At 43.8% G+C, this 57,671-nt stretch carries 52 protein-coding genes and 4 tRNA genes (2 of these 56 running past the window's edge); 25 read left to right on the forward strand and 31 right to left on the reverse strand.

What is annotated here, in order from left to right:
- Together FCL46_RS20280 and nikR are read left to right on the forward strand one after the other, a co-directional pair.
- Positions 1-1,223: the 3' portion of an MFS transporter gene (locus tag FCL46_RS20280; RefSeq protein WP_136805940.1), read on the forward strand. 151 nt of this gene lie to the left of the window's left edge; only the last 1,223 of its 1,374 coding nucleotides appear in the window; its start codon lies off the left edge, out of view; its stop codon occupies positions 1,221-1,223.
- Positions 1,224-1,556: 333 nt separating this feature from the next.
- A complete protein-coding gene (gene nikR, locus FCL46_RS20285; protein WP_136805941.1) occupies positions 1,557-1,967 on the forward strand; it encodes a nickel-responsive transcriptional regulator NikR in 411 nt (136 codons plus the stop codon).
- A 110-nt stretch (positions 1,968-2,077) separates the two neighbouring features.
- Here nikR and FCL46_RS20290 read toward each other — a convergent pair whose 3' ends face one another.
- The 4 genes from FCL46_RS20290 to FCL46_RS20305 all read right to left on the reverse strand — a co-directional run bounded on the left by FCL46_RS20290 (position 2,078) and on the right by FCL46_RS20305 (position 7,957).
- Positions 2,078-2,584, reverse strand: a complete 507-nt coding sequence (locus FCL46_RS20290) for a PilZ domain-containing protein (RefSeq protein ID WP_136805942.1) — start codon at positions 2,582-2,584, stop codon at positions 2,078-2,080.
- An 828-nt stretch (positions 2,585-3,412) separates the two neighbouring features.
- Positions 3,413-3,961 carry a C-GCAxxG-C-C family protein gene (locus FCL46_RS20295; RefSeq protein WP_136805943.1) on the reverse strand — a complete coding sequence of 183 codons (549 nt, stop codon included), beginning with the start codon at positions 3,959-3,961 and terminating at the stop codon, positions 3,413-3,415.
- Positions 3,962-4,112: 151 nt separating this feature from the next.
- A complete protein-coding gene (locus FCL46_RS20300) occupies positions 4,113-6,851 on the reverse strand; it encodes a PAS domain S-box protein (protein ID WP_136805944.1) in 2,739 nt (912 codons plus the stop codon).
- 47 nt (positions 6,852-6,898) lie between these two features.
- Positions 6,899-7,957, reverse strand: coding sequence for an ABC transporter substrate-binding protein (locus tag FCL46_RS20305; protein ID WP_167505768.1), 1,059 nt, complete (start codon positions 7,955-7,957; stop codon positions 6,899-6,901).
- Positions 7,958-8,253: 296 nt separating this feature from the next.
- Here FCL46_RS20305 and FCL46_RS20310 point away from each other — a divergent pair, with 296 nt between their 5' ends.
- Complete coding sequence (locus FCL46_RS20310; protein ID WP_136805946.1) at positions 8,254-9,540, forward strand: PAS domain-containing sensor histidine kinase; 1,287 nt, start codon at positions 8,254-8,256, stop codon at positions 9,538-9,540.
- A 75-nt stretch (positions 9,541-9,615) separates the two neighbouring features.
- Here the strand turns inward: FCL46_RS20310 and FCL46_RS20315 are convergent, their stop codons facing one another.
- Positions 9,616-9,954, reverse strand: coding sequence for a hypothetical protein (locus FCL46_RS20315; protein WP_136805947.1), 339 nt, complete (start codon positions 9,952-9,954; stop codon positions 9,616-9,618).
- 298 nt (positions 9,955-10,252) lie between these two features.
- Here FCL46_RS20315 and FCL46_RS20320 point away from each other — a divergent pair, with 298 nt between their 5' ends.
- Positions 10,253-11,623: a D-serine ammonia-lyase gene (locus FCL46_RS20320; RefSeq protein ID WP_136805948.1), complete on the forward strand. Its 1,371-nt coding sequence runs from the start codon at positions 10,253-10,255 to the stop codon at positions 11,621-11,623.
- Between the two features lie 95 nt (positions 11,624-11,718).
- Here FCL46_RS20320 and FCL46_RS20325 read toward each other — a convergent pair whose 3' ends face one another.
- Positions 11,719-11,913 carry a ferredoxin gene (locus tag FCL46_RS20325; RefSeq protein WP_136805949.1) on the reverse strand — a complete coding sequence of 65 codons (195 nt, stop codon included), beginning with the start codon at positions 11,911-11,913 and terminating at the stop codon, positions 11,719-11,721.
- Between the two features lie 80 nt (positions 11,914-11,993).
- A complete protein-coding gene (locus tag FCL46_RS20330; protein ID WP_136805950.1) occupies positions 11,994-12,314 on the reverse strand; it encodes a cupin domain-containing protein in 321 nt (106 codons plus the stop codon).
- Positions 12,315-13,064: 750 nt separating this feature from the next.
- Between FCL46_RS20330 and FCL46_RS28925 the strand changes: the two genes are divergently transcribed.
- On the forward strand, positions 13,065-13,217 hold the full coding sequence (locus FCL46_RS28925) for an aldehyde dehydrogenase family protein (RefSeq protein WP_136805951.1): 153 nt from the start codon (positions 13,065-13,067) through the stop codon (positions 13,215-13,217).
- Between the two features lie 576 nt (positions 13,218-13,793).
- On the opposite strand, the gene FCL46_RS20340 is transcribed toward FCL46_RS28925, so the two are convergent.
- The 6 genes from FCL46_RS20340 to FCL46_RS20365 form a co-directional block, all read right to left on the reverse strand.
- Positions 13,794-13,879: transfer RNA gene (locus tag FCL46_RS20340), tRNA-Leu, on the reverse strand.
- 156 nt (positions 13,880-14,035) lie between these two features.
- A tRNA-Leu gene (locus FCL46_RS20345) sits at positions 14,036-14,121 on the reverse strand.
- Positions 14,122-14,142: 21 nt separating this feature from the next.
- On the reverse strand, positions 14,143-14,526 hold the full coding sequence (gene secG / locus FCL46_RS20350; protein ID WP_136805952.1) for a preprotein translocase subunit SecG: 384 nt from the start codon (positions 14,524-14,526) through the stop codon (positions 14,143-14,145).
- Between the two features lie 12 nt (positions 14,527-14,538).
- Positions 14,539-14,748 (reverse strand): triose-phosphate isomerase, encoded by a 210-nt coding sequence (locus tag FCL46_RS20355; RefSeq protein WP_136805953.1) that lies wholly within the window; start codon positions 14,746-14,748, stop codon positions 14,539-14,541.
- A 313-nt stretch (positions 14,749-15,061) separates the two neighbouring features.
- Positions 15,062-15,511 carry a ribosomal protein S18-alanine N-acetyltransferase gene (gene rimI / locus FCL46_RS20360; RefSeq protein ID WP_136805954.1) on the reverse strand — a complete coding sequence of 150 codons (450 nt, stop codon included), beginning with the start codon at positions 15,509-15,511 and terminating at the stop codon, positions 15,062-15,064.
- Positions 15,511-16,728: a type I glyceraldehyde-3-phosphate dehydrogenase gene (locus tag FCL46_RS20365; RefSeq protein WP_136805955.1), complete on the reverse strand. Its 1,218-nt coding sequence runs from the start codon at positions 16,726-16,728 to the stop codon at positions 15,511-15,513. Before FCL46_RS20365 ends, rimI begins: the two co-directional genes overlap by 1 nt.
- Before the next feature lie 504 nt (positions 16,729-17,232).
- On the opposite strand from FCL46_RS20365, the gene sfsA reads away from it, so the two are divergent.
- On the forward strand, positions 17,233-17,931 hold the full coding sequence (sfsA, locus tag FCL46_RS20370; protein WP_136805956.1) for a DNA/RNA nuclease SfsA: 699 nt from the start codon (positions 17,233-17,235) through the stop codon (positions 17,929-17,931).
- Between the two features lie 69 nt (positions 17,932-18,000).
- Here sfsA and FCL46_RS20375 read toward each other — a convergent pair whose 3' ends face one another.
- From FCL46_RS20375 to lepB, 3 genes are all read right to left on the reverse strand, one after another.
- Positions 18,001-19,275 (reverse strand): dihydroorotase, encoded by a 1,275-nt coding sequence (locus FCL46_RS20375; RefSeq protein ID WP_136805957.1) that lies wholly within the window; start codon positions 19,273-19,275, stop codon positions 18,001-18,003.
- Entirely contained in the window at positions 19,272-20,183 is a 912-nt protein-coding gene (locus FCL46_RS20380) for an aspartate carbamoyltransferase catalytic subunit (protein WP_420811287.1), read from the reverse strand. Before FCL46_RS20380 ends, FCL46_RS20375 begins: the two co-directional genes overlap by 4 nt.
- An 81-nt stretch (positions 20,184-20,264) precedes the next feature.
- Entirely contained in the window at positions 20,265-20,909 is a 645-nt protein-coding gene (lepB, locus tag FCL46_RS20385; RefSeq protein ID WP_136805959.1) for a signal peptidase I, read from the reverse strand.
- A gap of 400 nt (positions 20,910-21,309) precedes the next feature.
- Here lepB and pilM point away from each other — a divergent pair, with 400 nt between their 5' ends.
- The 7 genes from pilM (at position 21,310) to FCL46_RS20420 (ending at position 28,994) form a co-directional block, all read left to right on the forward strand.
- Positions 21,310-22,368 carry a type IV pilus assembly protein PilM gene (gene pilM / locus FCL46_RS20390; RefSeq protein WP_136805960.1) on the forward strand — a complete coding sequence of 353 codons (1,059 nt, stop codon included), beginning with the start codon at positions 21,310-21,312 and terminating at the stop codon, positions 22,366-22,368.
- Between the two features lie 29 nt (positions 22,369-22,397).
- Positions 22,398-22,970, forward strand: coding sequence for a PilN domain-containing protein (locus FCL46_RS20395; protein ID WP_136805961.1), 573 nt, complete (start codon positions 22,398-22,400; stop codon positions 22,968-22,970).
- Between the two features lie 39 nt (positions 22,971-23,009).
- The gene (locus FCL46_RS20400; protein ID WP_136805962.1) at positions 23,010-23,621 is read left to right on the forward strand and encodes a type IV pilus inner membrane component PilO; all 612 of its coding nucleotides are present in this window, start codon (positions 23,010-23,012) and stop codon (positions 23,619-23,621) included.
- Positions 23,622-23,641: 20 nt separating this feature from the next.
- Entirely contained in the window at positions 23,642-24,178 is a 537-nt protein-coding gene (locus FCL46_RS20405; protein ID WP_167505769.1) for a pilus assembly protein PilP, read from the forward strand.
- A gap of 3 nt (positions 24,179-24,181) precedes the next feature.
- A complete protein-coding gene (locus tag FCL46_RS20410) occupies positions 24,182-26,095 on the forward strand; it encodes a hypothetical protein (RefSeq protein ID WP_136805964.1) in 1,914 nt (637 codons plus the stop codon).
- Between the two features lie 71 nt (positions 26,096-26,166).
- Positions 26,167-27,921, forward strand: a complete 1,755-nt coding sequence (gene mshL, locus FCL46_RS20415; protein ID WP_136805965.1) for a pilus (MSHA type) biogenesis protein MshL — start codon at positions 26,167-26,169, stop codon at positions 27,919-27,921.
- A 50-nt stretch (positions 27,922-27,971) separates the two neighbouring features.
- Complete coding sequence (locus tag FCL46_RS20420; RefSeq protein ID WP_136805966.1) at positions 27,972-28,994, forward strand: hypothetical protein; 1,023 nt, start codon at positions 27,972-27,974, stop codon at positions 28,992-28,994.
- A 106-nt stretch (positions 28,995-29,100) separates the two neighbouring features.
- Here FCL46_RS20420 and secB read toward each other — a convergent pair whose 3' ends face one another.
- From secB to FCL46_RS20435, 3 genes are all read right to left on the reverse strand, one after another.
- Positions 29,101-29,574, reverse strand: coding sequence for a protein-export chaperone SecB (gene secB / locus FCL46_RS20425; protein WP_136805967.1), 474 nt, complete (start codon positions 29,572-29,574; stop codon positions 29,101-29,103).
- Positions 29,575-29,669: 95 nt separating this feature from the next.
- Positions 29,670-32,540 carry an excinuclease ABC subunit UvrA gene (gene uvrA, locus FCL46_RS20430; RefSeq protein ID WP_136805968.1) on the reverse strand — a complete coding sequence of 957 codons (2,871 nt, stop codon included), beginning with the start codon at positions 32,538-32,540 and terminating at the stop codon, positions 29,670-29,672.
- A gap of 40 nt (positions 32,541-32,580) precedes the next feature.
- Positions 32,581-33,003 (reverse strand): CoA-binding protein, encoded by a 423-nt coding sequence (locus FCL46_RS20435; protein ID WP_136805969.1) that lies wholly within the window; start codon positions 33,001-33,003, stop codon positions 32,581-32,583.
- Positions 33,004-33,246: 243 nt separating this feature from the next.
- On the opposite strand from FCL46_RS20435, the gene glyQ reads away from it, so the two are divergent.
- Both glyQ and FCL46_RS20445 read left to right on the forward strand, forming a co-directional pair.
- Positions 33,247-34,113 carry a glycine--tRNA ligase subunit alpha gene (gene glyQ / locus FCL46_RS20440; RefSeq protein ID WP_136805970.1) on the forward strand — a complete coding sequence of 289 codons (867 nt, stop codon included), beginning with the start codon at positions 33,247-33,249 and terminating at the stop codon, positions 34,111-34,113.
- A 526-nt stretch (positions 34,114-34,639) separates the two neighbouring features.
- A complete protein-coding gene (locus FCL46_RS20445; protein ID WP_136805971.1) occupies positions 34,640-35,122 on the forward strand; it encodes a PilZ domain-containing protein in 483 nt (160 codons plus the stop codon).
- Positions 35,123-35,288: 166 nt separating this feature from the next.
- Here FCL46_RS20445 and FCL46_RS20450 read toward each other — a convergent pair.
- A tRNA-Sec gene (locus FCL46_RS20450) sits at positions 35,289-35,386 on the reverse strand.
- 172 nt (positions 35,387-35,558) lie between these two features.
- Between FCL46_RS20450 and FCL46_RS20455 the strand changes: the two genes are divergently transcribed.
- Positions 35,559-35,912, forward strand: coding sequence for a hypothetical protein (locus FCL46_RS20455; protein ID WP_136805972.1), 354 nt, complete (start codon positions 35,559-35,561; stop codon positions 35,910-35,912).
- An 83-nt stretch (positions 35,913-35,995) separates the two neighbouring features.
- Here the strand turns inward: FCL46_RS20455 and FCL46_RS20460 are convergent, their stop codons facing one another.
- From FCL46_RS20460 to FCL46_RS20475, 4 genes are all read right to left on the reverse strand, one after another.
- Positions 35,996-36,787 carry a lysophospholipid acyltransferase family protein gene (locus tag FCL46_RS20460; protein WP_136805973.1) on the reverse strand — a complete coding sequence of 264 codons (792 nt, stop codon included), beginning with the start codon at positions 36,785-36,787 and terminating at the stop codon, positions 35,996-35,998.
- 451 nt (positions 36,788-37,238) lie between these two features.
- On the reverse strand, positions 37,239-38,309 hold the full coding sequence (locus FCL46_RS20465; protein ID WP_136805974.1) for a galactose-1-phosphate uridylyltransferase: 1,071 nt from the start codon (positions 38,307-38,309) through the stop codon (positions 37,239-37,241).
- 340 nt (positions 38,310-38,649) lie between these two features.
- Positions 38,650-39,282: a 2-dehydro-3-deoxy-6-phosphogalactonate aldolase gene (locus tag FCL46_RS20470; protein ID WP_136805975.1), complete on the reverse strand. Its 633-nt coding sequence runs from the start codon at positions 39,280-39,282 to the stop codon at positions 38,650-38,652.
- 6 nt (positions 39,283-39,288) lie between these two features.
- On the reverse strand, positions 39,289-40,191 hold the full coding sequence (locus FCL46_RS20475) for a 2-dehydro-3-deoxygalactonokinase (protein WP_167505770.1): 903 nt from the start codon (positions 40,189-40,191) through the stop codon (positions 39,289-39,291).
- 135 nt (positions 40,192-40,326) lie between these two features.
- Here FCL46_RS20475 and dgoD point away from each other — a divergent pair, with 135 nt between their 5' ends.
- From dgoD to gnd, 7 genes are all read left to right on the forward strand, one after another.
- A complete protein-coding gene (dgoD, locus tag FCL46_RS20480; protein WP_136805977.1) occupies positions 40,327-41,475 on the forward strand; it encodes a galactonate dehydratase in 1,149 nt (382 codons plus the stop codon).
- A gap of 22 nt (positions 41,476-41,497) precedes the next feature.
- On the forward strand, positions 41,498-42,280 hold the full coding sequence (locus FCL46_RS20485; protein ID WP_136805978.1) for a FadR/GntR family transcriptional regulator: 783 nt from the start codon (positions 41,498-41,500) through the stop codon (positions 42,278-42,280).
- A gap of 99 nt (positions 42,281-42,379) precedes the next feature.
- Positions 42,380-43,393 carry a TRAP transporter substrate-binding protein gene (locus FCL46_RS20490; protein ID WP_136805979.1) on the forward strand — a complete coding sequence of 338 codons (1,014 nt, stop codon included), beginning with the start codon at positions 42,380-42,382 and terminating at the stop codon, positions 43,391-43,393.
- A 63-nt stretch (positions 43,394-43,456) separates the two neighbouring features.
- Positions 43,457-44,029 carry a TRAP transporter small permease subunit gene (locus FCL46_RS20495; RefSeq protein WP_136805980.1) on the forward strand — a complete coding sequence of 191 codons (573 nt, stop codon included), beginning with the start codon at positions 43,457-43,459 and terminating at the stop codon, positions 44,027-44,029.
- A 21-nt stretch (positions 44,030-44,050) separates the two neighbouring features.
- Entirely contained in the window at positions 44,051-45,373 is a 1,323-nt protein-coding gene (locus FCL46_RS20500) for a TRAP transporter large permease (RefSeq protein WP_136805981.1), read from the forward strand.
- A 20-nt stretch (positions 45,374-45,393) separates the two neighbouring features.
- Complete coding sequence (locus tag FCL46_RS20505) at positions 45,394-45,870, forward strand: gluconokinase (RefSeq protein WP_217909478.1); 477 nt, start codon at positions 45,394-45,396, stop codon at positions 45,868-45,870.
- A 309-nt stretch (positions 45,871-46,179) separates the two neighbouring features.
- Positions 46,180-47,628, forward strand: coding sequence for a decarboxylating NADP(+)-dependent phosphogluconate dehydrogenase (gene gnd, locus FCL46_RS20510; protein WP_136805982.1), 1,449 nt, complete (start codon positions 46,180-46,182; stop codon positions 47,626-47,628).
- Positions 47,629-48,106: 478 nt separating this feature from the next.
- On the opposite strand, the gene FCL46_RS20515 is transcribed toward gnd, so the two are convergent.
- The 4 genes from FCL46_RS20515 to FCL46_RS20530 all read right to left on the reverse strand — a co-directional run bounded on the left by FCL46_RS20515 (position 48,107) and on the right by FCL46_RS20530 (position 51,674).
- Positions 48,107-48,183, reverse strand: a tRNA-Met gene (locus FCL46_RS20515).
- Between the two features lie 151 nt (positions 48,184-48,334).
- Positions 48,335-49,990: a chaperonin GroEL gene (gene groL / locus FCL46_RS20520; protein WP_136805983.1), complete on the reverse strand. Its 1,656-nt coding sequence runs from the start codon at positions 49,988-49,990 to the stop codon at positions 48,335-48,337.
- Between the two features lie 67 nt (positions 49,991-50,057).
- The gene (gene groES / locus FCL46_RS20525; RefSeq protein ID WP_136805984.1) at positions 50,058-50,345 is read right to left on the reverse strand and encodes a co-chaperone GroES; all 288 of its coding nucleotides are present in this window, start codon (positions 50,343-50,345) and stop codon (positions 50,058-50,060) included.
- Between the two features lie 246 nt (positions 50,346-50,591).
- Positions 50,592-51,674 carry a branched-chain amino acid aminotransferase gene (locus FCL46_RS20530; protein WP_136805985.1) on the reverse strand — a complete coding sequence of 361 codons (1,083 nt, stop codon included), beginning with the start codon at positions 51,672-51,674 and terminating at the stop codon, positions 50,592-50,594.
- Between the two features lie 378 nt (positions 51,675-52,052).
- Between FCL46_RS20530 and FCL46_RS20535 the strand changes: the two genes are divergently transcribed.
- Positions 52,053-53,150, forward strand: coding sequence for an AI-2E family transporter (locus tag FCL46_RS20535; RefSeq protein ID WP_228723260.1), 1,098 nt, complete (start codon positions 52,053-52,055; stop codon positions 53,148-53,150).
- Between the two features lie 66 nt (positions 53,151-53,216).
- Here the strand turns inward: FCL46_RS20535 and FCL46_RS20540 are convergent, their stop codons facing one another.
- Entirely contained in the window at positions 53,217-54,755 is a 1,539-nt protein-coding gene (locus FCL46_RS20540; RefSeq protein ID WP_136805986.1) for a sensor histidine kinase, read from the reverse strand.
- 201 nt (positions 54,756-54,956) lie between these two features.
- Here FCL46_RS20540 and amaB point away from each other — a divergent pair, with 201 nt between their 5' ends.
- Positions 54,957-56,492, forward strand: coding sequence for an L-piperidine-6-carboxylate dehydrogenase (gene amaB, locus FCL46_RS20545; RefSeq protein ID WP_136805987.1), 1,536 nt, complete (start codon positions 54,957-54,959; stop codon positions 56,490-56,492).
- A gap of 24 nt (positions 56,493-56,516) precedes the next feature.
- Here the strand turns inward: amaB and FCL46_RS20550 are convergent, their stop codons facing one another.
- A complete protein-coding gene (locus FCL46_RS20550; protein WP_136805988.1) occupies positions 56,517-56,783 on the reverse strand; it encodes a hypothetical protein in 267 nt (88 codons plus the stop codon).
- A gap of 171 nt (positions 56,784-56,954) precedes the next feature.
- On the reverse strand, positions 56,955-57,671 hold the 3' portion of the coding sequence (locus FCL46_RS20555) for a putative sensor domain DACNV-containing protein (protein WP_136805989.1). The gene runs 603 nt beyond the window's last position; the window shows 717 of its 1,320 coding nt (coding positions 604-1,320); the start codon falls outside the window, past its right edge; the stop codon is at positions 56,955-56,957.

Genomic DNA, 57,671 nt, shown 5'->3' on the forward strand with positions numbered 1-57,671 from the left:
CCGTCTGGGCCATCACCATCGTCTGCGCAGAGGTTCCCTCAGGGGCGCTTGCAGATATCATTGGCAGAAAACAGCTTATTGTTGCGACATCACTACTGATGGTGGTCGAAATGGGCATCATCGCCTTCATACCACTTGACAATATCAGCCTCGTTTTCTGGGCTTTTCTGATCAACCGAGTTTTAAGTGGATTGGCTGAGGCAATGGCAAGTGGAGCCGATGAAGCCATCGCCTACGATTCCCTTGCCGATCTGGGATTAAAAGATCAGTGGCCCAAGGTTCTCAGTCTCCAGATGCGGTTAAAGTCAATAGCCGGGATAATCACAGCATCCACTGGTGCACTGATCTACGATCCAGATATGATCAACAGATTCATGCACTGGTTGAATCTGGAGACAACAGTAAACCAGCAGCAGAGTATGCGGTTCCCAATCTACCTTACGCTTATTCTGGCATTTTTCTCTACAGCCACATCACTGATGTTTGTTGAAAGCGGCAATAATAGTCGCCCCGCAGATAATGGCAGAGGATTGTATATTAACATGGTTACCGCAATGAAAATGACCATGAAGGCGGGAAGATGGATACTGCAAACACCTTTTGCCCTGGCCATAATTGTTTGCGGAATGTTTTATGACCATATTCTTCGGATGCTGATCACCATGACCAGTCAGTACTTTAGGCTTATACAGTTACCTGAAGCAAGTTTTGGTGTTATCAGCGCTGCGCTATCACTTCTCGGCCTTATAATCCCGAAAATCTGCGAGAACATGGTGGAAAAGAACAGTCCACAAAAAAATATGCTGATTCTTTTTGCCATCACCGTGACCGGACTGTTTCTGTTATCCGGTTTTTATCCGTATATAGGGCTTGTACCTGTGGGTACAGTGTATATAGGCATCATGATGGTCAGCTTCTTTACAAGTCATTACCTCAACCGTATCACCAGTTCTGATCAACGTGCAACGGTACTCAGTTTTAAAGGGCTGGTCTTTAATCTTGGATATGGTCTGATAGGTGTATTCTTTGCAGTCCTTATGCAGCAGATGCGTGTCCATCAGGGGAAAATCAACCCGCAGTGGAACGCGGAACTCATCGAACAACAGAGTTTTATAGCATCTGTAGGGTGGTTTCCCTGGTATACATTGCTTATGTTTTGCCTGCTCCTACTCTTTTTCCGAAGATTGCTCTGCAAGGTTTCAGATCATAAAGTGAGAGGATAAAGCCACAAGCTAGTGCTCTGTAAATCTTTAAATGTCGCAAAGATTGTTCCGCAATTTTAGTGAACTGCGAGGCACGAATGAAGGAGCATAGCAGCGATATGTGACTGAGTGAGAAACGAAGTCAGTGTGCTAAAAGGGCGAACAAGATCCGACAGGTAAAGGTTTACAGAGCACTAGTACTGAGGTTTAATAAAAGGATGAAATGCCAATTGAAACTCATTAGTAAGCAATTGTTTCTTGTGCTATAGTGCGTCTTAACGATTACAGTGTTTTTATATGAAGAGTGTTCGTTTTTTCTACGTAATCGACATTATCAGAGGAGAATAGAATCCCATGCTGAAAAGGTTTTCCATATCACTTGAAGAAAACTTACTTGAGATCTTTGATAAGCATATCAAGGCGCGAAGTTACAACAATCGTTCCGAGGCTATCAGGGACCTTATTCGTAAAGCATTTGTGAAAACAGAATGGGAAGCGGACAAGAAGGTTATGGGGGTAATCAGCCTGGTGTATGACCATCATCAACACAAACTCCAGGAAAAGGTGACAGAAGTCCAGCACGATTACCACCATCACATCGTCTCGACCACCCATGTCCATATGGATCATGATAATTGTCTGGAGGTAATCATCGTCAAAGGAAAAGCCAAAGAAGTCCAGGATCTGGCTGACAGACTAATCGCCCTGCGGGGAATTCGGGACGGTAACCTGGCTATGAGCAGTACCGGAAAAAAACTTCATTAGCTGGAATTTCCAATAAGTACAATCTCAGAAAAACGGTATGCGGGTATCAGAAAGTGATACGTGCGTCTCCGAAGAGACTAGAGGGGGGGATATTCAGAAACTGCTACCCATTATAATCCGGTACGCAGATAGAAACCAAGATTTTTATCATACGCTCTATCCTGGATGAAACTGCATCCTATATTGTTCCCGGTAACAGCCTTAACTGAAAAGTTTTTTCTGACACGAGTGCTGTTCTTATCATCCAGCTCAAAATCAATACTTCCTTTCTGGCCTTCCCTAATAGTGTGGTTGGTTGCAACCTCAAAGCAAATTCCACCAAATGAGATATTTTTAACCTTTGCCTGGCCTCTGTTTCTAAGCTCAACTTCAATCGAGTATCGGCCTATGAGGTCAGTTGATTTCCGATACGACTGTCTATAATCCAGATACGTCTTAAAAATCGTTGAACATGAACATCGTACATTGACGACCGACTTTCGTTTCGCCATTGAGAGCACGGAAATCTCTTTTGCTTTTCCGCAATGGGGACAAACGATAATAGCTCTCCCGTCTTCCCTCACAAAAGCCTTTTTCAATGGCATTCCATCAAAGGACAGACTCACTTTTTCGCCCATAAATTGCACCTGATTTATTACTTAACGTATACCAATTTCTCTTCTCACTAACCAATTTCCCTAACGACAGATTCATAAAATTAACATAAGCATCATACAAAATAGTGACAAAAAAAACAGAAGAAATTAAATACTTAAAAAACTTGCACAGAGGAGTAACAATTACAACACAAAACGTTAATTCAGATAGATAAAGCTGTTCTCTCACAGATTCATAACTGAAATTTCTGATCTATCTCCTGGATGGGATTTTCAACGAAAGCCCCATCCCTCAACACATCCAATTATCAGTCATGCTCTATCTCTTAACTCAACGAATCAGTATGGTTATGCCGTACATATCCAGCTGAAGGACCATAAGGATAAAGATGAAATTCGTAAATCGCTCAAGGAACTGCATCGCCCGCATCTCAAAAGTGTCGGCACTAGATTAGATGATAAAGGCAAATTAATAGTGGCCGGGTATTTTATTCTGGATAGAGAAAACAACCATGAATAAGAAAAGTTGCCTCTTCAACCCGCTGCAGAAGTACAAGTATCTGAAAAGAGATGCTTATACTCAAATGGAGAAACCATCAATAGAATGGAAAATTTCTGCGAAACGTATAAGACAATGACTGATTAGCAATCAGGCCATGCACAACGACTAAGCTATAAACGCAATTAATTATAAGAAAATACTTAATCTCAAAAAGCAGCATGCCTAAGTCAGCTGGAGGTCGATCAATAAGGATTTCTCGCCTACTCCCTTGCTGTAAGCATGTAAACTGAACTACAGCTAGCAGGGATAACTGACTCTTCATATTATCTTATCAACAGCAATCGATATCAGGCACCCTCTTTCAAATTCTCGACATTTTTGCCAAAAGGTTCAGAGCTAAGGGTTTTCTGGTCACCTGTAATGAGTTCTGCAGCATACCGAGCCATATCGGTGATAATTTCACGACAGTATAGTGCATGTTCCCTGCAAAGCCAGTCATCACGCCATTCTGCTGCTATTTCCCTGCAAAGCGTGTGGCCATATTTTTCTTCCGCCATATTGGGAATCTTATTAAACAGTCTGTAAAGACCAGGTTTGCCATAAAGCGCCTCTTTGGCTATAGCCATCTTATTCTCCCCTTCCGGGAGTGTGCTACGACCATGAACAGCGCTCACAGATATAATTGCACCGGTTATTGCGCCACAGGTATCTCCAAACAAACCGATCCCACCACCAAATCCAGTTGCGATTTTCAATGTTTCTTTCGGTAATCCCACATCAATTTGCCCCAAAACAGCTTCAACGACACATTCGGCACAGTTAAATCCTTTGGAAAAATTTTTCCTGGCCCTTTGACTTACTTCGGCTGCAACATCACGTTTTTCCGGAGCTTCCATAATACCTCCCAAAGCTGATAAATGAGTAGTTGGAATCTGTAAGGGATATGAAAATTAAGCGTCATGGCATTCTAAAACAATCTAACTCCAACACGTTACCTGATCCAACTAAAGTCGTCAACAGAGTCAGTACGCGCCAACGTCCTGAAAATCACTCTACTCCTATTTTTTGATGGAGAATGTTTGCAATACCCTTCATGGTGAGCGGCTTTAGGGCAAACGCCTGTATTCCCATCTTGTGCGCAGACTCTTTGTTTACGAGGCTGCTATAACCGGTACAAAGAACTATCGGAAGTTCAGGTCGTATCTTCAAAATTTGACGTGCCAACTCGGTACCTGTCATTTCGGGCATCGTCTGATCCGTCACAATCACATCAAACTTTTCAGGATACTTTTTAAAGGTCTGAAGAGCATCCTCCGCCCTATACTCGACAGTGACATTATACCCCAACCGCTCCAGCATTTCCTTGCCCATATCAGCAAGCATCTTTTCATCATCAACAAACAATACCTCTCCATGGCCCCGGGGAATTTCTTCTCGAATGTCTTCAACATGAAACTTTTCATCACCTAAATCTGGAAGATAGATATGGAATTCCGTCCCTTCTCCTACTACACTTCTCACATTGATCATACCGCCAGACTCTGCGACAATACCATGGATAATAGAGAGCCCCATTCCTGTCCCTTTCCCATGTTCCTTTGTGGTAAAAAACGGATCAAATATTCTTTCAAGTACCTCCGGCTCAATACCTGCACCTGTATCTGAAACGACGACTTCAACATATTTACCAGCAATCCCTTTAGGCTGCAGCCGACTATCCCCCTCTTTAATAAATGTGGATCGCAGGTCTATCCGCAAAATGCCACCAGTCTGCTCCATAGCGTGATTGGCATTTGTACACAGATTCATCAATATCTGGTGGATATGTGTAGTATCGGCCAGTACTAAACCACATTTCGGGCTAAGTTCTGATTCTATACTGATTGTGGTGGGAATAGATGACCGAAGCATAGTGAGTACTTCCTCGATAATCGGCTGCAATTTTCGGGGAATGCATTCTATTTTAGAGTTTCTGCTAAAGGACAAAATCTGATAGACAAGAGATTTTGCACGGTAGCTTGCTGACTGAATTTTTTCCAGATTGTTCATCAGAGGCGAATCTTTAGCAGATGTCGCTATTGCAAGTTCGGTATACCCTATAATCACAGCGAGTATATTATTAAAATCATGAGCAATGCCTCCTGCAAGTATGCCTATGGCCTCCATTTTTTGAGCTTGCCGGAGTTGCATTTCCATTGCTGCTTTTTCTTCTTCAGCCTTTCTCCTTGGTCGGATATCCCGCATCATTGTTCGACCCGAAACAACAACGCCATTTTCAAAATGCGGGGTGGAATTCAGTTCCACATCAATTTTTTCTCCATGCCTACTTATTAATGCAGTCTCGAACAGATATACAGGCTTACCTCTAAAAATCTGCTGCAAATTCTTTTCTGCGACGTCCATACTATCCGGGTGAATAATATCCCGCAGTTTTTTGCCTACAAATTCTTCCCTGGCATATCCCATGACCTCGAGTTCTTTAGGATTTGCATCAATTATCACACCGTCTTTATCTATGATATGGATCATATCCAAAGCACCATCGAATAAACCACGGTACTTTTCTTCGCTTTTTTTGAGCAGGTCTACGGACTCCTTTCGTTTTTCGAGCATGGAGTTGAACACTGAAGCGACTTCCCCAAATTCGTCATTGTTCTCCACCTCGACCTTATGATCGAGATCACCCTGACTCAATCGAGATATCCCCTCGCTCAAACTGTTCAGCGGTACTCTCACCATTTGATCTAGTTTGTATATAAGAAAGACACAGGCAAGAGTAAGAATGACAAACACAGTGATCACCTGTGATTGAAGACGTGAGTAGGGTTTTAAAGCTTCACTCAATTGATGAGAAATAATAATTATCCAGTCAAAGCCCTTGAAAAAACCAACTCCTGCAGCTGTGGATGATGAGTAAATCCTCTTCTGATTGCCTTCTCCGACAATAAACGATCCTGTATTTTTTTTGACCTGCTGAAAGTAATATTCGGTGTTGATATCATCAAGAAAACGATGTGGCCGGGTAGAATAGATGAGCTTTCCCGGGCTGGTTGATATCTGGATCTGGGTAGTATCAAATTTTCTAAAATTGACCTCCGCAGATCTAATAATATCTTTCACATCAAGGCCAGCAAGAAGAACTCCGGCGAATTTCCCGTAGCTATCATCAATCCTGACAGCGAGGTCGACTTCATAGTTCAACGCGCTCTGATCGTAACTCATTTGTCCGAGATAAATGCCATCGTCCCGAGCACGTTGCCACCATTCTTCATCGCTCTGATCATAATCAGCACTTTTAGAGGTGATAGCGACAACCCCACCAAAACGATTAGTTACTATGATTCCATTGATCAACGTATACCCGTAATACTTACCGGGACTGGAAATGAAAAGCTCACGAAGCTGTTGTGAGAGTTCACTTGAGAGAAGTCTCTGCATAGCGGGTGTTACAATATTTCTATCAACAGATCGCCACTCTAGGTCTTTCTCCTCAAGATGCCGTTTGACATTTTGAACCTGATAATATCTGATATTAGAGACTGACAAGACCTCTTGAAAGATAGAGCTGTCTGTATAGATCTGCAGCTGAGTCGAAAGATCAAAAATCCGGTGATCCATGCGCTTAATCAACTCTTCAGCAAGAAGAACCGAACTTTTACCTATTTCATCAACATACACCCTCTTTTGCACCTGGAGCGCGTAATATGACATCAAAACAAGAAGCAGCATGAGCACCAGATAGGCACTCGCTAGTTTAAACCTGATAGGTAATTTTATTTTATTCATTACATTGGTTTACAGCTGGGAAATACATTTGTGTTGTATATGCATAACTACTCAAGATAATGAATTTTACCGCCTACAACTCTTGCAGGGTAAAGAGAAAAATTCAAATAATGTTCCCCTTCCTGCTTTTCTATATAACCAAACACACCGGGATAACTAAACTGGCTCAGCAATCTGCTCCGGACAGTATCTCTGCTCAGGTGTTTATTTTCGAGTAAACCTGCAACAATGTGAATAAAGTCATATCCATTTGCAGCGAAATGTGTGAATTTTTTCAGGTATCGCTCCTCATAGCGCTTCTTCGTGGAGTTAGCATAAGCGTTGTTGAAATTGTATAATACCGGTGCAGGAAGGTAGATGTCGTTGTATTTGGTCGATAAAAGATTAAGACTTGCCAAACCTGAATCAGCTAAAATGATACCGGAATAGTGCCTCGCCCGAAGCTCTCTCAAAATCTCTGCCAAATTATCTGTAAACCCAGTTACATATATTGCATCGCACAGGTCAGTCAAAGTGGAATATTTGACACTTCCCGGGCTACTGTATTCAAATGACTCTGAAAGAATCTTTCGTTCCGGCCCGGTGAAGGACGTTCGTAATTTTTTTTCGTATAGCCTGCCCAGCTGGTCATTCTGATAAATAATTCCTAGTTTCTTCACGTTCAATTGCTCAAGTATCTGGTGTATAGGCAACACCTCCTGCTCTACAGTGGAAAAATAGCTAAACGTCCAGTTTTGCCTGTGTACTTCCTGCTGAATGGATGACGCCAGACCACCTATAACCACAGAATATTTCTCAGCAACAGAACCAAGTTCCAGCGAAATGATGTCAGTGACGCTTATGTAAAATAATGGCTCAGCATTCCTTTCCAACTCGACAAATGCCCGCCTGATCGATGCTGCATCAAGGTAAGACTCTGAGACGATAAGATCTATGTGTTTTCCATTAACTCCACCATTCTCATTTATTTCATGTGATGCCAACTCCAACCCTTCAATAACATATCGAGTTTCAGTAACAGGTCCATTCATAGGCAATACAACAGCTACAATAATTTTCTCATTATTGGGCGAACATGATGCCAGAACGATCAAAATCATGATCATAAATATTCTATTAGGTGAAAAATATTGCATATATTAAAGCTGGTTAAGTTGTGTAAAGCATCATGCAACTCATGTCAGGCAAGATCAAACCATATCGGAAGGAATCCTCAACAACCACATACTAAGATGATGGATTGGAATAAGCGAAATTGCAAGGTATTGCATGTGTAAAACCATAAATCTCAGCCCATGGATCTCCTTGACCTTTTACTACGTAAAGCTAATAGTTGTTGTATAGCAAAGAGATTTCTGTACCCTCGTAAGAAGTCCCCCCTGAATAGCGGACGACCTAATAGATGCCAGACAGCGAAGATCTTCTATCATTACAAAAAGAAATAGACGGGCTGCGGGAAACCCTGAAGCAGGTCGGATACCAGAACCAGATGATGCTTAACTGGGTTAATGGCGCTGTTGTAACCGTCGACAGAGAAGGACTGGTTAATTCTGCCAATGAAGCGGCATTGCGTGCTCTTGGCTGGGATTTGGAGGAATTTATAGGGTTACATATGCACGATAAAATTCACCATAGCCAGGATAACGGCAGTGAATATCCATGGGAATTTTGTCCGATCTTTGCTGCAATTGAAGACGGCTCTTCACATCATGTTGATGGTGATGTTTTCTGGAATAAAAAGGGTACAAGCTTCTCGGCAGATTACATTGTATGTCCTACCCGCAATGAAAATAATGAAATCACCGGAGCAGTCCTCACTTTTCGCAATCTTACAGATGTGCGCATAGAAGAAGCAAAGCGTATCCACTCAATGAAACTGGAATCTATCGGTGAACTTTCGGCCGGAATTGCTCACGAGATTAACACACCAATTCAGTTTATCGGCAACAATATTTCATTCTTACAAGATTGCTTCGATGACCTGCTCACATTATTGCAGGCGTATGAAAAGCTCAAAAAAACGGTTGAGACAAATGCTGATTTACACGATATTATTAAGGAGATTGACGAGGCTGCAGATGAAGCAGACATTGAATACCTGAAAGAAGAAGGGCCGCGTGCATTCGAACAGACTCGGCATGGTGTCGACAGAGTTACCAAACTAGTCCTTGGACTCAAAGGGTTTGCACGCTCAGGCGAAGGTGATGCTAAATGCTCGGCAGACGTAAATACAATTATTAGGAACACTCTCACTGTCTGTAAAAATGCCTATAAGTTTGTTGCAGAGTTGGAAACAGATCTTGGTGAGTTACCCAGCGTTTCGCTATATGCCGGCGACATCGGCCAGGTGCTGGTTAACCTCGTGGTCAATGCAGCCCATGCCATTGAAGGTCATCGTGAGCCCAATGGGCCACTGGGTAAAATATACATCCGAAGCTATCATCAGGGTGACTCTGTCTATATTAGTGTAAAGGATACTGGCGGCGGTATTCCGGAAAATCTCAAAGAACGAATCTTCGACCCGTTTTTCACAACCAAGGAGGTTGGCAAGGGCTCTGGCCAGGGTTTAGCCATTTCACGGACAATAATCCATGAACGCCATAATGGTGAATTAAGCTTAAAATCAGTTATAGGAGAGGGGACAACATTTACTATCCGCCTTCACTGCTCTGCCAACTCCAGCACCTAACGCAGATTTCGGCATTATAAACCTTGAACCGCAACAGAGCTGAAAGGTTACAGTTATCCGGATTAGCTTTTCTTACTACTTATCGCCGAGAAATTCCTGTGCCGCCTGTGTGCTCACATTTGCCTGGGCAGATACCGCAGTCCTGCTATCAGCGAGAATAGCCTTCATAGTCTCCGGCAGTATTTTTTCAGCTGCTATTGTATCAATCGTTTGAGAGAGATCTGCAGTCTTTTCTGAGGTTGCTACTTCAGCCACCGGGCTCAGAGTTACAGTATCATCAAATGATTTTTCAGCATTGTTTTTGCCAGAAGAAAGGCCGGACCCGTTGTTTGATTGTTCGGCGGCAGTCTCAGATTTCTGCTGACTTACAGGATTTTTTGTGAAAGGGACATTTGAGATTGCTGATAGTGCCATGATAAACTCCGGGTAGTGTTGAAAAGCGTTCTTTAAGCTACAATAATCAATTTTAGGGCTGTAAATCCTTTATCGACAGGAAGCACAGAAAATTTAATGATTCATTCTATTCGCATTAACCATATCGCTCAATCGCTATGAAACAATTTCAATAATCGATTCATATCTACCTTATTTCACTTTATGTACATTGAGAGATTTTGTATACAGCGAGGCTTGATTTTTTTTCATTCCACTTGTCAGAAAGCTTTGTTAGAAATCACGGCCCGTTCATTCAAATCACCTGCAAAGGACCAATATGGAGACACGGATTTGCGGTAAAACAGTGGCAGAATTGATTAAAAGACAACCGGTTCTCGCGGATGTACTAAACAAAAAGCCGACATTATGGCTAAACCCTAACAGTATTCCATTCCAAAAAGTTGAATCGACACTCGAGTTCACCAGAGAACATGTCGAAGATGCCGCCAGGCGACTCGAACGTTTTCGTCCGTATATTGCTCTAGCTTTTCCAGAAACTACTCAAACGCAAGGCATTATCGAATCGCCTCTGCAAAGAATCCCGGCAATGCACCAGAGTTTGAACACCTACTACAACACGATTATCACCGGAAACCTCTATGTAAAACTTGATAGTCATTTACCGATATCAGGCTCAATCAAGGCAAGAGGTGGAATCTATGAAATTCTTAAGTTTGCCGAAACAACAGCGATTGAAAACGGCCTGCTCAAGCTTACCGATAATTATGTAAGTATTGCCACTGCGCCTTTTTATCAATTATTCAGCAAGTACTCTATTGTTGTAGGTTCAACGGGAAATCTCGGACTTTCAATTGGAATTATAAGTGCGAAACTCGGATTCGGCGTCACCGTACACATGTCCTCAGATGCCAAACAGTGGAAAAAAGATATGCTCCGTGACAAAGGAGTTCGCGTAGTTGAACATGATGCAGACTATAGCGTAGCTGTTGCAGAGGGTCGGGAGCAGGCAAAGCAGAATCCTCATTGTCATTTTGTTGATGATGAGGATTCACAGGATCTATTTTTAGGGTATGCCGTTGCTGCTCAGAGGCTAAAGGTTCAATTACAGGAACAATCTATTCCAGTCGATAAGAATCATCCTTTATACGTCTATCTGCCCTGCGGTGTAGGTGGAGGACCTGGAGGTATAACCCTTGGCCTTAAATTTGTTTTTGGTGATAATGTTCACTGCTTTTTCGCTGAACCCACACAATCGCCAGCGATGCTGGTCGGTCTCTCTACAGACTTACATGATTCAATATCAGCCAAACAATTAGGAATAGAGAACACAACCATTGCCGACGGCCTCGCTGTAAGTCGTCCTTCCGGACGTGTATGCAGAGCAATGAAACATCTGCTCTCTGGAATTTTCACTGTAAATGACGAGGAAATGTCTGCACTGCTGGCTATCCTTGCACAGAGTGAGAATATTCATCTTGAACCGTCAGCAGTTATAGGTTTCTCTGGCTGTGCGAGAATTTTTGACAACAGTGAATACACTGGAATCAGTAATACAGCGAATCAGCACACTACCCATGTGGTCTGGGCAACAGGTGGTAGCATGGTACCTGAATCTGTCTGGCTCGAATATTTACACGAGGGAAAAAGGCAACTTCAGAACAGAAAAACAATTGGGTTCAATTATTAGACAACGATTTCAATCGGCGCACGACAGTTCTTTACCTGATTTTAAGGCACCGCCTATAACCAGCGGTGCCTTAAAGATACTGTACTCATAATGGATTACTCTTCTTTTTCGATGCACTCCGCAGGACACGAAGCAATTGCCTCATCTACACAATCCTCATCCCCATTTGCACCTTCTACCACATATGCTTTTCCCTCATCATCATCGAAATTAAAAACCGAAGGGCAGATCTCAACACACGCTTCGCAACCAATACACTCGTCCTGGTGGATCACTACTTTCTTAGCCATAATATTCTCCTGTTTTGCCTTGTCTGTCAGGCGGTCACTTCCATATGATACGCACTTTAATTTAACCTGCTGATAGAGAGTTAAATTGGAGGTGCAATGGTAACCAGAATTCTCATTCTGGTACTGGCACGCACGCCGTGTGGTTCTCGAATTTGAGAAATGAGTATATCACCTTGAGTTGCAGGTATCTCAGCACCAGCATCTCCAAGAAAATAGCCTTCTCCCTCTATAACCTGAATAGAGAGCTCACCATCCAGATCATGGGAATGGACTGGGAAAGTGACATCTTTATCGAGGTTAAAATTAACAATCTTGAAATTTGGTGAATTTTCCACAAGGAAAAATCGTTTCATCGCCTCAGGGGTGAATTCATTTGTTTCAGTGAGCTTTATGACTTTCATACGATTCTCCGTTCAGTTTGATATTACGGGTCTGCAAAATGGAATGTGACTCATTAACGCTTTCAATAATAATTGGCCTGTCACCATCGCTCTCCGTCATGTACCTTATACATAGCAAACAACGTGCCAATATTTTAACATGCTTTTTCAGTATGATAGCTACATCGTTATCCATACCATAACATGGAAGATGCTGTACTTTTCACAACTATGTTGTTCTTTTCACATCGCTGAGGAACACAAAAACATGACCGAAACAGCAGTTCTTCCTCGTGTGAAAAGATCTATCCACAATGTGCTTTTGTTTTAGACAATTACCTGCGACGCGAGATTAAACACAGTCCAACTCCCTTATACAGATCCTCAGCCATAAAAATAAAGCCTCCCCAAATGTGTAAAACACTGACGTATCGTTATATAGAAATTAAAAACGTCTACACTTCCAAAAGAGATGCATTGAGAAATAGCGTATCGATTAAAGCTGATAGCAATGCAACTATCCGTGTAAAGAACCATGCAGGTGACGAAATATTAGCCGTGGTACCATAATACAGCCCCCAGAAACTCGTCTTACAAACGAAAATGCTGAAGCTGCATAGGTTTATCTTGCGTCCTCTCATCCAATGAGTGTTCCGGCTTTTACGGAAGTGGTGAACATCAGGAAGAATCCGCCAAAATGCTTCCGGCAGAAATGAGAAAACCACTCACCGAAGCACCTTGTGAAATTGCTTATGGAATATATGATAATGAATGGTTTGCCGAAGAAGCAAAATCCCTCCTGCTCTCTTCACCGGATGCACCGTTGTTTACCAACCTGCTAACACAACAATACTATCTGCTCTGGCAATTGTAGAACGAGTGTCAACCTGCCCCAAATTATTAAAAAAAACGTATGTTAAATAATTAGATTATGCCAAATCCATTGTTTTTGCCGATACCGATCTCAATGCTACCCGTGCAGGGCCAAATGGTTTCAAAATGTAGGAATCTCCATATGCAACGACACCGAATAGGGGCTTGTTGACTATTTCATACACGCGACATTGGACGCCCCTAATGTATCGGTTAAGCACTGGAGTTCGGCATTATTGGTATAAATGTAGGAATTATATCAAACGAGGTGGCAGCGTGTTGCAGGCTCAAAGAATCCGGCAATGATCGACAAGAATCCCAAATACGCAAAGGACAATTATCTCGAAATTAGATATCTCTGCCTAGGAGGTTCTCCGAGAATAGGAATTTGGGTCAAAGTCGAGGCGTTCTCAAAAAACGAGCACAGCCATATATATGATATTCAATGTATTGTTTTTTGATAATAACGAAGAGTTTGGAACCAAGGCCATTGTCGGACAGCCTCTTAAGAGAAGGCTAATAGATAATCGACATATACAAGTAGATATTTGATGATTGAGTCTTTCCCAGGATAAAAAACAAAAAGGGCTGCAAGTAATAATACTTGCAGCCCTTTTCTCGTATCAATGGTGCCGAAGACGAGAGTCGAACTCGTACAGGCTCAGCCTACTGCGCCCTCAACACAGCGTGTCTACCAATTCCACCACTTCGGCACTATAGATAACGTTTTTTTACTACAATCCTACTCTCCATTCAGCACGTTTTTCCCTCACCACGTATTTCTACACTGTAAGATGATTGCATCACGGAGTTTGAGGTTAAAACAAAAAGGCTGCAAGCAAACTCTACTTGTAGCCTTTTACAATTCATGGTGCCGAAGACGAGAGTCGAACTCGTACAGGCTCAGCCTACTGCGCCCTCAACACAGCGTGTCTACCAATTCCACCACTTCGGCACTATGAAAAAATACTACTTACTACTTATTTTCTTCCTCAGTAACAACTTCCTCTGCAACAGCTTCCTGCGCGGCTTGAGTAGCCTGTAACGCTGTTTCTTCAAGAGGTTGAGGCTTTAATTCTTCAACTACTGCGGCTTGCTCTTTTACCACACTTTTCATTACTGAGCTAGAACTTTTTTGCGTTGAGAGAAACGCAAGTGTTACTGATGTCAGCATGAAAATGATAGCAGCCGCGGTTGTAATCTTATTGAGCAAAGGCAGCGGTCCTTCGGTGCCGAAAAGTGACTGACTAGACCCACCGAAGGTCGCACCGATGTCTGCTCCCTTGCCATGCTGAAGCAGGACAATACCTACTAGAAAGAGGCAAACGATAACGTGCGCTATTGTGAGTAATGTATCCATTCAGTCCTTCTTTTAAATCTTATCAAAATTAATATTTCGGCCAAAAAACTCTGAGCTTAACACTGCTCCACCAACCAAGGTACCATCAGCATCTACTTGAACGACAAGTTCATCAACGTTGGTTGGTTTGACCGAGCCACCATACAATATTCTAATTTTGTCGGCAATGTTTTTTTCATATATGAAAGCAATAATTCCTCGAATAAACGCATCAGCATTCATTCATGTGCATGTAACCCAAACTAGTTCAAACTTTATAATCATTTTTTTCAACTGAGCAACCTCAACATTTGGTCCCTATTCTAATCTACTATTCAAAGACTAAAACCGAACATCTCACCCCAAGCACTTTTGCGCCCAAAGTTCATTGGGGTCACACCAGACCAGGATACAGGCTGAACTCAACTACATACTAATCAGCCCATTCAAAATCATTACTTGCGATAACCTGCTTCTTTTATAACCAAATGCAAGAAAATCATTCCAGGTGATACCTGCTCTACTCTTTGAATTAAAAAATTAGTAACCACTTAGATTACCTATCAGCAATTAGTAATTCCTTGCTAAAGATCAAGGCATTATCTTTTGGGTCAGCATAATATCCCGGCCGTTCCCCTACCTGAATAAATCCGTGATTTCTATAGAATCGTAATGCGGACCTGTTTTGGGAACGAACTTCTAGAAAAAGGGTCTCAACATTCTTATGAGACAAAGCATCTAACAAATGACCAAGGAGCAGCCCGGCTATCCCTTCGCCCCTGCGATCATGGTGAACTGCAATTTTAAGAAGCTCTGCTTCAGGGGCAGCAAAGCGGGCTGAACACCATCCAATGATTATTCCACTTTCATCTTCTGCAACGAGTGATATGCCATCGGCGTAGGTAAGCTCCGATGACAATTGAGCTAGAGCCCAGGGAGAAGGATAATCCTGCTCAATTTGTGAAATATGGGGCAGGTCTCCCAGCCCCATCTCACGAATTATCACTAGAGCATTTTTTCAGCGACCTGAACTGTCAGGTCCCCGAGCATATTGGTATAGCTTCCTAATTCATTATCATACCAACCATAGACAACGGCCTGAGTTACCGGCACATTCAAAATAGGATCTGAGCCTGGTGTAATATTCGCCGCCTTCACCTTCTCTAGATTAACAGGAATTGAGGCGGTGCGGGTATGCGTTTCAGAGGCCTCAATAACTGTCGCTGCTGCTGGATTCCCAAGAATATCTGAGGAGACATTCTGCTTTTCAGTGTATTGCAGATACGTATTGATCTCACCAAACTCTTTATAGATCGTATTTATTTCGGCTCGTTTGGTCGGCGAGTCCATATCATCCTGAAGATTAAGAACCAGAATAATAAGTGAACCACTTGAAGTTGGAATACGTACAGACTCAGCCATGAATCCGATTGATTCCATTTCAGGAATAACCAGTGCAAGAGCCTTTGCAGCTCCAGTTGTGGTCAGGATAATATTATTTAGAATGGACCTGTTCTTTCTCAAATCTGAAGCGCCTGCCCCTGGAAGCCTGTCTAGGACCTCCTGACTGCCTGTGGCTGCATGAACAGTAACCATTGAAGCACTTAGTATACGATCGGCCCCCAGTCTTTCCATGAGCGGTTTGATCATGTAAGAGAGGCAGGTAGTCGTACATGAAGCCGCCGAGATGAGAGAATGTTTTTCAGAATCATACATCTCATCATTGATGCCCATTACAGTTGTAATTGCATCTTCGGGCATATCAAGCCCTTTAGATGTAATTTTAAACGGGGCGGAAAGCAGCACTTTTTCGGCGCCTGCCTGAAGGTGACCGCGCATTGCTCCGCGCCCATCATTTACGTCAGCAGTAGGGTCTTTGAAGACTCCTGTGGTATCTACAACAAGCTTCACTCCGTTATCGCGCCAGGCAATGTCTTTTGGATTTCTAGCTTCTCGCAGGATCTTAACCGGCACACCATTAATCAACATGGTACCGGCGGCCTCATTGAGTTCCTGAATCATGCGGCCGGCTTTATGGCCATGCAGGTATGTTCCCAAACGACCATAGGTTGAATCGCGTTCGATCGAGGCTGCAAGATCTTCAAGCCCGCCACCGACATTTCTACCGGTATTAATTACAAGCTCGGAAAAATGTTTACGCGACACATGATGCCACAGGGATAATTTTCCGATTCGTCCAAGACCGTTTATGCCTAAAATCATGGCAGTATCTCTCCTTTTAGATTAGAGTAGATTTTTGAATTTGATCCGCCCACCTTCCTACCATACAAATCTCATGGGCAGGAATTAACGTCTTTCCATGACGATCCATATATCATATTTATATTATATATCAATTATTTTTAACTATATTCTATCTATTTCCATTCGTGCCACATCTCACGAGCCTGTATATTTACTCGTGCCCGACTCACGTCAGGCATCCTGCACGAACCTAAAAAAAACTGCTACAGGAAGCTTCTTAATGGAAAAATCGTCATTGTGTCTCCATTGATAGCATCATATTATCATGAAAATTTCAAACCTGTAACTATCGACATCCCTCAGAAAATCTCAGTGGTATTTTTGAACAGCAGCTCTGCGGGGTTATGATTGTTTGCCTTTTCCTCAAGAGCGGTTATCGTCGTATGCAATACAAATTCATTAATAATGCCTACTTACTTGCAAGATAACCTTGTATAACTACCAAATACAGAAAGAAATATCATGATATTTACTCCTGACCTTACAACAGCTACACTCATAAAGCGGTATAAACGATTTCTGGTTGATGTAAAATTATTTGATAACACCACTCTCACAGTCCATTGCCCTAATACCGGATCTATGCGCTCATGTTCTACCCCAGGTAGCCTTGTAGCCATCTCAGAATCAGACAACCCAAAACGAAAATATCCACACACCCTTGAGATGGTGCAGGATAACTCGACCTGGGTTGGTGTTAATACCTCACGCACGAATGGTCTTGTGGCAGAGGCTATTGAACAGGGACGTATCGCTGAGTTTCAACAGGTTGAGTCAATCAAACGGGAAGTAACAGTTTCGAAAGGCAGCAGGCTTGATCTTGCAGTAACCCATGAAAATAGCCTGACATACGTAGAAATCAAAAACTGTTCTCTTGTAGAGGAAAACTGCGCCATGTTTCCTGATGCGGTCACCGCACGAGGAACAAAACACCTGCAGGAACTTATGAAACTGGTAGACAAAGGCCACAAAGCCTGCATCTTCTTTTTAGTTCAAAGAATGGATGCTGATCACTTCAAACCAGCTGAGCAGATTGACCCTATATATGCAAACAGCCTGCGTGAAGCGGAAGCAAAAGGCGTCATGCTGCTCGCTTACCAGGCTGAAGTATCACCGGAAAAAATCGAAGTTGTGAGAAAACTACCTATTAATGTTGGATAAATCTATGCAGAGAGAGAAAGTGACCCGGAAAACCCGGATCACTTTCCCGAATCACTGGAGGAAAAACTGCTACAGTTTGTTATGCTGAATTTCTCCAGCAACAAGCGTCATAACCGATTTACCTTGCAACTCCCAACCATCGAATGGTGAGTTTTTACCTTTTGAAAGACTCTCTTCAGCTGAAAAAACAAAATGCTCGTCAGGATCAATGACTGTGATATCAGCAACATCACCAACACCAAGTGAACCGCCTTCAACACTAAGAATTCTGGCAGGACCAACACTCATCAACTCAACCATACGTTTTACACTGATAACACCCTCACGAACGAGCGCCAGGCTTAATGGCAAGGCGGTCTCAAGACCGGTTATCCCGTTAGCAGCCTCATTGAATTCGACATCCTTTTCAAGAACCGAGTGGGGCGCATGATCAGTGGCAATAGCATCAAGAGTGCCATCTTCCAATGCAGCACGAATAGCATCACGATCTTTAGCACCTCGTAGTGGCGGACTCATTTTTGCGTGTGTGTCGTATCCAAATACAGCCTCCTCTGTAAGTGTAAAGTAATGCGGGGCTGTTTCTGCGGTCACTCTCACTCCGCGTGACTTTGCAAGCCTGATAACAGATAGAGATTCTTCTGTGCTTACATGTGATATATGCACATGTGCCCCGGTCAGTTCAGCAATCGCCACATCTCTGTAAACCATTACTGATTCAGCCGCTGCGGGAATACCGCGTAACCCGAGCCGGGTAGCAGTAATTCCTTCATTCATGCATCCATTTCGGCTTAACGATGTTTCTTCTGAATGGGACATTACCACAAGCCCATGACTGGAAGCGTACTCCATTGATCGGCGCATAAGCTGACTGTCAGAAACAGGTAGTCCATCATCAGTGACAGCAACAATACCAGCCTCCTTCATCTCACCATATTCAGCTAGGCTCTCCCCTTTACTTCCTCTACTCGCAGCCCCAACCGGATACACACGCGCTGCACATCCGCGTGCTCGTTCAACGATGAATTGTGTGACAGAAGCACAATCATTCACAGGGGATGTATTCGGCATACAGGCTACAGCAGTAAATCCTCCAGCAGCAGCAGCCCTGGTTCCGGATTCAATATTTTCTTTGTACTCATGCCCAGGTTCACGAAGATGCACGTGGACATCAATAAGTCCAGGTACAACCCATTTACCAGCAAGGTCTATAAACGTACTTCCTTCAGGAATCGCATTTAACGGTTTTATGATTCTTCCGTCCTGGACCCAGATATCACCGATATCGTCACGCCCGTTAACAGGATCGATAACCCGACCATTGTGTAAAATGATTATAGTGCTCACCCCTTACCTCCCTGTTCTTCGTCCGCCTTATCCCCGCCATTAACGAGATAAAGTAGCGCCATGCGGACTGCAACACCATTTGTTACCTGATCAAGGATGACTGACCGACTACCATCAGCCACATCTGGATTCATTTCTACGCCTCTGTTTATCGGCCCTGGATGCATCACAATCACATCGTCTTTTGCCAGAGCAAGACGTGAATTATTGATACCGTAGAATCGTGCATATTCCCGAAGACTCGGAATCAGCGGATCATTTTGCCTTTCTTTTTGAATTCTGAGTGCCATGACCACATCAGCATCCTCAACTGCATCCCGCACATCCCTGCAAACCGTAACACCAAGCTGCTCTACTCCGGAAGGCATAAACGTTGCGGGTCCGCTTAAAAACACACGAGCCCCGAGTTTATTGAAACCTATAATATCCGACCCGGCAACACGGCTATGAGCGATATCACCGACGATAGCAATTTTCAATCCTTCAAGACTTCCCTTCTTCTCAAGAATAGTCATGATATCTAACAAACCTTGACTGGGATGCTCGTTCGTACCATCACCGGCATTGATAATCGACGCTTCGACATTCTTGGTAAGCAAAAGTGGTGCGCCAGAACTCGAGTGCCGCAAAATAATAATATCAGGGTGCATAGCCTGCAGATTTCGGGCTGTATCGATGAGTGTTTCGCCCTTGGTTGCAGAACTCGTAGAGGCTGAAATATTGAATGTATCAGCACTCATTCTTTTGGCTGCAATTTCAAAAGAAAGCCGTGTTCGGGTTGAAGGTTCAAAGAAAAAATTCACTATGGTCTTGCCACGAAGCGTTGGTACCTTCTTGATTGGCCGCGTGGATATTTCTTTAAACGATCGGGCTGTGTTGATGACATGAAGAATATCATCCGCCGACATCTGCTCAAGACCAAGAATATGTTTGTGCCTGAAAGTGTAATCTACCTGCAATGGAATCCCTCGTTAGCCTGATAAAATATTTCAGTGAATAATGTCACCGATTCGGCTCCATCTTACAGAAGTAAACCTGGCAACAGAGAACAAAGGTTTTTCAAGGTCCCAAGACCAGTAAAGAATAAATGCCTTACCAAGGATATCCTCCTGCTTCACGAATCCCCAGAATCGTCCATCAGAACTGTTATCCCTATTATCTCCCATAGCGAAGATTGAATCGTTAGGAACCATTACGGGACCAAAGTTATCCCGGACACTAGCATTTCTACTTAATATCACATCGGAAGCAAAATGTGCATGAGGATCATCAACCTTTTGCCCATTAATAAAAAGTACTTTATTTTTTATCTCAACATTATCGCCTGGTAAACCGATAACGCGTTTAATATAATCTACTTTTCTATCTTTTGGATAACGAAAGACAACAACATCACCGCGAGATGGAGCCTTCCAGGGGATCAACGTTGTCCCGGTGAAAGGCATTTTAAGACCGTAAATGAATTTATTTACCAGTAAATGATCTCCAATTTTTAATGTGGGTATCATTGAACCTGAAGGAATCTTAAATGCCTGCACAACAAATGTACGAATAAACAATGCAAGTAGCACTGCAATAATAAATGCCTCAGCATATTCCCTGAGAACAGATTTTTTCTGTTTATTTGTATTCAATTCAGAACCTCTTACGAGTTATAAATTTGGTTTTATGCGAGAAATTAAACACAGCAAAGCTACATTATCTTGTATCTAATTACAAGCCACATTGAATCGTATTGAAGAAATCGCCATGCACCGCATTATTGCAAGGAAAACAGGAAGCAACATACTATATAAAGAGTAATCAAAGAATTGCGTGACAATATATTGTAGACAACTGATCAACAACACGTCAAGACAGCTATTAACTTCCTGTTAAAAAAAGAAAAGAATTAAGATTCCATTCATCCCTTTCCCTTGACAATTTGATTTAATTGTGTCCTAAATAATGTTTAAGTATGAAAAATCTGAGGCTTAGCTTTATATCGTTTATTTCAACCAAATCGTTTTTTAAAATTTTGTCATCATAGCCACTATGAACTTGCCGTTTCTGTCAAAGAATAATCTCGTTGTGGGTGTCGATATCGGCTCCCATGCAGTAAAAGTGTGCCAGCTCAAGCGAACTGACAAGGGTTATGCTGTTTTGTCACTCGGCAGCGTAGTTTTACCCGAAGGAGCAGTTGATGACGGCACGCTGGTAGAGCCGGAAATAGTGGCAAAAGCCATATCTGATTTATTCGGCAATCTTAAAATAAAAAACAAAAAAGTTGGCATTTCAATCTCAGGATACTCTGTCATCGTAAAAAAAGTTAACCTCACCGTGATGGACGACGATCAATTAGAAGAACACATCATGACCGAGGCTGAACAATACATCCCTTTCGACATTGAAGATGTCTATCTTGATTTCCAGAATTTAAAAACCAACACAGATACTTCTGATCGAACAGACGTTATGCTTGTTGCCGCCAAGAAAGAGGTGGTTGATGATTACCTTGAGATGCTTGAAAGCATCGGTTTACAGCCAGTTCTCGTCGACGTCGACGGCTTTGCTCTTGAAAATACGTATGAATACAGTGGAGCCAAAAGCGTAAATGTCGCACTTGTCGATATTGGTGCCTCAAAAATGAATATAAACATTCTGTCAAACGGAATGTCGGTTGTGGCAAGAGACATTGTTGTTGGAAGCAGACAACTCACTGAGCAGATTCAGGCTACTCTCGATATCGAATTCGAAGAAGCCGAAGCAATCAAACTCGGGCAGGTACCTGCGAAAGAACACCAACAGGAAATTGAAGAAATTTTTTCATCAACCTGCACCCAATGGGTTCTTGAAATCAAAAAAGCTATTGACCTGTATCACGCCAACAACCCGGAAGCACCATTGCAAAGTCTGGTTTTAAGCGGGGGCGGCTCAAAAGTTCTCGGATTACGTGAGTTCCTGGAACAAGAAACACAATTGGAAGTAGAACTATTTAATCCTTTTGAACAAATGAGTTCCAATGCTAAAAAGATCGATGTCGAGTATCTAGCCAGCATTGGACCTGAAATGGCAATAGCTACGGGTATCGCTATCAGGCCATCTGTTATTTAAGAGCCTGAAAGCCAGATAATGGAAGAGTTATGATCAAAATCAACCTGCTCCCTGTTCGGCAGCTAAAAAAACGGGCTAAGGCCCGGAACCAGCTCATCGGTCTCTTTGTTGGCCTTTTGTGTCTGTTTTCTGTTGCTGGCTTGGTAACCTATTACCAGCTCGGTAAAGTCACCGTTCTGGAAAATCAAATTTCAGCGCTAAATAAAGAAAAGCAGCGTTATGCTCCAATTATTGCTCAGATCAAAAAAATGGAGCAGCAGAAAAAAGAACTTGAGCGAAGAATAGATGTCATTAAAAAGCTCAAAACCGATTCATCTTTAACTGTCAGAGTTATGGATGAAGTAGCCAACATTATAGATACGGACCGGATGTGGTTGCTCTCTCTCAATCAGCAGGGCGGTTCTTTACAGTTGAGTGGTATAGCACTTGATAACCAGACTGTAGCCCAATTCATGGACAACCTGAAGGTTTCGCCAATAGTTAGGGACGTTGACCTCACGGATTCATCACTTAAGAATATTGCCGGAAGAGACTTAAAGAGTTTTTCCATGACCGTTTCTGTTGCACAACCAGAACCAAAACAAGTCGCGACAGCAAAATAGTTTAATAATTTCATAGGACAACCCGGAAGACCTGACAGCATGAAAAAGAACGAGGCATTCACAAATTTTCTGGATACGAAGTATATCCCAATGGAGCTGAAGGTAAAGCTTCTTCTGGTCATCCTGATCTTCGCCCTGCCAGTGGGTGCCTACTACTTCTTTTTCCTGAAGCCCAACCTGGAAACTCTTGACGGTTTAACATCAACGAAAACACAAATTGAGAAAGAGCTTCAAAAAGTAAAAAAACGGGCCGCAGACAAACCACGACTTGAGGCTGAACTTGCTCAAACACAGGCCGAATTTGACGAGAAAGCAATGCTGCTCCCCAAAGAAAAAGAAATTCCACAGTTATTGCGTGACATATCATCTCTGGGCAGAAATGCCGGCCTTGATTTTCTTAAATTCAAACCGCTGCCTAGTGTGCCAAGAGATTTTTATGATGAAATCCCCGTGACAATAAATGTGCGTGGACCGTACCATAATGTCGGATTCTTTTTTGACAGGGTAAGCAAACTGGAAAGGATTGTTTCTGTCTCTAATGTAAAAATGAGTTCTCCGAAATTTGAAGGTGGCGAAATGCTGCTTAAATCGGATTGCCGACTGGTAACCTATAAGTTTACCAATAAAGAACTTCCGAAACAGAAAAAATGATTAACCGGAAGATATATTTTATGAAACATTCAGCTGACAATATCAATTGGCGACCCAGTTGCACCCGTTACAAATGTGTATTGTGTACGATCGCTTCACTGATGTTCGTGTTCCCAGTTCACAGCATTAATGCCGAGGAAACTACGGCGAACAGTGATACACTTGCTACTATAGAAGAACAGGTACCATACGAATACGTCATTGAAGACAGGAAAGATCCTTTTGTCCCTTTTATTACCGAAAAAGCAACTACAAGCGAAGTCAACATGGATGAAATTGTTGACTCGCAAGCTGAGTTGACTGGTATGCAGATATTTGAACCAGGGCAGCTAAAACTTGTTGCACTGATGAAAAAAGAGGGAAAGGACTTTGCCATGGTTGAAGACTTTACCGGCAAAGGCTACATCATCACCATCGGAACCAAGATCGGTAAGCGAGGCTTAGTAAAAAACATTGTTCCAAATCAGGTTATTATTGAAGAAACCGCACAAACGCGAGCCGGAAAGAAGATAGTATCCAAAACAGTGATGGTTCTTAAGAAAGAGGGAGAAGAGTAAAAAATGTACGCGAGGTCTACAATTTCCCAACTGGCTATTCTTACAGTGCTGTCAATTCTAGTTGCGTTTAGTCACTCAACTGTTTTGGCACAGCAAACAGCAAAGAAAGTCAACGGTCCTGTCTATCACATCTCGGCACTGAAGTCCGATTTTGAGAAGGATACTCTCTCAATTGATATACTCGGTAATTCGGTGCCTGCATATACTGTTTCCGAAAGGTTTGCTCCATTCAGGGTGATCCTGGATATTGCCGGAGTTGTTTTTGACGACACAGGAAAGAGCAGTGAACAGCTGATCCCTGCAAATCCGGTTGGAAAATTAGCAATTTCTAAATTGGATGCGCAACAACCTGAAATAACACGTTTTGAAATAGAAATTGCTGACACGCATGACTACAAAGTCAATAAAAACGGTAATAATATCGGCATAGTTATAGCACCTGTCAATGCAAGTGCCAGTCTTAGCAAACCTATGACCGGCACTACCTCTATTACAGATTTAGATATCACCACAAAATCAGGAACAACCAGTATCCTGCTAGCATCCACAGCCGCAATCAGTGATTATGAAGTGAACACACTTGACGGATCCGGCGAAAAACCTGCAAGAATCTATATAGATATACCGGATGTTTCTATTAGTGAGCTGATTAGAGAAAAACAGATAGGTACATCAATAGATAAAATTCGTGTAGCACCACGAGGCAGCGGCGCTCGGTTTGTTTTTGACTCTGCATCATCCGAATTATTTAGTTATGATATACGCAGTACTCAAAGAGGGCTCGAAGTAATAGTTAAAGAAAGCAATAGTCCCTTCTCTGCTGCTAAACTTCGCCCGGTTGCAAATAAAAACACGAACGGTGTATCAGACAGCACATTAGATGAGTTGATCGAATCCTCAACTTCACTACTATCCAAAAGCCAACCAGCAGCTACAGGGGATGTCGTACCAAGCGATAACGTAAGCTCTCTTCAAGACAGCTTTGCTTTTTCCGGTTACAACAAAAAAAGAATCAGCGTTGATTTTTACAAAATTGACATCCACAATGTCTTCCGACTCTTCCGTCAAATTACTGATTTAAATATTATTGTAGATGAAGGTGTTCAGGGAACGCTCACCCTCGCTCTCAGTGATGTACCTTGGGATTTTGCTCTTGATATTATCCTGAACCTACAGGATCTTGAGAAGGAAGAACGCTATAACACTATTGTCATATATCCAAAGAAAAAAGCTTTTGCATGGCCAGAACGAGCAGAAGACAATCTCTCTTTTGAAGCAGACATTGAAGTTGTTGAGCAAGAGGCTCTTATCATTCAGCAATCTGCAAATCAACCTGAAGAAGTCATGCAGGCTAAAGAGTTACTTCGGATGGCACGAGTTGCTGACAAAGATGAAAACTTCGAAGTAGCTGCTGGATTATACGAAAATGCTGCACAGCTTTGGCCCACAAATGTAAACATCTACAACAGACTTTCGACCATATACCTTGTTCATCTGGGTTTAAATGCCAAAGCGATTTTCAATGCAAAAAAGAGTTTGAAAATTGATCCAGCCAATGACAAAGCTGCACTCTATGCTGCTATCGCTTCTGCTAATATGCAGCGCATTGAGGATGCCTCTGAATTCTTCACCCAGGCTATCAGCGGTGAACCTCCAATGAAAGAGGCACTGTTTAGTTTTGCCACATTTAACGAAACAAATAATCAGCATCTTGCAGCCATTAAGCTTATTGATAAATATCATCAGTATTATGGTGAAACCGTCGATACAATGTTAGCGCAAGCACGAATTTTTGACAAAATGGGCCAACCTGAAAAAGCGACTTCGCAGTATCAGGCAATAATGGCATCTGGTTTTCAGCTACGTCCTGATTTGAAGAAGTATATACTGGGACGTATAGCCGCTGGTTCAAACTGATAGAGTTACAGGTTCAGCAATTTTACAGTCCATCTCCATCAAGGTTGATTGACAGCTCCAAGAGGTTTTTTATGATGTCCATTAAAAACATATTTATCTCCAGTAGCCTCGTGCTTTTTCTGGCTAGTTTCTCTGCATGTAAGCACACGCCTACAGACACAGAAACAGCAGCTCCTGCTACTGAGCCTCAAAAAGCTCAGGAAATGGTGGCACAAGAGGCTATCCAACAAGTTCCGTCATCCCCTGCTACATTGCCGGTCCGTTATCAGACCCCATCGTATATGGTAGACATGAACAGTAGGGATGATTTTGTTGAAGAAGAGAGCTCTACTCTCAAAGTTGGTGCTTCCATTCGTTCAACCCGTGGCCCTCAGCCACTTTGGGACATTCTTAAGCGCTTGGCGGCACTGAAAAAAATGAATGTCTCATGGGCAAGTGATGTTGACCAGAATGTGCTCGTCGATGTTGATATTAATGCTAATGATGATTTCTATGGATCAATAGACAACCTGCTTCGTCAGGTTGATTTTTTCCACGAGATGCAGGGCAACACCATTGTTGTAAAATACAAAGAAACCAAAAGATTTCATGTTGCAATGCCCTTCACTAAACAGAATTATTCCACTGGCACAGGTGGTAACCTTCTAGGCAGTGATGAGACCTCGAATAATATTGACGGTACTATAGAGATTAAAAGTGCTAACAACGAATTCGACATCTGGAAAAACGTCCAGGACAATATGGACGCAATCATAAACACTTGGAACACTACTGCCACAACTACACCTCCTGTGCAAGAACCTGAAGGGGATGAGGCTGGCGCTGCAGCGGATACAGGTGAGACATCAATAGCTACCCGGCAAGTTTCTGCTGGCGGGTCGATGTATATTATTGATAAGCCTATTGGCATGATTACTGTCACAGCGCCTCGTCCACTTTTGAGTCGCCTTGATACATACTTCAAGACGCTCAAGGAAGAACTCTATAAGCAGATCACCATTGAGGCGAAAATCATTGAAGTTCAACTCAACGATACTTCAACAGTTGGAATTAATTGGAGTAGCGTCCTAAAGAACTTCAACGTCAGCGGTACCGTGGCTTTCGGATATAATGGACAGGTCTATCCATTTATTTCTGCAAACGAGAACGACAATGGAAATGGATATGCTTTCAATGACACCGGGTCAGACTATGACACATATTCTGACATAGGCGCTCATACTTCTCTCAGTGACCCGGGTAGATTCATCTCTAAAGTCACTCTTGGTTCCAAAAACTTTGACGTATTCCTGAATGCTTTAAAAGAACAAGGCGACACAAAGATTCTCTCGAATCCTAAGCTTAGTGTAATGAATGGCCAACCAGCAATGATCACGGTCGGTCGAAATGTAACGTATGTAGACTCAATTGAATCAGATCTGGATTCGGAAACCGGCATAATTTCCTACTCTGTTGAAACTGAAAGAATTCTTTCAGGTATAGGAATGGCCTTAACTGCGACTGTTCTTGATAATAAGCAAATTATCATGAATCTTGTTCCTGTAACTTCTGAACTCGTTGAGCCAATTGAATACCTCGCTGTTGGTAATCTCGGAGCTCAGGTCGGTCTTCCAATTGTAAATGTTAGAGAACTGAGTACGACCGTAAAGGTTAATGACGGTGAGATGCTCGTTATTGGTGGTCTTATTAGTAACGTGGATGAATCAAATGGAGAATTTGCACCAGTACTTGGAGATATACCGTTACTTCGCTACCTCTTTGGTTATGAGGAGAAAGTAGCGCAAAAACGTGAGCTTATAATCCTTCTCAAACCGCGTATAATTTAATTTATTTTTTTAGTAACGTTTAACCCACATCACTTAGGCAGGAGATGATCATGGAGAGGCTGAAATACTTACTCTTAGGAGTTCTGGCACTGACCTTAACAGGTTGCGGGCAGGCTGTCATAGAGACCCTGAACGTACCTGAAACCCCGGGTTACAATGCTCCTGGAACCGGTAAGACAGCGGTTATATTACCATTCGCCGACTATTCCAACGGTGACAATATCGCCTCCGCACACCGGCGAAATATGCTTGTAACAGAAACGCTCACAGACCGCTTAGTTGCTAATGGTTTCGGCCTTCCTGTACAAGAAGATGTCTTCCAGTACCTTGTAGCCGAAAATGTCATTGGTCTCATGCCTTATGAAAATTCGAAATCATCGTCTCTTCAGCATGAACTATCCGGGGACTGGTCTGATACAATGAAGTCCGAAATACAGCGATATATCGGTATGCAAAAGGCTGAACTCGCTAATGGCGCAACCGGTAACCCAGGGACGCACGGTCTGACCAAAACAACAATTGCTAAAATCGGCCGTTACTTCGACGCCGACTATGTGGTTCGAGGTCGTATTCTTGAATACAAAACCCGTCAGGACACTGCATGGGTTCCTTGGAAAAAGGGTATTTTACCTTTTATTAACAACGGTACAAACAGGATTCTTTTTGGTTTTGCTGATTCGGATTACTACGACGAATGGAACAACCAGATTACCGGCGGTATCCTTGGTGCTCGGATTGGCTACGAAAGCGCTCACTACCCATGGGGTGATGGCGATGAAATTCTCGGCATCAGTGGCGGAGATAGCGCCAACGCTATTCTCTGGGGTGGTGTTGGCTATGCAGCCGGTAAAAACCTGCATCGAAGCGGAAGAGTTGATCAGGCTGCAGTCCAGTTGAGAATCTGGATTCAGGAAGCGTCAACTGGTAACGTAGTATATACAAATAGAATCAGCGTGAAAGTTTCTCCCGAATCCTTCCTGGCTGACAACCAATATGACCTGCTGTTTTCAAAAGCAATTGAAAAAGGTGTGACCACTCTGGTTGATAACTTCGTAATCTACACACTCATGTAGAAAAGCTGTCAACGATACCCTCTCCAATTTATGCAAAAAGGGGGCTGGCTCAAAATGAGCCAGCCCCCTTTTTTGTATTTTTACTATCAAACGAATCCGTGCAGTATCAGTTACCTGCTTCTTTCTTCGCTTTAGCATTCTGGAAAAGTGCCATGAAGTTTACTGGTTCCATAAGGAATGGGGAGAAACCACCATCAACGGTAACCTGGCTAACAATCTGACGGGTGAATGGAAAAAGAAGTGTCGGACAATCAACACCAAGAACCATTTCTAAATGCTCTTCTGGAATATTTTTTACAAGAAAAATGCCGGAATGCTCAATCTCAAGAATGAACAATGCTTTGTCATCATCTTTTGTAGAAACCTTTGCATACACCTGCAGGGTAACTTCATAATGATCGCCATCTACCGACTTGTGATTCAGATTGAGGTTCAGTTCTACCTTTGGCTCTGATTTCGCCGGAGTAATATATACTTCAGGAGCATTCGGATTCTCAAAGGAGAGATCTTTGATAAACATCTTCTGCATACGAAACTCCGGACGCGGAGCGGATTCCTGATTTTCTGTGTTCTCTGCCATTATTTTCCTCGTTGAAATGAGTTATCAATTACGATGCTAACAGCATCATAAAGAGAATAAAAAGTATCGGTGGCATTTAACCGTACTTGGTCTTATCAAGCAAGCTTTTCGGCGGTTTTTCCTTTAATCTGCTCTGTCAGTACAGGTTTCAAGAAAGTCCCGGTGTATGAAGTAGTTTCTTCTGCAACATCTTCAGGCGTACCACACACAACAATCTGCCCACCACCATCACCGCCCTCAGGCCCGACGTCAATAATCCAATCTGCAGTTTTTACAACATCAAGGTTATGCTCGATAACTACTACCGTGTTACCATGATCAACCAACCTTCTTAAAACATTAAGCAGATGCTGGATATCAGCTGGGTGTAGACCGGTTGTCGGTTCATCAAGGATATACAGTGTCTTTCCACTGGGTCTACCGGAAAGCTCTCTGGCAAGTTTAACTCGCTGAGCCTCACCGCCTGAAAGAGTAACCGAAGACTGACCAAGTTTAATGTAAGAAAGACCTACATCTGTAAGAGTTTGCAGTCTATTTTTAATTGGTGGAATATTCTGAAAAAACTCCAGTCCTTCCTCAACCGTCATATTAAGCACATCATGGATGTTTTTATCACGGTAAAGAATATCAAGCGTCTCCATGTTGTACCGCTTGCCGTTGCAGGATTCACAGACAACATAAATATCGGGTAGAAAATGCATGGCAATCTTGATTACACCTTCGCCATCACACGCCTCACATCTACCACCTTTAATATTAAAACTAAACCGACCAGGTTTATACCCTCGCGCGCGTGACTCAGGAAGACGCGAGAAAAGATCTCTGATCGGTGTAAACACGCCGGTATATGTTGCTGGATTTGACCGGGGAGTTCTACCAATAGGGCTCTGATCAATATCGACGATTTTATCAATGTGTTCTAGACCGGAAAGGGTTCCGGCCGGACTTTCATAGCTGCTCTTTTTAAGCGATAAACCTTTCTTTGCAAGGCGATAGAGAGTCTCGATAACTAATGAGCTTTTACCAGAACCGGAAACACCGGTCACACAGGTCATAACACTCAGAGGAAAGGAAGCAGAAACGTTTTTCAGATTATTGGTAATTGCCTTTTTTATCTGCAACTTTTTTGAAGTTGATTTGGCAACGCGCTTTCTCTTGTCTGGTATTTCTATCCTCTTCCTGTTTGACAGATACGCACCGGTTATTGACTCATCACTTTCAAGTAACCCCTGAACGTTGCCGGTGTAAACAACAGTGCCTCCATGCACCCCGGCACCAATTCCCATATCAAGTACATGATCAGCAGCAAGGATTGTGTCGGTATCATGCTCAACAACAATCACACTATTACCTAAATCTCTTAACTCAATCAGTGTATTTATAAGTTTCTGATTGTCTCTCTGGTGCAAACCGATACTTGGTTCATCCAAAATATAGAGAACTCCCGCAAGCCTTGAACCAATCTGGGACGCAAGCCTGATACGTTGGGCTTCTCCACCCGACAGAGTTCCTGCCCTTCTATCAAGCGAAAGATACCCCAAGCCAACGTCTTCGAGAAAAGACAACCTGTCAACTATCTCTTTTAAGATCGGCTCACCTATGGCCCTCTCACGAGTTGTGAAAGGCAATATCGGTAATGCCGCCAAGAGTTTTTCAATTGAGAAACACGTTAATTGATAAATTGACCACTCGCCGACCTTTACGGATAGCGCTTCTGGTTTTAATCGCGCACCGCCACACTTCGAACAGGTCTGCTCGTTCATAAACTTTCCGAGTTCATCACGAATCATCGGAGACTGTGTTTCATGAAACCGCCTGTCAAGTTGAGGAATAACACCTTCAAATGTTTTCTCAGATGTCATTACCCTCCGGCCTTTCTGATAATAAAAGTGGATTTCCTCAGAACCTGAACCATACAGAATGACATCCTGATGTTTTTTGGAAAGGTCGCCAAATGGGGTATCAAGTGTAAAGCCGTAATGTTTGCCTACTGCAGAAAGCATCTGCCCGGTATACGTCGATTCTGATCGCCACCCCCACGGTGCAATAGCTCCCCCAATAATAGATTTACTGTGATCAGGAACCACAAGACCGTCGTCAAAAAACTGATTTACTCCCAGCCCACCACACTCAACACATGCCCCTTGTGGGTTGTTAAAAGAAAAAAGTTGGGTCGAAGTCTGCGGCATCGATATGCCGCAATCGTGACATGCTGCATGCTCACTATATAATCGTTCAATATTATCATCTGGGAAATTGACTAGCAGAAACCCCTCTGTAAGCTTTACGGCCGTGCTCACAGAATCAGACATTCGTCTGCGTATAGAAGGTTTAATAACCAGACGGTCTATAACCACCTCAATAGTGTGACGTTTATTTTTCTCAAGTGAAACAACTTCGTCTGCATGGAAAACTTCACCATTGACACGGACCCGCACAAATCCCTCTTTGCGGATTCGAGCAAGAATTTGTTCATGCCTACCTTTGCGTGCTGTTACTACAGGTGCCAGAAGAATGACCTTCTTACCTTCTGGTTCACACATTAGAGCATTCACCATATCCTCAATGGACTGTGCCTGTATCTCACTGCCGCATTCCGGGCAATGCGGTCGCCCGCAACGTGCAAAAAGCAAACGTAGATGATCATATATTTCTGTTACGGTACCTACAGTTGAGCGTGGATTTTTTGAGGTGGTTTTCTGCTCTATCGACACTGCAGGGGAAAGCCCCTCAAGAGAATCCACATCAGGCTTATCCATCTGACCAAGGAATTGCCTGGCATATGTTGAAAGGGATTCTACATATCGCCGTTGCCCTTCAGCATACAATGTATCAAAAGCGAGCGTGGATTTTCCAGAACCAGACAATCCGGTAAACACGACCAGCTGATTTCGCGGAAGATCTACATTGATATTTTTCAGGTTGTGCATACGCGCACCACGTATGCTCAGTTTTTTAGGTTCCATGAATTGTAGTGATAAGAGTTAATTATAATTCTATAGAGAATCAGGAAACGGCAGGAAACACGTTCATATGGTCAATCTTGATGCAGCGATCCATTACAACAGTGATCCCATTCGCCTCTGCCAACTGCGCTGCCTCAATATTACGAATACCCTGCTGCATCCAGACGAATTTGGCGCCAATTGCAACAGCATCCTCCACTACGGGGTAGACGTCTTCTGACTTGCGAAAGATGTTTACCATATCGATTTTACGATCAATGTCCAGCAGTGTACTATAACATGGAAGGCCCAATATCGAAGTCTGACCGGGATTTACCGGGATCACCGTGTAACCAGCTGCTATGAGATATCTTGCTACCTGATTACTTGGCCTGCTCTCCTTGGGTGACAATCCAACAACAGCAATTATTTTGGTTTCGCTGAGAAGCGGTTTATAATCAGAGAGTCGTTCTATGGTCAGCATTTATTACCCGTCTGGAGAGTTGAGATGATAAGAAGTGAAGGATTTTCTATGGGAGAAAAAACATTTACCACTGTGAAATGCTATGGTAGCTTAAGCAGATAAAATTATGACCGCATAGACAAAAGTCAAGAGAACAATTATACTTGTGCGGTGATTACACTCCGATGGTCTGATTATCAGCCATAAACTGTATATCCACACTTTAACTATCCAACTATCCAGTTAAAATAACGAGGACATTCCATGAACTTTCAGGATATCATCTTCGAGCTTGATACCTATTGGTCAGGCCAGGGTTGTGTCATTCAGCAACCATACGATATGGAAGTCGGCGCCGGCACCTTCCACCCTGCCACCCTCTTACGGGCACTTGGCCCAGAGCCGTGGAAAGCTGCATACCCACAACCTTCACGACGCCCTACAGACGGTCGTTATGGAGACAACCCAAACAGACTTCAGCACTATTATCAGTATCAGGTCGTACTTAAACCATCCCCGCTGAATGTTCAGGAGCTTTATCTTGAGAGCCTTAAGCGATTCGGTCTTGATCTGCTTGAGCACGACATTCGTTTTGTAGAGGATGATTGGGAATCTCCTACACTCGGAGCTTCCGGTCTCGGCTGGGAAGTCTGGCTTGATGGTATGGAAATTACCCAGTTTACCTATTTTCAGCATGCTGGTTCAATTGAGCTTCATCCGACCACCGTTGAGATCACCTATGGTCTGGAGCGAATCGCCATGTACCTCCAGGGGGTTGAAAGTGTTTACGACATTGCCTGGAATGACAATGTGACCTACGGTGAAATCTTTCATCAGGCAGAAGTAGAATTTTCAACTTTCAATTTTGAAGAAGCAAATGTTGAAAAGCTTGTCGAATTTTTTAACACCTATGAGGAAGAAGCACATAAGCTTATCGAAAAGAATCTCATACTCCCAACCTATGACTATTGCCTGAAATGCTCCCATACTTTCAACCTGTTAGATGCACGAAAAGCTATCAGCGTGTCGGAAAGAACCAGATATATTGGACGCATTCGAAATATCGCCAGAAAAGTCGCTGAAAAATATGTTGCTCAGCGCGAAGAAATGGGACATCCATTAATCAAGTAATAGACAAAATACGGAAGCACAGGAAGGCCAAATGAACCTCTATCCTGTGCTTTCGTGCTCGTTTGTTAACTCTTCCATTACATTCTCACCTTAGTAGTCAATCTGACTGATGGCTTTTTATTACCCAACTATAAACTGACAAGCAACGACGTAGTTGTTCAGTAATTTTATCTGATAAAATTGAATTTCTTACCTCAGCACAATGTCTCTTCACTGACGTGTTAAGCTTCAACCAACTCATTAGGCAGAAATTCAAACTCACTCATTCAGCATCTCGGCAGTCTTCTTTTTCCTGAAATTCTTTTAGATATTTTTTTTCCCTGGTGGGAACTACAGAACTCTCACATACAAAATTCATGTATCCACCTAATATCAATACTCTTTATATCTATATATTTTTGGTCATCAACGTGCATCCTCCCCCATGCTTCACAACACTCTCACACATGGATGCATAGATTTTCCCGTCGTGGTAAATTAACCAGCAATACCAGACATACGTGCTACGAAACATAACGAGGATAGGATGATGGAAAACAACGGGTTTACTACCTACATTTTGCTCATACCCATAATGGCACTCGTAGGGATACCACTCATAGCATTGATAGTAATATCCATCGCACGAATATTACAAAGAATCTATAGCATGATTAATACCGTTCAAGAGCATACTGAAGAAACTGAGGCTGAATCGGAGCAAAGAAGAGATAAACGAATTGACACCGACATGCTTCTGGTCAGCATAGTTGGTGACGGAGGGAAAATTACTGGAACAACATGTAATATCTCTAATTCCGGTATATGTATAAAAGACCTGCCAACAGAAAAACTGTTCAACTCAGATCAATTTACCGCAACGGTCAATACCGGTTATCAAACGTTCACTATTGACCTGGTCCGGAAATGGGACCAAATTCACGACAATGCCAAAACGATGGGTGCCGCAATTACAAATGCTCCCGATAACTGGATTGCATTTGTTGCAACAGAACGACAGTTTTCCTGAATAATACATCCAAAAATATCTTAAGTTACCTGCCCTGCTGGCTTTTATTTCTAAAGCCATGTAGTCTTAATTACGAAACAGTTTTTAGACAGCCTTGATTCAGGACGAAAATAGAGGCAAAAAAAAAGGCCCTATGTTATATACATAGGGCGCTTAATATATCGACTGGCGGAAGTGCATGGGAATCGAACCCACCTAGCGAGCTATTAACCCGCTACACCGGATTTGAAGTCCGGGAGGGCCACCAGTGCCCTGTCCACTTCCGCATAGTGCTTTAACGGAAAGCCAGCATACTAATAATTATTGACCTTGAAAACAAGTTTTTATTATAATACTTTCTTCAATTCAATTTTAACGAAAAGAACTGCCATATGTGGGCTATTGCCTCTCAAATGAACAGTTTCCATATCCATTCCACATATTCAATTACAATAACATGCAGTGTGAACGACTCATAAAACTTGCCAAGACCTGGTTTGTAAGCGTCAGAGAAGAAACAATGGCTCCTGCCAGAATGATTTCTTTTATGGAACAACATGTCGATGAATGTCCTGTCTGCCAGGATGATCCTGACATCAAGGATGAGATTGCCAAAATCACGGAACTCATTCTTCCCGAATCGAAAATCCCTAAAGCAGTGCGAATGCAGAATGAAGCTGCAGAACGTGAAGCTGAAGAGGACGACGAAGAGGAAGAGGAAAAGGACAGCGATACTGATACCGACGATGAAGAAGACGTTTATGATGATGATGACGATGATTTTGAAGCAGAACCTGATCTCGACAAATAATACATGACATTTTCAACTAAAAAAAAGCGGGGATATACCCCCGCTTTTTTTTAGCTCTGCCTTTCCAATTACACTCTATTCATTCACCAGGGAACTGTTTCTGTCTCCCACTCCTGTAGCTTTCGTTCAATAAAACTGTTTATCAACTGCACCTCTTCGTTCCCACGGCCCTCTACCTCGGCCGGAGTGTCAAAGGCCAAACGAATAGGGCGATTGCAGTCAATTCTACCGAAATCTTTTATTAATGGGCCATTTTTCAAAGTATCTGTCCGCAATGCAAGTGGTACTAACGGAACCCCTGCCCTCTTGGCCAGCTTTACTCCTATTGAGCTCATTTTACTCGCGTCAAACACATGAGATCGTGTGGACTGTGGAAAAACAACCACAGACATCCCGTCTTCAAGTCGCTTGACTCCTTCTTCAAGTACAACCTTGAGATCCTGCCGTGGGTTCGTCCGGCTTACTGCAATTGGATTACGGGACAGCATTATATGTTTGAAAACAGGATATTCAACCAGACTTTGCTTCACAACAAAGGTCACCCGACGAGGCAAAATAATCGCAGGCAAAATGAGTGTTTCAATAAAACTCATATGATTTCCGATTATCACGCAAGGCCCTGTTGTTTTTTCCAGATGCTCAAGCCCGGATATACGAATATGAACACCTATATCCTCAAGGTAGTGGAGCACGGCCTGACTGCTATCCCCCCACTGTTTATCACCATACTCTCCACGTCTTGCCTTCATGGAACTGCGCAGAATAATTGTAACAAAACGTGTGTAGAAGTGCAGTGAAGGAAACAGTTTTGCGATAAGAGAACGTTCGTGTTTTTTGGTAGTATACGTAAAATTTTCCAGCGGGAGATTTGTCATAGTATATATAATTTTTTTACTATTCGTTATATTGTGATTAAAACTTCTCGAAAAAAATAAAACTAGCATGAACAAAAGAGATGCTGCAAGAATAATCGCTCACATCAATTATCTATCAAGTCCTTTTCATCTTTGATCATTTCTCCGCTGGCCAACATGTAGTATTTAGTATTTCCTTCTACACAACAAGAGCTTAGCACAATCACACCTTCCTGTGCTCGCAGGGTCGTTTATTTTTCACAAGAATTATCCATCCCCCCTAATATGTGAAACTGACCAATAGGGGCTATACTCATTGCAGTAATTTGTTTTTGCGTCACCGTGAACTACCTTGAAGTGAATATCGGGCCCATTATCACAAGATTGAAAGGCTCATACAGTAAAGAAAATGACATAACTGAAAGCACAAGGAATCGGCAAGGTAGTAGACCAATTATCCTGTTTGAAGTCCCTAATCTGCTTCTCGCAACCGACGTACAGCCTCTTCCGGGCTGAGCGTGTTTATAGCCAGACCTGAACCGAGTTCAAAACCATTTGGAATAGTTGTTCGCGGGCAGATCTCAAGGTGCCAATGGAAGCATGCTTGATGATCAGCTTCTGTCATTTTCGCAGGAGCAGAATGTAGGAAAAAGTTATACTGCACCACTCCGAGTAAGACCTGCAAACGTGCCATCACCCTTTGTAAAAGAATTGCAAAATCCATACATTCAGCATCAGTAACTTTTCTAAAATCATGACTATGTATACGTGGCAGGATATGAATTTCCCAGGGGAATCTACTTGCAAACGGTTTGATAGCAACAAAACTTTCATTCTTATCAACGATGTACCTGCCAACTTCAATACTGCGATGTACAGGCCCGTCCGTGGGGTCGTATACTGTAGTTTCATATGATAGATTCTCGTCTATCAACATACAGAAGATACATCTTTCATATTGGCTGTACAGCTTACGGCTGCTACTGATCTCAATCTCGACATTGGCAGGTATTATCGGCATGGCAATTATCTGGCTGTGTGTATGGGCAATGCTGCCGCCTGATGCCGGACCATAATTTTTAAAGATCAATACATAGCTATGACCGGCAGCTGATTGATAGAGCTTTTTCATTCGCTCTCGATAAACGACAAGAATGGCCCCTATATGTGCAGCATCCATCTGATAGATTTGGATACCGTGATTGCGGTGATCTATCACCACTTCATGCCGACCATACCCTTCAATGACCCGATGCATGCCCAACTCGTAACCCGGCAGATTGTGATCATCATCTAATACAGGATACAGGTTTCGTACGACCCGAATCTGCCACTCTTTTGAGTCAGGTTCCCTTAAGGACTCCTCAGGAGTTTGATCTTCATTACCAGAACAAAAAGGACAGCCATCCACTCGTGTGCGTCTATCAGGTTCAAAGGATTCGTGCTTGGTAACAGGTCGTGCCCCCCTTGCTGAGGCTATCAAAACTGATTCAATGGGGATAATTGGATTGAGGCGAATCTCTCTTACTCTTTCTTCAACCATACTGATCCCTGTTTGTGACTGTTGATACCTATGAGATAGGTGTTTCCGGGAGATTATTTTATACAGCAGTTATTGTTGTCATTGTATCACCCTGTAAAAAATTAGGCTAACCAGCATTTCTCACCGCCCTTTCGACTACAACCACAATCACAATCAATTGATTTAATGAACAAATAAAAGACCTCAAAGAAGAAAAACACCTCCACAGCATATTTGCCCTTTGCGATATAGTAGATCTTGTAGCAGATCACAATTAACGCTACTTACCAGACAGGCACTATCACTAGAATTGATTACAAAAATCTCAGACTGTTTGATTGACCGTTATCTGCATATAACTTCAAAACGAGTTGTTTTTTTCAGCAAATGACTTTCGAAACTTTCTGGCATTTATAACCAGTTGTTCCGAAGACATGCCCTTTTTATAGAGTGATGATCCTAGCCCGAAACCTTGCGCACCAGCCTGCACGTAAGCTTGCCAGTTAGCACTGTCTATTCCACCAACAGGGATGAGAAGTATATTCTTAGGCAAAATGGCCTTTATCGCTTTAACAACAGCAGGCGTAACAAGCTCTGCAGGAAAGAGCTTAAGGGCATCGGCTCCGGCATGGATGGCAGCCATCGCCTCGGTAGGTGTGGCAACTCCTGGAATGGAGATAAGCCCGCATTCTTTTGTTGATTTAATCACTTCGATATCGCAATGTGGAGAAATTATGAGTTTTCCCCCAGCATCCCTGACCTGCATGACCTGGTCAGGCCTGGTTACAGTTCCCGCGCCGATTATAGCTGACTCACCAAAGTGAGTTGCCATCCGACGAATTGTTTCATATGGCTCTGGAGAGTTTAATGGGTTCTCAATGACTTGAAAGCCCTCACCAATGAGCAAACCAGCATATTCTACAGCTTCATCCGGTTCGATGCCACGGGTGATAGCGATAAAGGGAAATGATTGGAGTGATGTTTTAAAGTTCATAATATCTCAGATGAGTTGTTTAAGGCGCGCAATTCGGAAAAGACCATATGCTGAGACATCAGCTGGTGCAGATTGCGCTGTAATTCCAAACTGTTCCAATGCGGACAGATACAGCTCTGTCAGGTGTGGTTCAGCCAGTACACATACCGTCCCTGTTGGAGTATAGCCAGCCTTTAGAGCTTCACCAATTTCTGTGCCGATAAGAATGCCGGAAAGATAGCTCTCGGTACCAGCATCTTCCGATAATCCAAGTATATCCTTTACGCGTGTTTGAAAGAGACTGGAAAGTAATCCTTTACCCTTTCCAATGCTATTGTAGCCCTCATCAACACCTTTCCTGAAACTAACAGGAGACCAGCTCGCTGTTGTAATGGCTCGTAGTATCGTATGGTTTCGAACGGCATTAAAAAGATCGCCTGTCATGAAGGTTGAAAAACTTGTAAGTATCCCGTCATGAAGGTTGACCCACTTGGAGTGAGTTCCCGGTAGTATGACTACCTGATCTCCTGATTGCGTAATACCTGCTAACTGGGTCTCCTCCCCCCGCATTATATCAGGGTGTGGTGTGAGCTGTTTTACACCGGGTACAAACCATATCCTGCCCAATGGTTCTGTATCAAGATGCGACAAATTCAATGCGAGATCCTCTGGAGAGGCAGGACACTCCACGTAGTCTGTCTCAACCCAACCCTGCCTGCTGGTAATCATTCCTGCAGCAACGATCGGCGTTCCCGGAGATATCGTACCTAGCTGTTTGAGTTGCTGACAGAGAGTTTGTAAGAATTTTCCGTTTTCAATACAGAGTATCCCAGCTTCGCTGTTCACCTTACAGAGGATGTTGCCATGTTCATTTAAAAAGTAGGCCCGGAAGGAGGTTGTACCCCAGTCAAGAGCGATCAGGTTAGCCACAATTCACCTCATAATTAATATTGACGTCAACAATCAAACCAGTGTACACATATTTTATACAACTTAAAAATAGTATTTTCTCACCATAGATAAAATACACAACTGATAACGAAGAGTACTTTGTAGAGATAACCTATGAAAATACACTCATATTCAACCTGGATCGTCCCTCCTCGTTGGCTCTTTTTAAAGATAGAGACCAATACAGGTATTGTCGGCTGGGGAGAACCTGTCATTGAAGGTAAGGCCCATACGGTTGAAACGGCTGTCCACGAAATGATGGATTATCTCATAGGTAAAGACCCTGCCCGGATTGAGGATATTTGGCAGGAACTCTACCGGGGCGCATTTTATCGGGGTGGCCCTATCCTGATGAGTGCACTTGCAGGCATCGACCAGGCTCTTTGGGATATAAAAGGCAAACATTTCAACACACCAGTTTACGACCTGCTGGGGGGCCGTTGTCGCGATAAAATACGAGTTTATCAATGGATTGGAGGCGACAGGCCATCTGATGTCGGCAAAGCTGCAAAAGAAGCTATGGACAGTGGTGCTACAGCGGTGAAGATGAATGGCACAGAGGAAATGCAGATCGTCGACAGCCATAAGAAAATCGATGAACTCGTCGAGCGGGTAGCTGCTATTCGTCAATCCTGCGGGCCGTATTTTGATATCGGAGTAGATTTTCACGGCCGGGTCCATAAGCCCATGGCCAGAATTATAGCAAAAGAGCTTGAGCAGTTTAAGCTGATGTTTATAGAGGAGCCGGTCCTCTCGGAAAACCTCGAAGAAATGATCGAAATCCGAAGGCACTGCAATATTCCTATTGCTGCCGGAGAGCGACTTTTCAGCCGCTATGATTTCAAGAAGGTGTTTGAATCCGGCGCAGTCGACATCATCCAGCCAGACCTTTCACATGCTGGTGGTATTACTGAATGCCGTAAAATAGCAGCCATGGCTGAAGCTTATGACGTCGCTTTGGCACCGCATTGTCCACTTGGCCCCATTGCTCTGGCAGCGTGTTTGCAACTTGATGCAGTGAGTTATAACGCGTTCATTCAGGAGCAGAGCCTGGGCATACACTACAATCAGGGAAATGATCTACTTGATTATCTCGTAGATCCAGAGGTGTTCAGCTGCAAAGACGGCTATGTAGAACTCCCCTCCGGCCCTGGGCTTGGTATAGAAATCAATGAAGAAAAAGTACAAGAACGTGCTGTTGAAGGACATCGATGGCGCAATCCAGTATGGCGACATCGTGACGGCTCAATAGCTGAATGGTAGCAAAAAAAACGTGAGTGAATTAATGACAGAATTACGTCCATATACATATAGCAGTCCAGCAAATATAAAACATCCGAAAGTGCGGTGGCAGGTCATTGAACACCTGTTGCATCAGGTACTCTCCCAGTCATTAAAGGTCGGAGAACAATTACCAGGAACAACAGATCTTTGCAGCGCTCTCGGCGTTAGCAGAACAGCTGTCCGTGAGGCAATTTCTGTTCTGGTCTCGAAAGGAATGGTCTCTTCTAAACAGGGTGAGGGATCAACAGTTCAACCTCTTTCATCATGGATGCTGCTCGACCCGGAGGTGTTATGCTGGCTACGCGAAAGTGACATGGCCATTTCTATCATTGAACACCTTCTGGAGATACGACTCATCATTGAGCCAGAGGCAGCTGCACTTGCCTCTATCAGGGGGAGTATGGAGCAATTTATGGCCATGTCTGAAGCGCTAGGCAGAATGAGCACGGGCGAAAGTTTGCGCACTCCGGAGTCGACCCAGGGCGATATTGATTTTCACAACATAATATTAGAGTCTTCAGGCAATATTTTTCTTTCCAGATTACGGGATCTCTGCATGGTCTCTGTCGAGTTGATTGTCCGCTTAACCTTTGAGAAGGTCGAATCGGTATCAGTAAGTATTGATAACCATCAACGACTTCTTGAGGCTATACGCTCGCGAAAACCAGAGCTTGCAAGACAGGAAGCACGGCGGGTTTTATGCAAAACTGTTCACGATCTGCAGGATCTCAACATTCCCTTTCGAAGAGACATTCTTCAGTACTTTGAAGCGGAAAGCAAGTAAGCAGATCACCTGAATCCAGAGCCGTAGTCAGGAAAAATTGAGGAGCCTTGCGGGTAATTGAACCAGTAGGGCTGAATGCAAAACAACGAGGAGGAAAGTATGTTGAAAAAGGTATTGGGTAGCGCAGTAGTTGCACTTGCACTGGCATGCAGTCCGGCGATGGCGAAGCAGAACTACGAGTGGACCTTCCAGTCCTCTGACCAGCCAGGCATTTTCATGTTCCAGATGGCTGAGAACTACAGCAAATGGATGCAGGAGATGACTGACGGGCAGGTCAAGATTTCTGTTGCCTCTACTGGTTCTGTAGTGCAGTACAACGAAACTCTGGACTCAGTGAGTGCAGGAATCCTGCAGGGTGAGTTCACGGATCCTTCCTACTTTGCGGGTCACGATCCCGCTTTTGGTCTTATCGGGAACACTGTTGGAGCGTTCGGCCATCCATCTGAGGCACTGAAGTTTATCAATTACGGTGGCGGCAAGGAGATCTTCCAGAAGCTCTATGACAAATACAACGTGCATTTGATTGGTGTTGTTATCACCGGTGTTGAAGCTTTCGTGTCTTCCAAACCACTTAACGGTGTAGCTGATCTCAAAGGCCTTAAGATGCGTGCACCTGAAGGAATGGTACAGAAGGTATTTGCTGCAGCAGGCGCAGCTCCTGTAAATCTGCCTGGCTCTGAGGTCTACACTTCATTAGAGAAAGGCGTCATTGATGCTGCTGATTACACACTGTTTTCAGTAAATCATAAGCAGGGCATGCATAAGATTGGCAAGTATCCCGTATTCCCTGGCTTTCATTCCATGCCTCTACAAGTTGTCACCATCAACAAGGATATCTGGGATGGTCTGCCAAAGTCCATTCAGACCATGATGGAAACCGGCGTCTGGCGTCTCGCTACAGAGGTGTTCTTCCAGTATGAAATGCAGGATCTGGAGGCTGCAGCCAAGGCTCGGGCCGAAGGCATTCAGATTTCTGACTGGTCACTGGAAGAACGTGCAAAGTTCAGAAATATAGCACGTGGCCAGTGGGAAAGCGTAACCAAACAGTCGCCGATTGCTAAAGAGTATGCAGAAGCGCTGGTGAAGTTTATGAAGTCACAGGGTTTGATGTAATGTCCCCTGCTGTTTCAGGCAGCCTGCGTTGCTGCCTGAAACAGTTTTTCAAGGAGAGCAGAAATGAGCTCAAATACTGAGATTCCGCGGACAATTACCGGGCAACCGATGTCACGCCTGGATATCTGGATTGTAAAACTTGGTAACGTGGTTGGCTGGCTCTATTTTGTTGCGGTGGTTATCAGCGTTTTCGAGGTGGTTATGCGCTATGGATTTGACCGCCCGACAACCTGGGCACATGAGACGACTCTCATGCTGGTCGGAATTGGCATGCTCTGGGGTGGCTCTTACTGCATGGCAGAAGACCGGCACATCAGGGTTACCGTGATCCGAGACGCCATGGGCAAAAAGACCCGTCGCATAGTTGATGTAATTGTCGGTGTTCTAAATCTGCTGTTCTGCGCAGGGCTTGCCTGGGCTGGATATTTGATGACCCAGAAAGCATTATTTGACCCGACAGGCGTTTTCCGCGCTCAGCGATCCGGTTCAGCGTTTAACTCACCGGCTCCAGCAGTCGTAAAAACGGTGCTATTTATAGTTGTAGCACTTATGACCCTGCAGGCAATACAGCAACTCTGGGCCAAAATTACGCTACTACGTCAGATGAAATCGGAAAAAGAGCACAAAGCCGAATAATACGCACAAAGGAGTCGCTGAATGTTTGAATTATCTGCACTCGGTGTCGAATGGGGAACCTTTCTGCTGTTCGGCATGATGATCGTCCTATTAATGATGGGAAAACCGCTGGCGTATTTAACCGGTTTTGTTGCTATGTTTTTTGCAATCGGCTGGTTCGGGCCAAATGTCCTGCCTCTGTTAACGAGCAGAATATATAGCTTTGTCGGCGAATATACGCTTATTGCTGTACCGATGTTTGTACTGATGGCTTCGCTGCTGGATCGTACAAATATAGCCAAAGATCTGTATAACGCCATGCAGTTTTTCGGTGGCCGAATCAAGGGTGGCGTAGCTGTCCAGACCCTGGTTGTGGCTGTGTTTCTCGCAGCTATGAGCGGAATCATTGGCGGGGAGACTGTACTTCTCGGCATGCTGGCGCTGCCCCAGATGTTGCGCCTCGGATATGATAAAAAACTTGCAATTGGTACTGTCTGTGCCGGTGGATCTTTAGGAACGATGGTCCCGCCCAGTATCGTACTGATTATTTATGGTCTTACCGCAAATGTATCAATCGGTGACCTGTTTACTGCGGCAGTAATGCCAGCGCTTATGCTGGCCGGATTTTACCTGGTCTACATCCTGGTTAGATGCCATCTGCAACCTAGTCTTGCCCCTACAGCTTCAGGCGACGAGCTTGATGATTTTGGTGGCATCGGCAAAGTGATCATGGATATTGCCGCACCGGGAATTATCATTGTATTTGTACTCGGTTCTATCTATGGCGGCATCGCCTCGGTCACTGAGGCAGCAAGTGTTGGCGTCACAGCAGTTTTACTGCTCGCAGCAGTCAGACGTGAGTTGAAATTTTCGGTTCTGCAGGAGTCTCTCGTACAGACCATGCGGACATGCGGCATGATCATCTGGATTGGTATCTCCGCCAGCGCACTGATTGGTGTCTATAACCTCATGGGAGGAAGCAGGTTTGTCCAGGGAATGATCCTCGGCCTTGATGTCAGTCCTTTGCTGATTATCCTACTCATGATGGGAATACTTATTTTCCTAGGGATGTTTATGGACTGGATAGGCATTGCCCTTCTTACTATGCCAATTTTTGTCCCGATAGTAACAGGGTTGGGATATGACCCTGTCTGGTTTGGCGTGGTGTTCTGTATGAATATGCAGGTATCGTTTTTAAGCCCGCCGTTCGGGCCAGCCGCGTTCTACCTTAAAAGTGTTGCGCCTCCTGAGATTACACTTATCGACATCTTTTCTTCAGTATGGCCATTTATTCTTATGCAGCTACTCGCGCTTGCCCTGGTTGTCTTAAACCCAGGCATTGCGTTGTGGTTGGTAAATCTTTAATCCGGTAAATGATGGTAATAGTGCTCACAGGCCCAATGGGGTGCGGGAAAACCACTATCGGAAAGCTTCTCGCAAACCGCCTTGGTTGGCGGTTTGCCGATGGAGATGATTTTCACCCCCCTGCCAATATTGCGAAAATGAAGGCAGGATTACCTCTTGGCGATGAAGACCGATATCCATGGCTGCATATTCTTCATGCTGCTATTGAGAAAGCAGTATCAGACAACGACAATCTTATCCTTGCCTGTTCTGCCTTGAAGCAGGAATACAGGAAACTGCTTGGTATTAACCAGCAATCTGTAATTTCGGTCTATTTACAGGGCAGCCCGGAACTGCTTCGTGAACGGATTGAAACCCGTACACATCTGTATATGGATAAAGGCCTGCTTGAAAGCCAGTTAAACACACTAGAAGAACCAACGAGCGGTTTGATTGTCAGTATTGCTGATAGCCCAGAGGCCATAGTCGATTCAATTATCTACAGCATATCAGCCTGAATTGCTCACCATTGCGAGCAAACCACGCATTTAAGCCGTTTGTTTATGCAGTAACGCCTCACTCCTCACCCCTCCTCTCCTCTCGCCTCACTTTCTGTTGCTGAGGGCTGAGACTGACGGCAATATAACTAACTGGTGCCTGAACGAAAACCTGCAATTTTTTTCAAGTTCAAGGCGGCCGATAATTTTAACCAGAGGAATACACAAAGTATTTTAAGGATTAGAATTTGAGACCTACGAAGAAATTGGGAAAATTGGCGGTTTTAGGTCGGACACTAACTACAATACTAGAGGCATAAAGAGACACAAATGAAACATACAATAGGGGTGGCAGGCCTTGCCGTAATGGGTGAAAACCTTGTGTTGAACATGGCATCAAAAGGCTTTTCCGTTGCTGTGTATAACAGGACATACGAAAAGACAGAGCGATTTCTTTCTGGCCGCGCTGAAGGAAAAGAAATCACAGGTTTTCAGGAGATTAAGGATTTTGTGCAGTCCCTTGAATCTCCACGAAAAATACTGATGATGCTCAAAGCCGGCAACCCTGTCGATCAGTTCATTGAGCAGTTGCTCCCGCATCTCGAAAAAGGTGACATTGTCATTGACGGCGGCAACTCAAATTATCACGACACTATCCGCCGACAGAACTATCTTGAGGAAAAAGGATTACGTTTTATAGGAACAGGTGTTTCCGGCGGTGAAGAAGGTGCACTTAAAGGACCTTCCATTATGCCGGGTGGTTCCCTGGAAGCATGGCCTTTTATCGAGCCTGTCTTTACTGCTGCAGCAGCAAAAGTTGAGGATGGTTCCTCATGTTGTGCCTGGATGGGGCCTGGTGGTGCGGGACATTTCGTTAAAATGGTCCATAACGGTATCGAATATGGCGATATGCAACTTATCTGCGAAGCGTACCATTTCATGAAGGTCATTCTTCAAATGAGTCCAGATGAGATCCACTCGGTGTTTGTCCGTTGGAATGAAGGTGAGCTCAGCAGCTACCTGATTGAGATTACAGCCGACATAACGGCTTATCTCGACACAGATGGCAATCCCTTAGTCGATAAAATCCTTGATGCCGCAGGACAAAAAGGCACAGGCAAGTGGACCGTGAATGCAGCTCTTGATTTCGGTGTTCCTCTCTCATTGATAAGTGAGTCGGTATTTGGCCGCTGTCTTTCAAGTTTCAAGGATCTTCGCGTTGCAGCCTCAGAACAGATTCAAGGGAAGGTGTCTGCCTTTGAAGGTAACAAAGAGGAGATACTGAAAGATTTGGGCAGCGCATTATATGGGGCAAAAATCATTTCTTATACCCAAGGATTTGGACTACTCCAAGCCGCTTCAGAAGAGCTTGGCTGGGATCTGAATTATGCCGACATAGCGCGCATCTGGAGAGGTGGATGTATTATCAGGTCTGTCTTCCTCGACAGAATTGCCGACGCTTATACCAAAGATATGAAACTTGCTAATATGCTTTTGGACCCGTATTTCAATACGACGGTGACAGGTGCCCAGGCAAGTTTGAGACGAGTTATTGTTGCAGCGGTTATGGCGGGAGTACCGATGCCTTGTCATAGTGCAGGGATTAACTATCTTGACGGCCTACGCACTGCATATCTTCCTGCAAACCTTCTACAGGCACAGCGAGATTACTTTGGGGCGCATATGTATGAGCGGATTGATAAAGCCCGCGGAGAATGGTTCCACACCAACTGGACCGGAACTGGTGGTGATACAACCTCTACTGCCTACAGCAAATAACACTATCGATAATAAGCAATAGGCGATCAACTGGAGAAACAACACATTCTTTGCCCTATATCATCTTAAGAAATTTCTCCACCTCAGTATGTATTGAGCCTATTACCAAACTCGAAAAATCGATTCTGCCCAGGAGATCTCGTTCACCAGGCGCCGTACACGCTATTTCTTATCATACGATTTCCATCTTCGGACTCCCATACACTGCGTAGTGACCCGGAGATGGAATAAACCCGACTACAAATCAATAGTCCACCACCAGTTAAAGAAAATCGATCAATACAACATCTCACCAGCTTCCCATCCGAAAGATAGCAGATCTCCCGCAGCGACCACATCCGGCATGCAAGATGATAGCATTACAAGCTGCTTACACTCAGCCTTAATCCCCAAGTCCTCAACAACAAAAAAAGCCCGTTACGATAAATCGTAACGGGCTTTATATCTAAACGCCGTATAAATACTGGCGGTATCAACTTGGTGGCGATGCAGGGAATTGAACCCCGGACACTACGGATATGAGCCGTATGCTCTAACCATCTGAGCTACATCGCCGTCCAACGAGGCGGCAAATTACTGTAATCGGCCTTCTCTGTCAACATTTTTTTACTACTTTTTTTACAAAATGACAAAAGGCCTCTTTCGAGACCTTTTGTCGTCCCTTCAAGGGATGAACGGAGCAACTCCGAACAGACGGAAAATCAGATTACATCATTCCGCCCATGCCGCCCATTCCACCCATGCCGCCCATGCCACCCATAGGTGGCATACCGCCGCCATCGCTATCTTCTGGTGAATCAGCAATTACGCATTCGGTGGTCAACAGCATACCTGAAACGGAAGCTGCGTTCTGGAGTGCAGTACGGGTAACTTTTGCAGGATCAATAACACCGGCAGCAATGAGGTCTTCATACTGCTCTGTTGCAGCGTTGAATCCCATAGCTCCTGTCATTTCTTTCACATGCTCTACGATCACAGAACCTTCACGGCCAGCGTTGGAAGCAATCTGACGTACAGGCTCTTCGAGTGCACGAAGAAGAATGTTCTTACCAAGACCCTGCTCACCCACAAGCTCAAGAGCTTCAAGAGCTTTGAGGCAACGGATATATGCAACACCACCACCAGGAACAACACCTTCCTCTACAGCTGCGCGGGTAGAGTTCAGAGCATCTTCAACACGTGCCTTCTTCTCTTTCATCTCAACTTCGGTAGCTGCACCAACATTAATTACAGCAACACCGCCGATAAGCTTAGCAAGACGCTCCTGGAGCTTCTCACGATCATAATCAGAGGTGGTATCTTCGGTCTGAGTGCGGATCTGCTTAACACGCGCTTCGAGCTTAGCAGGATCGCCAGCACCGTCAACGATGGTGGTATTATCTTTATCGATAACAACACGCTTAGCGGTTCCGAGGTCGTTTACAGTAACGTTCTCAAGCTTGATGCCGAGGTCTTCGGTGATAACCTGTCCACCGGTGAGGATTGCGATATCTTCGAGCATTGCTTTTCTACGATCGCCAAAGCCTGGAGCTTTAACTGCAGCAACATTCAAGGTACCACGAAGCTTGTTTACAACGAGAGTCGCAAGTGCTTCGCCATCAACATCTTCAGCGATAATGAAAAGGCCTTTACCCATCTTGGCAACTGACTCAAGACATGGAAGAAGATCTTTCATGTTGGAAACTTTTTTCTCAACAAGAAGGATGTATGGGTCTTCCATAGAAACTTCCATACGATCCGGATCTGTTACGAAATATGGAGAGAGGTAACCGCGGTCAAACTGCATACCCTCAACAACGTCCAGAGTGGTCTCCATGGACTTTGCTTCTTCAACGGTGATAACACCTTCTTTACCAACTTTGTCCATAGCCTCGGCAATGATATTACCGATGGTCTCGTCGCTGTTAGCAGAAATGGTACCAACCTGAGCGATCTCTTTCTGCTCTTTGGTAGGGGTAGCAATTTTAGCAAGCTCGCCGATGACAACTTCAACACCTTTGTCGATTCCGCGCTTGATTTCCATTGGGTTGCCACCTGCTGCTACAAGCTTAACACCTTCGGTGTAGATAGCCTGAGCAAGAACGGTTGCAGTAGTAGTACCGTCACCGGCAACGTCAGATGTCTTGGAAGCAACTTCCTTAACCATCTGTGCGCCCATGTTTTCGAACTTGTCTTTGATTTCGATCTCTTTAGCAACAGTCACACCATCTTTAGTGATGGTAGGTGCGCCGAAAGATTTTTCAATCAGAACGTTACGACCCTTTGGTCCGAGGGTAACTTTAACTGCATTGGCAAGAGTATTAACACCCTCGAGAATTGACTCACGGGCTTTAACACCATACTTAATGTCTTTTCCAGCCATTATTAGATTCTCCCTTTATATATTCTCCCGCACATGGCGGTAGCAAGAAGTAAGATTTTTACTACAATTATTCTACAACACCAAGAATGTCGTCTTCGCGCATGATGAGGAAATCGTCACCATCAAGCTTCACATCGGTACCACCATATTTGGAAAAGAGTACACGATCACCTGCCTGCACCTGAAGTGCTACACGCTCACCTTTATCGTTAAGTTTTCCTGGTCCAACTGCTACGACTTCGCCCTCAGCCGGCTTCTCTTTAGCACTGTCAGGGATGATGATACCACCAGATGTTGTCGTTTCTTCTTCCAGTCTCTTGACCAAAAGACGATCGTTCAATGGACGAATTTTCATACTTCCTCCTAGCTATTTTGTGTTGTGTGTTATTTATCGAACGGGCCCATTGAATTGTTGTATATGGTTCCCCAATTCGTTATTTTCGCCCGTTTTTCGGGCGGGTATCATAAACTCGGCAAAACAGTAAGCGTGGAAAATTAAAAATCAAGGCCATATCTCAAAAAAAACAACACGACTTCTACTATTATAACCACAACAAGCAACAGCCCGAGTTTACAACAATTTATATTAAACGTGAAATAATCAACCGACCCTTACAACCCAATTAAACGGGTCTTCAGCCTGACCGGCCTGGATACTCTGCAACTCATCAAAAAGACGCTGTGACAGCTCACCGGTTACGCCATTGTTGATCAAGTAAGATTCTTCTTTAAAGTACAGTTCACCAACAGGTGAAATTACCGCAGCCGTGCCGGTACCAAAGGCTTCAGTCAGACTGCCGTCACGAATCGCGGATAAAACCTCATCAATAGTGATCTTACGTTCAACAGTTTTAACACCCCATTTTTCAGTCAGCTGCAACACTGAATTTCGGGTAATACCTCCGAGAATTGACCCTTCCAGGGGAGGAGTGATCAGTTCGTCGCCAATCTTGAAGAAAATATTACTGGTACCCACCTCTTCAATATATTTGTGTTCACAGGCATCCAGCCAGAGAACCTGGGTATACCCCTTTTTCTTAGCCATCTCAGACGTATAAAGTGATGCAGCATAGTTTCCGGCAGTTTTTACGTGACCAACACCACCTTTTACAGCACGCACATGCTCATCACTTACAAATATCTTTGTAGGATTAAATCCTTCAGAATAATACGCTCCGACAGGACTCAATATGATGAAGAAATAATATTCTTTAGATGGCCGAACTCCGAGGAACGGTTCGGTACCTATCATTGTCGGACGAATATAGAGAGTGGCGCCTTCTGAAGTGGGTATCCAGTCTTTTTCTAAATATAGAAGACCTTTCAGGGATTTCATAACTTTGTCGACAGGAAGACGCGGCATACACATTCGTACCGCTGAAGAGTTCATGCGTTCAATGTTATCTTCAGGCCTAAAGAGATAAACCTGTCCATCCTTACCTTTATAGGCTTTCAATCCTTCAAAAATTGCCTGTCCGTAATGAAAAACGACTGAAGCGGGATCGAGCACGAAGTTCTGGTAGGGACAGATCTTGGCATCATGCCAGCCCAGTTCCTGATTCCACTTCATCAGAAACATATGATCAGTAAAGTGCTGACCAAAGCCCAGACTGTCCTGAGCCGGCTTAACCTTCCGTTGATCCTCAGATATTTTTTCCAATGTAACTTCAAGATCTTCCCACATTATACCATTCTCCTAGCCTGCACTTATTTTTCTTTTCTAAATTACCGAGAGGATATATACTTTCGGAGCAATTGGGGACTAAACACGATGCACCGCGATAAATGCGATAAATGCGATAAATGCGATAAATGCGATAAACATTCACGATAACTCAGTTGTCTTACCTATTGCAACAGTAATTCATACCTTTACAAAGGGGCGCTTAAAAATTAGCATTATATCTACGAACATATACCTGCACGCGTAATTATTCAAAGCAGCTTTAAACTAACTTTTTTACAACTGAAATTACGACGATATTGCAAAAGACGCCATCGAATTCTAGCATTCCACTGTAATACTGAACTATCAAATCGTCACACCACGAGCAATAATCGTATGAGCAACAATCCACAAACACAGATCAACGCAGGTGCTACTCCCAGCCCCATGCGAATTAAGTATTTTTTACTGGTATTCCTTATATCATTATTCTTTCTTGGTAAGGTACTGTGGCCGTTCTGGTCCATCCTGGTACTGTCATTCCTGCTCACCAACCTTTTCAGGCCTATTTATCTGTTTTTCACACGATGGACATCTGAAAATATGGCTTCGGTGCTCACCTGCCTGCTGATTATCGCTATTGTCTTCATTCCGCTTATCTTTTTTATAGGTTCGCTCACAGGTGAAGCGCTAAGTCTCTACAACTGGGGCAGAGACAGCCAGGTCGGGACGAAAGTGCAGCAATATCTTCAGGAAAGTGAACAGGTAGTGAGGTTACAGATATATCTGGCCGATTTTGGTTTTGATTTTAAACCAACAGCCATAATCGACTTCTTTTCCTACGTGGCCAAAAAGAGCGGGCTTTTGCTGTATAACCAGGCAAGCGGCTGGGCAGCAAATATCATGCAGTTTGTTTTTTCATTCTGTATGATGATTCTCGTGATCTTCTTCCTGCTGATTGATCAACCCAAACTTATGGAATACATCATTCGCCTCTCGCCTCTGCCAGACGACGAAGACCGGCTATTACTAAGAAAATTTGAACAGATTGCCAATGCGATATTAAAAGGCAATGGTATCTGTGGACTTATACAGGGAATATGCGCAGGCGTGATGTTTTCAATCATGGGGCTCAACTCACCCTTGCTCTGGGGTTGTATTATGGCGATACTCGCGTTTCTACCTATTTTCGGTATAGGTCTCGTCATGATCCCGACTGCACTGTTCCTTGCTATTAACGACAGTGTCGGATCAGGCGTATTCCTTTTTGTTTTTTATCTGGTCCTGTCTTTCTCTATGGAATACCTGGTAAAACCCAAGATGGTTGGAAGCCAGGTTAAGATGCACACCTTACTGGTGTTCCTTTCTATTATTGGCGGGCTGAGTGTATACGGTGTATTGGGAATTATTTATGGTCCACTTATTGTGACAATGTTCCTTACTCTTTCAGAGATTTATTTAAAGAAATATGACCCGCATATACAACGGATCTAGGCTACCAAACTAGTCCAGGAATTTTGGTCAAAATAGAGCCATTTTCAAATAATGATAACTATCATGTTATGTAATCGGCAAGATAACTGAAAAGCGCGCACCGCCCAGCGGTGCCTTTTCAACCTTTACCATTCCACCATAGTGATCCACTATCTTTTTGACACTATAGAGCCCCACTCCGGTTCCGCATTTACTCCCCGGAGCTTGATAATACTCTTCAAATATTCTTTGTCTGTACGATTCATCAACACCGCAGCCGTCATCATCGACGGTCAGCCTGATGCTCTGGTTGTTGCTGCCCAAACTAATTTCTACCCGTGACGATGCATACTTACCTGCATTACCAATAAGGTTCTCCAGCACGGATCTGATTTTACTGATATCTCCTGAATAGAGGATTTCCCCCGAACTTGTATACTCATCTATTTCTTTGTCATTTAAAACAAGGGTGACAGCATTAGTTTTAAAAGCATGTCTGCAACTTACACTCACTGAGTGAAGCAGCTCCTCTATATCGAAAGGTTCTTTATCAAAACTGAACGATGACCGTTTCTGCCTCAAGGCTTCAGAAGTTTTTTCAATCACTGTCGCCAGTTTTGTTGTCGATTCATGAAGCTCCTGTAGATATCTGTTCAATTTACTTCTATCGAGTTCCTTCTTGTTGATAAGTAACCTTGAAAATCCGATTATCGGTACAAGCGGGCCTTTTAAATCATGAATAAGCACTGAAATAAACCGCTCTCTCTGCTCATTCATTTCCCCTGTCCGCCACTCGATCAGTTCTTCCAAATGATATCTATATTTTTCGAGTTCTTCCTCATTAGCGTCGAGTTTTTCCACCATCCTGTTTATATGGGTCGCTAATCGTCCAATTTCGTCCTGTTGGTCCAGTTCTATTCTCGTGGAAAAATCTCCATTTGCTATAGAATCCACTTTCCCTGTAATTTCCCGCAACGGGCTAACAATACTGGCAGTAATTGCAGCTACCGAAAACAACCCGGCACCGATGGCCAGGATATTAATCATTGCCATAACCGATTTGGTTTTCTCGTAATTATATAAAGCCCTTTCCATTGTCTCTTCAGCGAGATGCTGCTCTACTGCAACCAGGGCATCGAGGTTATCAAGCAATCCCCACTGATGACTTCGCACTTCAGCCTTAAGAATCTCCATACCCTGGCGTGGACTGGCACCATTTTCAGCTGCGGCAATCGTTCGCCATAAACCAAATGTTACCTCCCCAATTTCTACCACAGAATTTATAATTGTATTTTCTTCTTCAATCTGTTCCTGCTTGGTAAGCTTTTCCAGTAATGAGAGATAGGTAGTGGCACTATCTTCGAAGCGCTTTCTTTCAAGATCCTTTGCGTCGGGTTCTGTTACCAGAAGAACATTACGAACAATTACGGCACTGTTGCGTGCCTGAAAACGCAATTCCTGTGCAATCTGAAGCCGTTGATAGTGTTTGCCTACAATATCATCAAGACTTTTTCTGATACTGTTGAGTCCCTTCATCTCCACAACTGCCAATACCAGCATCATTAACAAAATTACTCCTACAACAAAGCCGATTCGGGTCGCGATACGATAACGATGTAATAACATGTTCTCTACTTGGCCAATTCTCAGATATAATATGTTAGATTATTACGGTGAACCGCAGCAGGTCTTTTCTTTATTAGAAATCAGTTCTACAGCTGCCGGAATATAAGGAAAATGCCTAACTCGCGCATCTTGACTCTGGACATAACTGATGCGATACTAATGTATAACATATAACCAATAGAACTTGCCAGCGAGGTCAAAATGAAATTTCTCAAAGAACTCAGCCTGGAGTCACCTTTATCATCAGTTTCCACAGGTAAAGACTGGAAAACTGCCAAAACGACTAATCTCCTCAAACCATTTTCACCGGTAGATGGCTCGCATTATCTTGAGATCCCTTTGGCTACATCCGAGCAATATACAGAAGTCGTTGCTACTGCTAAAGACGCGTTTATTTACTGGCGTTCTCTACCTGCCCCACGGCGGGGAGAAATAGTCAGGCAAATAGGTGAAAAGGTTCGGCTATACAAACAGCCGCTCGGACATTTAATAAGCTACGAAACCGGCAAACCCCTTCAGGAAGGATTAGGAGAAGTCCAGGAGATGATAGACGTCTGTGACTTCGCCGTCGGCCAGTCGAGAATGCTCTATGGCATGACCACCGTTTCAGAACGACCACAACATAAGCTCTATGAGCAATACCACCCACTCGGCATTGTCGGGGTAATTACCGCCTTCAATTTCCCCCTCGCAGTCTACGGCTGGAACACTATGCTTGCTGCAATCTGTGGTGATGTCGTCATCTGGAAACCTTCCTCTAAAGTACCCGGGACAGCTATCGCACTACAAAAAATCATTGGAGAGGTTTGCCTGGAAAATAATCTGCCCGAAGGAATTTTTAATCTGATCATCGGCAACAGAGATGAAGTAGGCAACTCGATGCTTGAAGATACGTCAATTCCGCTGATCTCATTTACCGGTTCTGTTGCCTCCGGCAAGCATGCTGCAGAAGTGGTATCGCGCCGACTCGGCCGAACCATCCTTGAACTTGGGGGTAATAACGCAATAATCATAGCACCGAGCGCAGATTTAAAAATCGCCATTCCTGCTGTGGTCTTCGGTGCTGTCGGCACCACCGGACAACGATGCACCACCACCCGAAGACTGATTATCCACGATTCAATATATGACACGGTTGTAAAAAAATTACGCACAGCCTATGAAAGCCTGAATATCGGCAATCCACTTAACGAGATCAACCATATCGGTCCACTCATAGATTTGCAGAGTGTCCACGACTATCGTGAAGCAGTCGAGGCTATTACCGCACAGGACGGTGAAATTATTTATGGAGGAAATGTACTCTTTGGTCCGAATTACGAATCAGGCTGTTATGTCGAACCAACACTTGCTGCAGTTCAACCAAACTGTCTGATCGTCCAGGAAGAAACCTTTGCGCCGATTCTTTACCTGCTTCGCTATTCAGGTAGTGTCGATGAGGCAATCGCCATTCAGAATGGCGTACGTCAGGGCTTGTCCTCATCAATATTCACAACCGATATGCGTGAATCTGAAATGTTTTTATCAACAGTCGGTTCTGACTGTGGAATTGCAAACGTGAATATCGGTACTTCAGGAGCTGAAATCGGTGGTGCTTTTGGAGGTGAAAAAGAGACGGGAGGCGGCAGGGAATCGGGATCTGATTCATGGAAAGGCTATATGCGGCGGCAGACCGTTACGGTTAATTACGGAAGCGAGCTGCCACTTGCCCAAGGGATCAATTTCGATCTTTCCTGATTGTACTGGAAGTTCTCTCTCGGGCTATTTTTTCCCATTCTTTTCAAGATCACCTCGGCGCTCTTCCGCCTTGGGGAGAAAATAGCCTCCAAGCATTATCAACAGCTTGAGAGTCAGGCCGAAGGCAACAACGGTTGCCACCAGGCACCACAGCGCCTGCACCAGGGATATTTCACCGGTATGGATAAATTCGATGAGCGGCTGAAAAACATCGGTAACAGCAATAACTGCAACAACTGCAAGCAAAGCAGATCCGACGATAATTGGAGTAACAGCAGTACGTTTTTTCATTCTATCTATGCACCATAAATCTCTATCCACTATTTCCCTTGAGGGATAGTGGTAAAAAAAGCGAGAGTATATCACGCCTCCAGCCCGCGGACAACCGCAATATTCAGTTCATCCTATAGAAGTAAACAGCATGCCCGGTTGCCCAGGAGGCTGTTAACCAACTCAATAACATTACAATGCAAAATCTATTGGAATCACATCCCAGTACAACACCGTATCATCTCCCCAGGTTACTGCTCTCACCTTGCCATCCTGAGATACAACAATTCCAAGTACATTATGGAATTTTTTGCAGAGATAATAACATGATCGATGACGTGTACCCACGCTCTCGATACGCTCAATCTGCCGACTCATCCCTTCAGGGTCCAGAGCTTTGGACACATGCTGCCCCATCTCATAATTCCCCTGAATGATTCCACCAAAACCAATTAGCTCAGGTGCTTCAGTGGTTACAACGGCACCGTCAACGCCAGTTAAACGAGCGACGAATCGTGCATATTTAAATACCTGCTCATCGAGTTGTGACAACCTCTTCCCCTGCAGCGCAACGTAATCTTTCCAGCCCGCAACATAATCATGGCCGTACAATCTGCCGCAGATTGTCGCAAGCGCCTGCATTATTTCAAGAACAAGTGTTTTCAACTGAACATTTGCTCCGTTCTCTGCAAATCTGTATTTAATGGATATGTGGGGATTGTCTTTTGAAATGATATTTTCCATACCGGCTGGAAAGGACAATATCGTTCCTCCATGCCCTGAACGACGAACAGTGCTAATCACATGTTTGAAAAATTCCAGGTAGAGCTTACCCACAAAAGATGGGTCTATCCTTGCCCATTCATTTTTCACCATTAAAGGATTCTGGGCATGCTCTGCAGCAAGCTG

The sequence above is a fragment of the Desulfosediminicola flagellatus genome, assembly GCF_005116655.2.
Classification (GTDB): domain Bacteria; phylum Desulfobacterota; class Desulfobulbia; order Desulfobulbales; family Desulfocapsaceae; genus Desulfopila; species Desulfopila flagellata.

Excerpts from the sequence above, each read along its gene's own strand:
- uvrA (WP_136805968.1), bottom strand. The coding sequence starts at position 32,540 with ATGGAACCTAAAAAACTGAGCATACGTGGTGCGCGTATGCACAACCTG.
- secB (WP_136805967.1), bottom strand. The coding sequence starts at position 29,574 with ATGGCAGAGAACACAGAAAATCAGGAATCCGCTCCGCGTCCGGAGTTT.
- FCL46_RS20550 (WP_136805988.1), bottom strand. The coding sequence starts at position 56,783 with ATGAAAAAACGTACTGCTGTTACTCCAATTATCGTCGGATCTGCTTTG.
- nikR (WP_136805941.1), top strand. The coding sequence starts at position 1,557 with ATGCTGAAAAGGTTTTCCATATCACTTGAAGAAAACTTACTTGAGATC.
- FCL46_RS20465 (WP_136805974.1), bottom strand. The coding sequence starts at position 38,309 with ATGGTTGAAGAAAGAGTAAGAGAGATTCGCCTCAATCCAATTATCCCC.
- FCL46_RS28925 (WP_136805951.1), top strand. The coding sequence starts at position 13,065 with ATGGTTTGCCGAAGAAGCAAAATCCCTCCTGCTCTCTTCACCGGATGC.
- FCL46_RS20455 (WP_136805972.1), top strand. The coding sequence starts at position 35,559 with ATGCAGTGTGAACGACTCATAAAACTTGCCAAGACCTGGTTTGTAAGC.
- FCL46_RS20410 (WP_136805964.1), top strand. The coding sequence starts at position 24,182 with ATGTACGCGAGGTCTACAATTTCCCAACTGGCTATTCTTACAGTGCTG.
- FCL46_RS20380 (WP_420811287.1), bottom strand. The coding sequence starts at position 20,183 with ATGTCGGCGGATGATATTCTTCATGTCATCAACACAGCCCGATCGTTT.
- FCL46_RS20365 (WP_136805955.1), bottom strand. The coding sequence starts at position 16,728 with ATGATTTTAGGCATAAACGGTCTTGGACGAATCGGAAAATTATCCCTG.
- pilM (WP_136805960.1), top strand. The coding sequence starts at position 21,310 with ATGAACTTGCCGTTTCTGTCAAAGAATAATCTCGTTGTGGGTGTCGAT.
- groL (WP_136805983.1), bottom strand. The coding sequence starts at position 49,990 with ATGGCTGGAAAAGACATTAAGTATGGTGTTAAAGCCCGTGAGTCAATT.
- FCL46_RS20320 (WP_136805948.1), top strand. The coding sequence starts at position 10,253 with ATGGAGACACGGATTTGCGGTAAAACAGTGGCAGAATTGATTAAAAGA.
- FCL46_RS20330 (WP_136805950.1), bottom strand. The coding sequence starts at position 12,314 with ATGAAAGTCATAAAGCTCACTGAAACAAATGAATTCACCCCTGAGGCG.
- FCL46_RS20470 (WP_136805975.1), bottom strand. The coding sequence starts at position 39,282 with ATGAACTTTAAAACATCACTCCAATCATTTCCCTTTATCGCTATCACC.
- FCL46_RS20300 (WP_136805944.1), bottom strand. The coding sequence starts at position 6,851 with ATGAATAAAATAAAATTACCTATCAGGTTTAAACTAGCGAGTGCCTAT.
- FCL46_RS20400 (WP_136805962.1), top strand. The coding sequence starts at position 23,010 with ATGAAAAAGAACGAGGCATTCACAAATTTTCTGGATACGAAGTATATC.
- dgoD (WP_136805977.1), top strand. The coding sequence starts at position 40,327 with ATGAAAATACACTCATATTCAACCTGGATCGTCCCTCCTCGTTGGCTC.
- FCL46_RS20530 (WP_136805985.1), bottom strand. The coding sequence starts at position 51,674 with ATGTGGGAAGATCTTGAAGTTACATTGGAAAAAATATCTGAGGATCAA.
- groES (WP_136805984.1), bottom strand. The coding sequence starts at position 50,345 with ATGAAAATTCGTCCATTGAACGATCGTCTTTTGGTCAAGAGACTGGAA.
- FCL46_RS20395 (WP_136805961.1), top strand. The coding sequence starts at position 22,398 with ATGATCAAAATCAACCTGCTCCCTGTTCGGCAGCTAAAAAAACGGGCT.
- gnd (WP_136805982.1), top strand. The coding sequence starts at position 46,180 with ATGAAACATACAATAGGGGTGGCAGGCCTTGCCGTAATGGGTGAAAAC.
- FCL46_RS20355 (WP_136805953.1), bottom strand. The coding sequence starts at position 14,748 with ATGAATGCTGATGCGTTTATTCGAGGAATTATTGCTTTCATATATGAA.
- FCL46_RS20310 (WP_136805946.1), top strand. The coding sequence starts at position 8,254 with ATGCCAGACAGCGAAGATCTTCTATCATTACAAAAAGAAATAGACGGG.
- FCL46_RS20405 (WP_167505769.1), top strand. The coding sequence starts at position 23,642 with ATGAAACATTCAGCTGACAATATCAATTGGCGACCCAGTTGCACCCGT.
- mshL (WP_136805965.1), top strand. The coding sequence starts at position 26,167 with ATGATGTCCATTAAAAACATATTTATCTCCAGTAGCCTCGTGCTTTTT.
- secG (WP_136805952.1), bottom strand. The coding sequence starts at position 14,526 with ATGGATACATTACTCACAATAGCGCACGTTATCGTTTGCCTCTTTCTA.
- FCL46_RS20295 (WP_136805943.1), bottom strand. The coding sequence starts at position 3,961 with ATGGAAGCTCCGGAAAAACGTGATGTTGCAGCCGAAGTAAGTCAAAGG.
- FCL46_RS20290 (WP_136805942.1), bottom strand. The coding sequence starts at position 2,584 with ATGGGCGAAAAAGTGAGTCTGTCCTTTGATGGAATGCCATTGAAAAAG.
- FCL46_RS20435 (WP_136805969.1), bottom strand. The coding sequence starts at position 33,003 with ATGCTGACCATAGAACGACTCTCTGATTATAAACCGCTTCTCAGCGAA.
- FCL46_RS20490 (WP_136805979.1), top strand. The coding sequence starts at position 42,380 with ATGTTGAAAAAGGTATTGGGTAGCGCAGTAGTTGCACTTGCACTGGCA.
- FCL46_RS20460 (WP_136805973.1), bottom strand. The coding sequence starts at position 36,787 with ATGACAAATCTCCCGCTGGAAAATTTTACGTATACTACCAAAAAACAC.
- FCL46_RS20445 (WP_136805971.1), top strand. The coding sequence starts at position 34,640 with ATGATGGAAAACAACGGGTTTACTACCTACATTTTGCTCATACCCATA.
- FCL46_RS20305 (WP_167505768.1), bottom strand. The coding sequence starts at position 7,957 with ATGATCATGATTTTGATCGTTCTGGCATCATGTTCGCCCAATAATGAG.
- FCL46_RS20485 (WP_136805978.1), top strand. The coding sequence starts at position 41,498 with ATGACAGAATTACGTCCATATACATATAGCAGTCCAGCAAATATAAAA.
- FCL46_RS20325 (WP_136805949.1), bottom strand. The coding sequence starts at position 11,913 with ATGGCTAAGAAAGTAGTGATCCACCAGGACGAGTGTATTGGTTGCGAA.
- FCL46_RS20540 (WP_136805986.1), bottom strand. The coding sequence starts at position 54,755 with ATGTTATTACATCGTTATCGTATCGCGACCCGAATCGGCTTTGTTGTA.
- FCL46_RS20495 (WP_136805980.1), top strand. The coding sequence starts at position 43,457 with ATGAGCTCAAATACTGAGATTCCGCGGACAATTACCGGGCAACCGATG.
- FCL46_RS20500 (WP_136805981.1), top strand. The coding sequence starts at position 44,051 with ATGTTTGAATTATCTGCACTCGGTGTCGAATGGGGAACCTTTCTGCTG.
- amaB (WP_136805987.1), top strand. The coding sequence starts at position 54,957 with ATGAAATTTCTCAAAGAACTCAGCCTGGAGTCACCTTTATCATCAGTT.
- glyQ (WP_136805970.1), top strand. The coding sequence starts at position 33,247 with ATGAACTTTCAGGATATCATCTTCGAGCTTGATACCTATTGGTCAGGC.
- sfsA (WP_136805956.1), top strand. The coding sequence starts at position 17,233 with ATGATATTTACTCCTGACCTTACAACAGCTACACTCATAAAGCGGTAT.
- FCL46_RS20420 (WP_136805966.1), top strand. The coding sequence starts at position 27,972 with ATGGAGAGGCTGAAATACTTACTCTTAGGAGTTCTGGCACTGACCTTA.
- FCL46_RS20315 (WP_136805947.1), bottom strand. The coding sequence starts at position 9,954 with ATGGCACTATCAGCAATCTCAAATGTCCCTTTCACAAAAAATCCTGTA.
- FCL46_RS20535 (WP_228723260.1), top strand. The coding sequence starts at position 52,053 with ATGAGCAACAATCCACAAACACAGATCAACGCAGGTGCTACTCCCAGC.